56 protein-coding genes (1 of these 56 cut by a window edge) are annotated in these 55,678 nt (G+C 65.8%); 24 read left to right on the forward strand and 32 right to left on the reverse strand.

The annotated features are described in order from the left end of the window. Positions 1-662, reverse strand: a 662-nt coding sequence (locus tag B4L36_RS07330) for a class I tRNA ligase family protein (protein WP_292954592.1), incomplete at its 3' end; no start/stop codon positions are given. 209 nt (positions 663-871) lie between these two features. On the opposite strand from B4L36_RS07330, the gene B4L36_RS07335 reads away from it, so the two are divergent. Continuing rightward, positions 872-1,681, forward strand: a complete 810-nt coding sequence (locus tag B4L36_RS07335; RefSeq protein ID WP_292954595.1) for a DUF6635 family protein — start codon at positions 872-874, stop codon at positions 1,679-1,681. Here B4L36_RS07335 and ubiG read toward each other — a convergent pair. Then, positions 1,678-2,412, reverse strand: a complete 735-nt coding sequence (ubiG, locus tag B4L36_RS07340) for a bifunctional 2-polyprenyl-6-hydroxyphenol methylase/3-demethylubiquinol 3-O-methyltransferase UbiG (RefSeq protein ID WP_292954598.1) — start codon at positions 2,410-2,412, stop codon at positions 1,678-1,680. The two genes, B4L36_RS07335 and ubiG, sit on opposite strands and share 4 nt — an antisense overlap. A gap of 50 nt (positions 2,413-2,462) precedes the next feature. Here ubiG and pip point away from each other — a divergent pair, with 50 nt between their 5' ends. The 6 genes from pip to infB all read left to right on the forward strand — a co-directional run bounded on the left by pip (position 2,463) and on the right by infB (position 9,575). After that, positions 2,463-3,446, forward strand: a complete 984-nt coding sequence (pip, locus tag B4L36_RS07345) for a prolyl aminopeptidase (RefSeq protein WP_292954601.1) — start codon at positions 2,463-2,465, stop codon at positions 3,444-3,446. A gap of 1 nt (position 3,447) precedes the next feature. Further along, complete coding sequence (gene tspO / locus B4L36_RS07350; protein ID WP_292954604.1) at positions 3,448-3,903, forward strand: tryptophan-rich sensory protein TspO; 456 nt, start codon at positions 3,448-3,450, stop codon at positions 3,901-3,903. Between the two features lie 132 nt (positions 3,904-4,035). Then, on the forward strand, positions 4,036-4,683 hold the full coding sequence (gene rimP, locus B4L36_RS07355; RefSeq protein WP_292954607.1) for a ribosome maturation factor RimP: 648 nt from the start codon (positions 4,036-4,038) through the stop codon (positions 4,681-4,683). 3 nt (positions 4,684-4,686) lie between these two features. After that, the gene (gene nusA / locus B4L36_RS07360; protein WP_292954610.1) at positions 4,687-6,369 is read left to right on the forward strand and encodes a transcription termination factor NusA; all 1,683 of its coding nucleotides are present in this window, start codon (positions 4,687-4,689) and stop codon (positions 6,367-6,369) included. 18 nt (positions 6,370-6,387) lie between these two features. Further along, positions 6,388-7,008, forward strand: coding sequence for an RNA-binding protein (locus tag B4L36_RS07365; RefSeq protein ID WP_292954613.1), 621 nt, complete (start codon positions 6,388-6,390; stop codon positions 7,006-7,008). Positions 7,009-7,016: 8 nt separating this feature from the next. Continuing rightward, complete coding sequence (gene infB / locus B4L36_RS07370) at positions 7,017-9,575, forward strand: translation initiation factor IF-2 (RefSeq protein ID WP_292954616.1); 2,559 nt, start codon at positions 7,017-7,019, stop codon at positions 9,573-9,575. Between the two features lie 106 nt (positions 9,576-9,681). On the opposite strand, the gene B4L36_RS07375 is transcribed toward infB, so the two are convergent. From B4L36_RS07375 to B4L36_RS07390, 4 genes are all read right to left on the reverse strand, one after another. Then, entirely contained in the window at positions 9,682-9,810 is a 129-nt protein-coding gene (locus B4L36_RS07375) for a hypothetical protein (RefSeq protein WP_292954619.1), read from the reverse strand. A 120-nt stretch (positions 9,811-9,930) separates the two neighbouring features. After that, on the reverse strand, positions 9,931-10,329 hold the full coding sequence (locus tag B4L36_RS07380; RefSeq protein ID WP_292954622.1) for a (deoxy)nucleoside triphosphate pyrophosphohydrolase: 399 nt from the start codon (positions 10,327-10,329) through the stop codon (positions 9,931-9,933). Beyond that, positions 10,326-11,582 (reverse strand): bifunctional glutamate N-acetyltransferase/amino-acid acetyltransferase ArgJ, encoded by a 1,257-nt coding sequence (argJ, locus tag B4L36_RS07385; protein WP_414692154.1) that lies wholly within the window; start codon positions 11,580-11,582, stop codon positions 10,326-10,328. The genes B4L36_RS07380 and argJ overlap by 4 nt, the downstream gene beginning before the upstream one ends. Then, the gene (locus B4L36_RS07390) at positions 11,579-12,424 is read right to left on the reverse strand and encodes a peptidylprolyl isomerase (RefSeq protein WP_292954625.1); all 846 of its coding nucleotides are present in this window, start codon (positions 12,422-12,424) and stop codon (positions 11,579-11,581) included. The genes argJ and B4L36_RS07390 overlap by 4 nt, the downstream gene beginning before the upstream one ends. 204 nt (positions 12,425-12,628) lie before the next feature. Here B4L36_RS07390 and secA point away from each other — a divergent pair, with 204 nt between their 5' ends. Further along, entirely contained in the window at positions 12,629-15,346 is a 2,718-nt protein-coding gene (gene secA, locus B4L36_RS07395; RefSeq protein WP_292954628.1) for a preprotein translocase subunit SecA, read from the forward strand. A gap of 102 nt (positions 15,347-15,448) precedes the next feature. Here secA and fmt read toward each other — a convergent pair whose 3' ends face one another. The 4 genes from fmt to def (B4L36_RS07415) form a co-directional block, all read right to left on the reverse strand. Further along, a complete protein-coding gene (gene fmt, locus B4L36_RS07400; protein ID WP_292954631.1) occupies positions 15,449-16,342 on the reverse strand; it encodes a methionyl-tRNA formyltransferase in 894 nt (297 codons plus the stop codon). Positions 16,343-16,405: 63 nt separating this feature from the next. Further along, the gene (def, locus tag B4L36_RS07405) at positions 16,406-16,909 is read right to left on the reverse strand and encodes a peptide deformylase (RefSeq protein ID WP_292954634.1); all 504 of its coding nucleotides are present in this window, start codon (positions 16,907-16,909) and stop codon (positions 16,406-16,408) included. Beyond that, positions 16,906-17,415: a peptide deformylase gene (locus B4L36_RS07410; protein ID WP_292954637.1), complete on the reverse strand. Its 510-nt coding sequence runs from the start codon at positions 17,413-17,415 to the stop codon at positions 16,906-16,908. Before B4L36_RS07410 ends, def (B4L36_RS07405) begins: the two co-directional genes overlap by 4 nt. Before the next feature lies 1 nt (position 17,416). Then, positions 17,417-17,938, reverse strand: coding sequence for a peptide deformylase (def, locus tag B4L36_RS07415; protein WP_292954640.1), 522 nt, complete (start codon positions 17,936-17,938; stop codon positions 17,417-17,419). An 81-nt stretch (positions 17,939-18,019) separates the two neighbouring features. Here def (B4L36_RS07415) and B4L36_RS07420 point away from each other — a divergent pair, with 81 nt between their 5' ends. From B4L36_RS07420 to B4L36_RS07450, 7 genes are all read left to right on the forward strand, one after another. Then, the gene (locus B4L36_RS07420) at positions 18,020-19,201 is read left to right on the forward strand and encodes a MalY/PatB family protein (RefSeq protein ID WP_292954643.1); all 1,182 of its coding nucleotides are present in this window, start codon (positions 18,020-18,022) and stop codon (positions 19,199-19,201) included. Between the two features lie 251 nt (positions 19,202-19,452). After that, a complete protein-coding gene (gene purH, locus B4L36_RS07425; protein ID WP_292954646.1) occupies positions 19,453-21,042 on the forward strand; it encodes a bifunctional phosphoribosylaminoimidazolecarboxamide formyltransferase/IMP cyclohydrolase in 1,590 nt (529 codons plus the stop codon). Then, a complete protein-coding gene (gene lspA, locus B4L36_RS07430; protein WP_348670849.1) occupies positions 21,042-21,698 on the forward strand; it encodes a signal peptidase II in 657 nt (218 codons plus the stop codon). The genes purH and lspA overlap by 1 nt, the downstream gene beginning before the upstream one ends. 103 nt (positions 21,699-21,801) lie before the next feature. Then, positions 21,802-22,248: a DUF3035 domain-containing protein gene (locus B4L36_RS07435; RefSeq protein WP_414692155.1), complete on the forward strand. Its 447-nt coding sequence runs from the start codon at positions 21,802-21,804 to the stop codon at positions 22,246-22,248. 7 nt (positions 22,249-22,255) lie between these two features. Further along, complete coding sequence (locus B4L36_RS07440; protein WP_292954651.1) at positions 22,256-23,476, forward strand: cytochrome P450; 1,221 nt, start codon at positions 22,256-22,258, stop codon at positions 23,474-23,476. A gap of 156 nt (positions 23,477-23,632) precedes the next feature. Further along, positions 23,633-25,066 (forward strand): M16 family metallopeptidase, encoded by a 1,434-nt coding sequence (locus tag B4L36_RS07445; protein ID WP_292954654.1) that lies wholly within the window; start codon positions 23,633-23,635, stop codon positions 25,064-25,066. Then, positions 25,063-26,430 carry a M16 family metallopeptidase gene (locus B4L36_RS07450; RefSeq protein ID WP_292954657.1) on the forward strand — a complete coding sequence of 456 codons (1,368 nt, stop codon included), beginning with the start codon at positions 25,063-25,065 and terminating at the stop codon, positions 26,428-26,430. The genes B4L36_RS07445 and B4L36_RS07450 overlap by 4 nt, the downstream gene beginning before the upstream one ends. Before the next feature lie 52 nt (positions 26,431-26,482). Here the strand turns inward: B4L36_RS07450 and B4L36_RS07455 are convergent, their stop codons facing one another. Beyond that, a complete protein-coding gene (locus tag B4L36_RS07455) occupies positions 26,483-26,659 on the reverse strand; it encodes a hypothetical protein (RefSeq protein WP_292954660.1) in 177 nt (58 codons plus the stop codon). A gap of 125 nt (positions 26,660-26,784) precedes the next feature. Here B4L36_RS07455 and mutL point away from each other — a divergent pair, with 125 nt between their 5' ends. Together mutL and B4L36_RS07465 are read left to right on the forward strand one after the other, a co-directional pair. Continuing rightward, positions 26,785-28,605: a DNA mismatch repair endonuclease MutL gene (gene mutL / locus B4L36_RS07460; protein ID WP_292954663.1), complete on the forward strand. Its 1,821-nt coding sequence runs from the start codon at positions 26,785-26,787 to the stop codon at positions 28,603-28,605. A 453-nt stretch (positions 28,606-29,058) separates the two neighbouring features. Continuing rightward, positions 29,059-30,324: a lytic murein transglycosylase gene (locus B4L36_RS07465; protein WP_292954666.1), complete on the forward strand. Its 1,266-nt coding sequence runs from the start codon at positions 29,059-29,061 to the stop codon at positions 30,322-30,324. 87 nt (positions 30,325-30,411) lie between these two features. Here the strand turns inward: B4L36_RS07465 and B4L36_RS07470 are convergent, their stop codons facing one another. The 7 genes from B4L36_RS07470 to B4L36_RS07500 form a co-directional block, all read right to left on the reverse strand. Then, positions 30,412-30,918 (reverse strand): RNA pyrophosphohydrolase, encoded by a 507-nt coding sequence (locus B4L36_RS07470; protein WP_292954669.1) that lies wholly within the window; start codon positions 30,916-30,918, stop codon positions 30,412-30,414. Next, positions 30,911-32,341, reverse strand: coding sequence for a S41 family peptidase (locus tag B4L36_RS07475; RefSeq protein ID WP_292954672.1), 1,431 nt, complete (start codon positions 32,339-32,341; stop codon positions 30,911-30,913). The genes B4L36_RS07470 and B4L36_RS07475 overlap by 8 nt, the downstream gene beginning before the upstream one ends. A gap of 16 nt (positions 32,342-32,357) precedes the next feature. Beyond that, the gene (locus B4L36_RS07480; protein ID WP_292954675.1) at positions 32,358-33,548 is read right to left on the reverse strand and encodes a murein hydrolase activator EnvC family protein; all 1,191 of its coding nucleotides are present in this window, start codon (positions 33,546-33,548) and stop codon (positions 32,358-32,360) included. Beyond that, positions 33,545-35,062, reverse strand: a complete 1,518-nt coding sequence (gpmI, locus tag B4L36_RS07485; protein ID WP_292954678.1) for a 2,3-bisphosphoglycerate-independent phosphoglycerate mutase — start codon at positions 35,060-35,062, stop codon at positions 33,545-33,547. The genes B4L36_RS07480 and gpmI overlap by 4 nt, the downstream gene beginning before the upstream one ends. A 190-nt stretch (positions 35,063-35,252) precedes the next feature. Next, positions 35,253-35,720, reverse strand: coding sequence for a 23S rRNA (pseudouridine(1915)-N(3))-methyltransferase RlmH (rlmH, locus tag B4L36_RS07490; RefSeq protein ID WP_292954681.1), 468 nt, complete (start codon positions 35,718-35,720; stop codon positions 35,253-35,255). 4 nt (positions 35,721-35,724) lie between these two features. After that, entirely contained in the window at positions 35,725-36,147 is a 423-nt protein-coding gene (gene rsfS, locus B4L36_RS07495) for a ribosome silencing factor (protein ID WP_292954762.1), read from the reverse strand. Positions 36,148-36,223: 76 nt separating this feature from the next. Continuing rightward, entirely contained in the window at positions 36,224-37,594 is a 1,371-nt protein-coding gene (locus B4L36_RS07500; protein ID WP_292954684.1) for a mechanosensitive ion channel family protein, read from the reverse strand. A 262-nt stretch (positions 37,595-37,856) separates the two neighbouring features. Here B4L36_RS07500 and leuC point away from each other — a divergent pair, with 262 nt between their 5' ends. Then, entirely contained in the window at positions 37,857-39,287 is a 1,431-nt protein-coding gene (gene leuC / locus B4L36_RS07505) for a 3-isopropylmalate dehydratase large subunit (protein WP_292954687.1), read from the forward strand. Positions 39,288-39,329: 42 nt separating this feature from the next. Here leuC and B4L36_RS07510 read toward each other — a convergent pair whose 3' ends face one another. Then, complete coding sequence (locus B4L36_RS07510; RefSeq protein WP_292954690.1) at positions 39,330-39,917, reverse strand: hypothetical protein; 588 nt, start codon at positions 39,915-39,917, stop codon at positions 39,330-39,332. An 81-nt stretch (positions 39,918-39,998) separates the two neighbouring features. On the opposite strand from B4L36_RS07510, the gene leuD reads away from it, so the two are divergent. Both leuD and B4L36_RS07520 read left to right on the forward strand, forming a co-directional pair. Beyond that, positions 39,999-40,604, forward strand: a complete 606-nt coding sequence (gene leuD, locus B4L36_RS07515; RefSeq protein WP_292954693.1) for a 3-isopropylmalate dehydratase small subunit — start codon at positions 39,999-40,001, stop codon at positions 40,602-40,604. After that, positions 40,604-41,674 carry an endonuclease/exonuclease/phosphatase family protein gene (locus B4L36_RS07520; protein ID WP_292954696.1) on the forward strand — a complete coding sequence of 357 codons (1,071 nt, stop codon included), beginning with the start codon at positions 40,604-40,606 and terminating at the stop codon, positions 41,672-41,674. The genes leuD and B4L36_RS07520 overlap by 1 nt, the downstream gene beginning before the upstream one ends. A gap of 33 nt (positions 41,675-41,707) precedes the next feature. On the opposite strand, the gene B4L36_RS07525 is transcribed toward B4L36_RS07520, so the two are convergent. From B4L36_RS07525 to B4L36_RS07565, 9 genes are read right to left on the reverse strand one after another with little or no spacing between them, the layout of a single operon-like run. Beyond that, the gene (locus B4L36_RS07525) at positions 41,708-42,079 is read right to left on the reverse strand and encodes a hypothetical protein (RefSeq protein ID WP_292954699.1); all 372 of its coding nucleotides are present in this window, start codon (positions 42,077-42,079) and stop codon (positions 41,708-41,710) included. Continuing rightward, a complete protein-coding gene (flhB, locus tag B4L36_RS07530) occupies positions 42,073-43,134 on the reverse strand; it encodes a flagellar type III secretion system protein FlhB (RefSeq protein ID WP_292954702.1) in 1,062 nt (353 codons plus the stop codon). Before flhB ends, B4L36_RS07525 begins: the two co-directional genes overlap by 7 nt. Next, the gene (locus B4L36_RS07535; RefSeq protein ID WP_292954705.1) at positions 43,131-43,889 is read right to left on the reverse strand and encodes a flagellar biosynthetic protein FliR; all 759 of its coding nucleotides are present in this window, start codon (positions 43,887-43,889) and stop codon (positions 43,131-43,133) included. The genes flhB and B4L36_RS07535 overlap by 4 nt, the downstream gene beginning before the upstream one ends. Then, complete coding sequence (locus B4L36_RS07540; RefSeq protein ID WP_292954708.1) at positions 43,886-45,985, reverse strand: flagellar biosynthesis protein FlhA; 2,100 nt, start codon at positions 45,983-45,985, stop codon at positions 43,886-43,888. The genes B4L36_RS07535 and B4L36_RS07540 overlap by 4 nt, the downstream gene beginning before the upstream one ends. Then, on the reverse strand, positions 45,982-46,260 hold the full coding sequence (locus tag B4L36_RS07545) for a hypothetical protein (protein ID WP_292954711.1): 279 nt from the start codon (positions 46,258-46,260) through the stop codon (positions 45,982-45,984). Before B4L36_RS07545 ends, B4L36_RS07540 begins: the two co-directional genes overlap by 4 nt. Beyond that, complete coding sequence (motA, locus tag B4L36_RS07550; protein WP_292954714.1) at positions 46,260-47,126, reverse strand: flagellar motor stator protein MotA; 867 nt, start codon at positions 47,124-47,126, stop codon at positions 46,260-46,262. Before motA ends, B4L36_RS07545 begins: the two co-directional genes overlap by 1 nt. An 11-nt stretch (positions 47,127-47,137) precedes the next feature. Then, complete coding sequence (locus tag B4L36_RS07555) at positions 47,138-47,680, reverse strand: MotE family protein (RefSeq protein ID WP_292954717.1); 543 nt, start codon at positions 47,678-47,680, stop codon at positions 47,138-47,140. Then, positions 47,673-48,029 (reverse strand): hypothetical protein, encoded by a 357-nt coding sequence (locus B4L36_RS07560; RefSeq protein WP_292954720.1) that lies wholly within the window; start codon positions 48,027-48,029, stop codon positions 47,673-47,675. The genes B4L36_RS07555 and B4L36_RS07560 overlap by 8 nt, the downstream gene beginning before the upstream one ends. Then, complete coding sequence (locus B4L36_RS07565; protein ID WP_292954723.1) at positions 48,026-48,430, reverse strand: flagellar basal body-associated FliL family protein; 405 nt, start codon at positions 48,428-48,430, stop codon at positions 48,026-48,028. Before B4L36_RS07565 ends, B4L36_RS07560 begins: the two co-directional genes overlap by 4 nt. A gap of 186 nt (positions 48,431-48,616) precedes the next feature. Here B4L36_RS07565 and fliF point away from each other — a divergent pair, with 186 nt between their 5' ends. The 4 genes from fliF to fliP are packed head-to-tail and all read left to right on the forward strand — an operon-like array spanning position 48,617 to position 51,742. After that, entirely contained in the window at positions 48,617-50,194 is a 1,578-nt protein-coding gene (gene fliF, locus B4L36_RS07570) for a flagellar basal-body MS-ring/collar protein FliF (protein ID WP_292954726.1), read from the forward strand. Continuing rightward, on the forward strand, positions 50,191-50,766 hold the full coding sequence (locus tag B4L36_RS07575) for a hypothetical protein (RefSeq protein WP_292954729.1): 576 nt from the start codon (positions 50,191-50,193) through the stop codon (positions 50,764-50,766). The genes fliF and B4L36_RS07575 overlap by 4 nt, the downstream gene beginning before the upstream one ends. Further along, positions 50,754-51,011 (forward strand): FliM/FliN family flagellar motor C-terminal domain-containing protein, encoded by a 258-nt coding sequence (locus tag B4L36_RS07580; protein WP_292954732.1) that lies wholly within the window; start codon positions 50,754-50,756, stop codon positions 51,009-51,011. Before B4L36_RS07575 ends, B4L36_RS07580 begins: the two co-directional genes overlap by 13 nt. Positions 51,012-51,016: 5 nt before the next feature. Next, on the forward strand, positions 51,017-51,742 hold the full coding sequence (gene fliP, locus B4L36_RS07585) for a flagellar type III secretion system pore protein FliP (RefSeq protein ID WP_292954735.1): 726 nt from the start codon (positions 51,017-51,019) through the stop codon (positions 51,740-51,742). A gap of 15 nt (positions 51,743-51,757) precedes the next feature. On the opposite strand, the gene dxs is transcribed toward fliP, so the two are convergent. The 4 genes in view from dxs to B4L36_RS07605 are tightly spaced (at most 24 nt apart) and all read right to left on the reverse strand, a layout consistent with a single transcriptional unit that may run on beyond the window. After that, positions 51,758-53,674 carry a 1-deoxy-D-xylulose-5-phosphate synthase gene (dxs, locus tag B4L36_RS07590; protein WP_292954738.1) on the reverse strand — a complete coding sequence of 639 codons (1,917 nt, stop codon included), beginning with the start codon at positions 53,672-53,674 and terminating at the stop codon, positions 51,758-51,760. Between the two features lie 24 nt (positions 53,675-53,698). Next, entirely contained in the window at positions 53,699-54,562 is an 864-nt protein-coding gene (locus B4L36_RS07595) for a polyprenyl synthetase family protein (RefSeq protein ID WP_292954741.1), read from the reverse strand. Further along, entirely contained in the window at positions 54,562-54,798 is a 237-nt protein-coding gene (locus B4L36_RS07600; RefSeq protein ID WP_292954744.1) for an exodeoxyribonuclease VII small subunit, read from the reverse strand. The genes B4L36_RS07595 and B4L36_RS07600 overlap by 1 nt, the downstream gene beginning before the upstream one ends. Then, positions 54,795-55,678 carry the 3' portion of a histone deacetylase family protein gene (locus B4L36_RS07605; protein ID WP_292954747.1) on the reverse strand. Its footprint extends 37 nt past the window's final position, so only the last 884 of its 921 coding nucleotides appear in the window; its start codon lies off the right edge, out of view — the gene reads right to left on this strand; its stop codon occupies positions 54,795-54,797. Before B4L36_RS07605 ends, B4L36_RS07600 begins: the two co-directional genes overlap by 4 nt.

Below are 55,678 nucleotides of genomic sequence, written 5' to 3' on the forward strand. Positions count from 1 at the left end.
GTGTGGCTGGTGTGGTCGTGATATTCGACCTCGGCCTCGGCCAGCGCGGTCTTCTCGACCGGCGACCACATCACCGGCTTGCTGCCCTGATAGAGACTGCCATTCATCAGCAGTTTCATGAACTCGGCCGCGATCACCGCCTCGGCGTGGAAATTCATCGTCAGGTAGGGATCGTCCCACTTGCCGGTGATGCCCAGACGCTTGAACTCGTCCCGCTGCACGTCGATCCAGTGATCGGCAAAGCGTCGGCATTCCTGCCGGAACTCGACGATATCGACCTTGTCCTTGTCCTGTCCCTTCTGGCGATATTGTTCCTCGATCTTCCATTCGATCGGCAGGCCGTGGCAATCCCAGCCGGGAACATAGCGTGCATCGCGGCCCATCATCTGCTGGCTGCGGACGATGAAATCCTTCAGCACCTTGTTCAGCGCATGGCCGATATGCAGGTTGCCGTTCGCATAGGGCGGGCCGTCATGCAGGATGAACGGCGCGCGGCCATCGGACGCCTTTCGCAAGGCGTCGTAGATGCCGATCCGCGCCCAGCGGGCCAGCCATTCGGGTTCGCGGGCGGGCAGGCCCGCCCGCATCGGGAAATCGGTCTGCGGCAGGAAGACGGTATCGCGGTAGTCGGGCGCGTCGGGGGCTTTGGTATCGGCGCTCATCGGCGGGCGTTCCTTTGTCGGGCATTCAGGATTCGGATCAGGGCAATCCCGACGGCGCGATATCTTACGCCGCCGGGCCGCTAATTCGAAAGGAGAAGGCCGCAAAATCCATGCCTGCCTCTATAGGAAGGCGGCAGGCGGGCTGCAAGCGGCTGCCGGTGCGCGCGATTGTCATGGTCGCGTCGGCCGGCGCCGGCTAGAATCGGCCCATGATCCAGTCCGCCGAACGCCTCGCCGCTGTCAGGCGCTTTGTCCGCGCCCGATACGGGCTGCGGGGCACGCTTGCGCTGCATCGCCAGGCGCTTGGCTGGGATCTGCTGCGCGCGCCCGTCAATGTGGCGCTGTCGCCGGTCTTCCTGATCCTGCGGCTGGCTGCCGCGCTGCTCAGCCGTCTCGGTGCAAGGCGGGCGGGCGCCTGGCTGGCGGCGCGGCGCATTTTCCTGACCTCGAACGTCGCGCGACGGATCACGGCCGATCTCCAGGCTTTCGTGGCCGATCTGGATGCGCGGGGAATCGGGCCGGACGCGCCGCCCGACCTGACCCGCGCCCGGATCGAGGCCCATGCCGAGATCCGCAACGCCGTGGCCGAGATCACCACATCGCTGATCGTGCTGGGCGCGGGGCTGCTGCTGTTTCACCGCGCAACGCCCGGTATCATGTCGCTGGCAGGCCCGGTTGCGCGGATGCGGGCCGAGGCCGAGGCCTTGCGCGATTTCACCCTGGGGTCGCGACTGGGCGGGGTCTGGTATTCGGTCTTCCCGGTCGAGCTGTCGCCCTGGCAGGTCGTCGCGACCGGGCTGGCCCTTGCGATCACGGCCTCGCTGGTGACGACCTTCGCCGGGCTGATCGCGGATCCGATCCAGCTTGTCACCGGCACCCATCGCCGCCGCCTGATGCGGATGCTGGACCGCCTTGACCGCGCCGATGCCGCCGGCGGGCTGGAGCGGGAACATCTGATGGCCCGGATCGGCGATCTGTCCGATGCGGCGCTGTCGCTCTGGCGAACCCTGCGCGGCTAGGCCGGACGCCGGGCCGTCAGCAGGTAATTCACCGACAGATCGCGATCCGACAGCGACCAGCCGAATCCGATCGGGTTGAAGACCATGCCCTTGCGGTCCGCGACCTCGAGGCCGCAGGCCGCGGCCATCGCGCCCAGTTCGTCGGGGGTGATGAAGCGTTGCCAGTCATGCGTGCCGCGCGGCAGCCAGCGCATCACCCATTCCGCGCCGATGATCGCGGCACCGAAACTGCGCGCGGTGCGGTTCAGCGTGGACAGGATGACCAGCCCGCCCGGCCTGACCAACGCCTGACAGGTCGCCAGGAAAGCCGCCGGATCGGCGACATGCTCGACGATTTCCAGCGCCAGCACCGCGTCGAAGACCTCGCCGTCCTGGGCCAGGGCCTCGGCCGTGGTGACGTGATAGCTGATGTCCAGCCCCTGCCCCTCGGCGTGAAGCCGCGCCACCTCGATGTTTCCGCTGGCCGCATCCGCACCCGTGACCGAGGCACCCAGCCGTGCCATGGGTTCGGCCACCAGCCCACCGCCGCAGCCGATATCGAGCACCCGCAGATCGCCGAACGGACGCGCCCCGCGCAGATCGCGACCGAACTCGGCCGCGATCTGCGCGGTGAGATAGTCCAGCCGCACCGGATTCATCATGTGCAGCGGCCTGAGCTTGCCCTTCGGATCCCACCATTCGGCGGCCATCGCCTCGAATTTGGCGATCTCGCCCTGATCGATGCTGGTCATCTGGTCCTGTCCTTCTGGCAGCCGGTTGCTTCTGGCCTTATAATGTGGAGATGGACCGATTGGCAGAACAAATCGCCGCATCACGGGACCGCCTGCATCCCTCGGGCGAGCCCTATGACCACCGGATGCTGGATGTCGGCGACGGCCACCGGCTGTATGTGGAACAATACGGCAATCCCGAAGGCCGCCCCGTCATTGTCCTGCATGGCGGTCCGGGCGGCGGTTGCAGCCCTTTCATGCGCCGCTTCTTCGATCCCAGCCACTACCGCGTCGTCCTGTTCGACCAGCGCGGCTGCGGACGCTCGCGCCCCTCGGCCTCGGTTCGGGCGAACACCACGCAGCACCTGATCGCGGATATGGAAATGATCCGCGAGACGCTGGGGCTGGCCGACTGGCTGCTGTTCGGCGGCAGTTGGGGCGCGACGCTGGCTTTGGCCTATGCGCAGGCGCATCCTGACCGGGTGACCGGGCTCGTGCTGCGCGGCGTCTTTCTTGGCCGCCGGACCGAGCTGGATTGGTTCTATGGCGGCGGCGCGGGCCGTTTCTTTCCCGATCTGTGGCGGCGGTTCCAGGACCCGATCCCCGAAGCCGAGCGCGGGAACATGATCGCGGCCTATCACCGCCGCCTGTTTTCCGACGATCAGGGCCGGCAGGGTCGCTACGCCCTGCCCTGGCTGATGTGGGAAAACGCGCTGGCCGGCTTGCAGGCCGCGCCCGTCAGCCACGCGCCCGCCGATTATGCCCGCGCCTTTGCCCGGCTGGAAAACCACTATTTCATGAATGGCTGCTTCCTGAGCGAGAATCAGTTGCTGGAGGATCGGCATCTGATCGAACACCTGCCGGCGGTGATCGTGCAGGGCCGATATGACATGGTCTGCCCGCCGCTTGGCGCGCATGATCTGGCGCAGGGATGGGCGAATTGCGATCTGCGGATCGTTCCAGCCTCGGGGCATGCTTTGTCGGAACCCGGAATCTCGGCCGAATTGCTGCGCGTCATGGATGCGTTGCGCGACCGGAACCAGCGAGAGGATTAGGATGCTGTTCGCGATCTTTCTGATTGCCTGTCTGGCGGCCGCCGCGACAGGCATGGTGTTCAAGCCCGGCGATTGGTACGAAGGATTGGCAAAGCCCGCCTTCACGCCGCCGAAATGGGTCTTTCCCGTCGCCTGGAGCGTGATCTACCTGCTTCTGGCCTGGGCCGCCGCGCGACTGGCCGTTCTGCCCCGAAACGGCATCGTCATGGCGCTGTGGGCCGCGCAGATAGCCCTGAACACGCTGTGGACGCCGGTCTTCTTCGGCGCCCACCGGATGGGGTTCGCGATGGCTGTCATGGCGGTGCTGTGGCTGGTCGTGGCGGCGCTGGTCACGCTGGCTTTCCGGCTGGACGCGGTGGCCGCGGTCATGCTGCTGCCCTATCTTGCCTGGCTATGCGTGGCGGCGGCGCTGAACTGGCGCATCTGGCAGGACAATCCGGGTGCCGGCGGGGTCTGACACGCCCCGCTTGCAATCCCCGCCTCAGGGGTCTATATGCCTGCTTGACAGCGGTGCAGGCTTCCACCCCCTGCCCACCGGACGCTTCTGCTTGGGCCCGCTGCGGGCCCTTTTTTCCATCCGAAGGACGCCATGTCGAACGACCTGATCGCCAAGACCGCCATTGACCGGCGCCTGGCCGAGATCATCACCCCGGTGATCGAGGATCTGGGCTTCGAGCTGGTGCGCGTGCGTCTGCAAGGCGGCAAGACAGCGACCTTGCAGATCATGGCCGACCGGCCGGAAGGCGGCATCAACGTGGAGGATTGCGGCGACATCTCGGTCGCGGTCAGTGCCACGCTGGATGTCGAGGATCCGATCGAGGACGCCTATCACCTGGAGGTCAGCAGCCCCGGAATCGACCGGCCGCTGACCCGGCTGAAGGATTTCGCGACCTTCGAGGGCTATGAGGCCAAGCTGGAGACGAACCAGCCGATCGACGGCCGCAAACGCTGGAAGGGCGTGCTGGCGGGCGTCGAATCGGGCGATGCGGGCGACGAGGTTCTGCTGAACATCGAAGAGGCCGGCGAGATCCAGACGATCGGGCTGAATTTCGACTGGCTCTCGGATGCGAAACTGGTGCTGACGGACGAACTGATCCGCGAAATGCTGCGCCAGAAGAAAGAGGCCGGAATCGCGATCGACAACCTGGACGAAAGCGCCTTTGACGCGGTGGAAACCGAAGACGATGGCGGAACCGACGAAAACGAGGGCGCCGAGCGCGCCGATACCAAGGAGTAAGTGATGGCGATCACCTCTGCCAATCAGCTGGAACTTCTGCAAACCGCCGAGGCGGTCGCGCGCGAGAAGATGATCGAGCCGGAACTGGTCATCGAGGCGATGGAGGACAGCCTCGCCCGCGCCGCCAAGTCGCGCTACGGGTCCGAGATGGACATCCGCGTCAAGATCGACCGCAAGACCGGCAATGCCACCTTCACCCGCGCCCGGACCGTCGTGGACGAGGAAGAGCTTGAGAATTATCAGGCGCAGCTTACCCCGGCGCAGGCCAAACCCTATTTCGAGGCGCCCGGGGACGGGCGCGCCCTCTGGATCCGCGATGGTGCCGCGATCGAGGATTTCTCGGGCGCGCCGCAGCCCGGCGACGTGTTCGAGGAGCAGGTTCCGCCCGTCGATCTGGGCCGCATCGCCGCGCAATCGGCCAAGCAGGTGATCCTGCAACGGGTCCGCGAGGCCGAACGCGACCGCCAATACGAGGAATTCAAGGACCGCGCCGGCACGATCATCAACGGTATCGTCAAGCGCGAGGAATACGGCAACATCATCGTCGACATCGGTCGTGGAGAGGCGATCCTGCGCCGCAACGAAAAGATCGGCCGCGAAAGCTATCGCCCGAACGACCGCATCCGCGCCTATGTCAAGGACGTGCGCCGCGAGACCCGCGGGCCGCAAATCTTCCTGTCGCGCACCGATCCGCAATTCATGGCGGAACTGTTCAAGATGGAGGTGCCGGAAATCTACGATGGCATCATCGAGATCAAGGCCGTGGCCCGCGATCCGGGCAGCCGCGCCAAGATCGCGGTCATCAGCTATGACAACAGCATCGACCCGGTCGGTGCCTGCGTGGGGATGCGTGGCTCTCGCGTGCAGGCCGTGGTCGGCGAATTGCAGGGCGAGAAGATCGACATCATCCCGTGGAACGATGATCAGGCGACATTCCTCGTGAACGCCCTGCAACCGGCCGAGGTCAGCAAGGTCGTCTTCGACGAGGACGCCAACAAGATCGAGGTCGTGGTGCCGGATGAACAGCTCAGCCTCGCCATCGGCCGTCGCGGCCAGAATGTTCGCCTGGCCAGCCAGCTGACCGGTCTGGATATCGACATCCTGACCGAGGAAGAGGAATCGAAGCGCCGTCAGGCCGAGTTCAACGCCCGCACCGCGCTGTTCATGGAGGCGCTGGATCTGGACGAATTCTTCGCGCAGCTTCTGGTCGCCGAAGGCTTCACCGATCTGGAAGAGGTGGCCTATATCGACCAGGACGAGCTGCTGACCATCGACGGCGTGGACCAGGGCACGGCCGAGGAATTGCAGGCGCGCGCCCGCGACGTGCTGGAAGCCCGCGCCAAGGCCGCACTGGAGAATGCCCGCGCCCTGGGTGCCGAGGACAGCCTTATTGACTTCGAGGGGCTCACTCCCCAGATGGTCGAGGCATTGGCAAAGGATGACGTGAAGACGCTGGAAGACTTTGCCACTTGCGCCGATTGGGAACTGGCCGGCGGCTGGACCACGGTCAATGGCCAGCGCGTCAAGGATGAGGGGCTTCTGGAGCCTTTCGAGGTCTCGCTGGAGGAGGCGCAGACGATGGTGATGACGGCCCGCGTCATGCTGGGCTGGGTCGATCCGGACGAACTGGTCGCCGCGTCTGCCAATACGGCCGAAGGCGAAACCGCAGAGGAGGCCGGGGCGTGACGCCCCGGATTGTCCCGCTTGAGCCGCGGTGGTCGCATCAAGGAACGAGATGAGCCCGAAAGGCGCTGCATCGTCACCGGCGAGGTCCAGCCCAAGGCCGGTCTGATCCGTTTCGTTGCCGGTCCCGACGGACAGGTGGTGCCGGATCTGGCCGAAAAGCTTCCGGGCCGCGGCATCTGGGTCACGGCCGACCGCGCCGCCATCGCAAAGGCGGCGGCGAAGGGGCTTTTCTCGCGCGGCGCCAGGGCCCGGGTCGGGGCGCCGGACGGCCTGGCGGACCTGGTCGAGGCCGGTCTGGCGCGGCGCGTCGTGGACCTGATTTCGCTGACCCGCAAATCGGGTCGTGCGGTGGCCGGGTTCGAGAAGGTCAAGGGCTGGCTGGCCGAGGGGCGGGCCAAGGTTCTGCTTCAGGCCAGCGACGGCTCGGAGCGCGGCAAGGGCAAGCTGTGGACGCCGACCGGCGGGCGCTGGTTCGGCTGCCTGACCGCATCAGAATTGGGTTTGTCCTTCGGGCGCGATCATGTCATACACGGCGCGCTTGCGGCGGGTGGCCTGACGGACAAGGTGATCTTGGAAGCCGGCAGACTGACGGGTCTGCGCGGGCATGACGGCGGCAATTCGGCCGTCGGGAAGGAATGAAGACGCAGATGAGCGACAAAGACGGAAAATCGACCCTCGGGCTGGGCGGCAGCGGCCGCTCGGGTCAGGTCAAGCAGAGTTTCAGCCATGGCCGCACCAAGAGCGTGCTGGTGGAAACCAAGCGCAAGCGTGTCGTGGTGCCAAAGACCCCCAACGTGCAGGGCGGCGCTGGCGACAAGCCGAAATCGCCCATCGTCGCGAAACATGCCGGTGATCCGTCCAGACGCCCTGCCGGGATCTCGGAAGCCGAGATGGAGCGCCGCCTGAAGGCCCTTGCCGCCGCCAAGGCGCGCGAGGCCGACGAGGCCGCCGCCCGAGAGGCCGACGAAAAGGCCCGCGAGGAGGAACGCGAACGCCGCCGCGCCGAAATCGAGGCCAAGGAGCGTGAGGATCGCGAACGCGAGGAAGCCCTGAAGGCCAGGGAAGAAGAGGATGCCCGCCGCGCCCGCGAAGCCGAGGAAAAGGCCAGGCGCAAGGACGAACCGAAGAAGGAAAAGGCCCCGGCAACCGCCGCCGCTACGCCCGATCAGGCTGCCATCGAGGCTGCCGCCGCACGCGCCGAGACCAAGGGCGTGTCGGCCGGCGGACCGCGCAAATCCGACCGCGACCGCGCCGACCGCGGCGCTGATCGCGGCGACGCGCGCGGAAAGGGCGGTCGCGACGACAACCGCCGCTCGGGCAAGTTGTCGCTGAACCAGGCGCTGAGCGGTGGCGAAGGTGGCCGCCAGCGATCCATGGCGGCGATGAAGCGCAAGCAGGAACGCGCCCGCCAGAAGGCGATGGGCCAGCAATCCCGCCCCGAAAAGGTGGCGCGCGACGTGCAGTTGCCGGAAACCATCGTGGTGCAGGAACTGGCCAACCGCATGGCCGAACGCGCCGCCGATGTGGTCAAGTCGTTGATGAAGATGGGCATGATGGTGTCCATGAATCAGCCGCTGGACGCCGATACCGCCGAACTGGTGATCGAGGAATTCGGGCACAAGGCCGTCCGCGTCAGCGATTCCGATGTCGAACAGGTCATCGACCAGGTTCAGGACAAGGCCGAGGATCTGCAACCGCGCCCGCCGATCATCACGATCATGGGCCATGTGGACCACGGCAAGACCTCGCTGCTTGACGCGATCCGCCATGCCAACGTCGTCTCGGGCGAGGCCGGCGGCATCACCCAGCATATCGGCGCCTATCAGGTAAAGGCCGATTCGGGCGCGATTCTGACCTTCCTCGACACGCCGGGCCACGCCGCCTTCACCTCGATGCGGGCGCGCGGCGCCAATGTCACCGATATCGTCGTGCTGGTCGTGGCGGCGGATGACGCCGTGATGCCGCAGACCGTCGAGGCAATCAATCACGCCAAGGCGGCCGGCGTCCCCATGATCATCGCGATCAACAAGGTCGACAAGCCCGACGCCGATCCCGACAAGGTGCGCAGCGCGCTGCTGCATCACGAGGTGGTCGTCGAGAAGCTGTCAGGCGATGTGCAGGATGTCGAGGTGTCGGCCAAGACCGGACAGGGCCTGGATCAATTGCTGGAATCCATAGCACTCCAGTCCGAGATCCTGGAACTGGTGGCCAATCCCGACCGCGCCGCACAGGGCGCGGTGATCGAGGCGCAGCTTGACGTGGGACGCGGCCCGGTGGCGACGGTTCTGGTCCAGAACGGCACGCTGAAGCGCGGCGACATCTTCGTCGTGGGCGAGCAATGGGGCAAGGTCCGGGCGCTGATCAACGACAAGGGCGATCGTGTGGAAGAGGCCGGTCCTTCGGTCCCTGTCGAAGTGCTGGGCCTGAACGGCACGCCCGAGGCCGGCGACGTGCTGAACGTGGTCGACACCGAGGCCCAGGCCCGCGAGATCGCCGATTACCGCAGCCAGGCCGCCAAGGACAAGCGCGCCGCCGCCGGTGCCGCGACCACGCTGGAACAGCTGATGGCCAAGGCCAAGGCCGACGAAAGCGTGGCCGAACTGCCGGTGGTCGTGAAGGCCGACGTGCAGGGTTCGGCCGAGGCGATCGTGCAGGCGCTGGAAAAGGTCGGCAACGATGAGGTGCGCGTCCGCGTGCTGCATTACGGCGTCGGCGCGATCACCGAATCCGATATCGGCCTGGCCGAGGCAAGCAATGCCCCCGTGATCGGCTTCAACGTGCGCGCCAACGCGCCCGCCCGCAACGGCGCCAATCAGAAGGGCGTCGAAATCCGCTATTACTCGGTCATCTATGACCTCGTGGATGACATCAAGGCGGCGGCGTCGGGTCTGCTTTCGGCCGAGGTTCGCGAAAACTTCATCGGTTACGCCGAAATTCGCGAGGTCTTCAAGGTGACGGGCGTCGGCAAGGTCGCGGGCTGCCTGGTCACCGAAGGCATTGCCCGCCGCAGTGCCGGGGTGCGTCTGCTGCGCGACAACGTGGTCATTCACGAAGGCACGCTGAAGACGCTGAAACGGTTCAAGGACGAGGTCAAGGAAGTCCAGTCCGGCCAGGAATGCGGCATGGCCTTCGAGAATTACGACGACATCCGTCCGGGCGATGTCATCGAGATTTTCGAGCGGGAAGAGGTCGAGCGCAAGCTGTAGCCTTTCGCGCCTGTGTATGGAAAACGGGAAAAGGGCGGCACCAAGGCCGCCCTTTTCTGACTCGGTCTCTCTGATTGGATCGGCCGGCCTTCACGGTCGCGGGCCGTCAAGCGCCGACCGGCTTGCCCTCATAGGTTCGCGAACCGACCCGAACCACGGCGTTGCCATTCGGCATCATGCGTTCGAACAACCCCTGGATCAGGATATATCCGCCGATCGAGATCGTGCGTATCATGTCAAGTCCTCTGCTGCCTCTGACCCCAAGCTGTCACGAAATGGTTAAGAAAGAAGTAACAACTGCCGAATCTGGCACTTTCGGATGCAGTTTTTCATCGATTTCGGGCGACATGCGGCCTCAAAGCCACGATTGAAGCATCGGAATGAGGGGAATATCGGCCGGAGGCATGGGGTAGCTGCGCAAATCACGCGCCCGCGCCCAGGCCAGCCTCTGCCCCTCCTGGGGGCGGGCGATTCCCTGCCATTTGCGGCAGGCATAAAGCGGCATCAGCAGATGAAAACCGTCATAGGCATGGCTGGCAAAGGTCAGCGGGGCGAGGCAGGAATTCCACGTCTCGATCCCCAGTTCCTCGTGCAATTCGCGAATCAGCGCGGCTTCGGGCGTCTCGCCGGGCTCGACCTTGCCGCCGGGAAATTCCCACATCCCGGCCATCGACTTGCCCTCGGGCCGCTGCGCCAGCAGCACCCGCCCGTCCGGGTCGATCAGCGCGACAGCGGCGACCAGAACGGTCTTCACGACCGGTAATCGGCGTTGATGTCGATATAGCCATGGGTCAGGTCGCAGGTCCAGACGGTGCGCGAACCCTGGCCCAGACCCAGATCGACGCCGATCAGCAAATCCTGGTTCTTCATATAGGCGCTGGTCTTCGCCTCGTCGTAATCGGGCGCGCGCCAGCCGTTTTCGGCCAGAACCATGTCGCCAAAACGGATCGTCAGCCGGTCGCGGTCGGCCTCGGCCCCCGATTTTCCCACGGCCGCGACGATGCGGCCCCAATTGGCGTCCTCGCCGGCGATGGCGGTCTTGACCAGCGGAGAATTGGCAATGGACATCGCGATCGTTCTGGCCTCGGCGTCCGACACCGCGCCGGTGACCCGGATCTCGACGAATTTCGTCGCCCCTTCTCCGTCGCGCACCACCTGATGCGCCAGATCGCGCATCACATCGTGCAGCGCGTTGACAAAGGCGATTCCGGCCACATCCTCCAGCGAGGAGATCGGCGCGGCCGTGCTTTGATTCGTCGCGGCCAGAATCAGCGCGTCCGAGGTCGAGGTATCGCTGTCCACCGTGATCGCGTTGAAGGTCGTCTCCAGCCCCGATGACAGCGCCTGTTGCAACAGATCGGGCGCGATCTTGGCATCGGTGAACAGATAGACCAGCATCGTCGCCATGTCGGGCGCGATCATGCCCGACCCCTTGGCGATCCCGGCGATGCGGATCTCGCCGCCTTCGCCCGGCAGGATGGCCGAGGCCCCCTTGGGAAAGGTATCTGTGGTCATGATCGCGCGCGCGGCATCGGCGATCCCGCGCCGGCTGAGCCCGGCCTTCAGGTTGTCGATGATCGCGAGGATGCGTTCATGCGGCAGCGGCTCGCCGATCACGCCGGTCGAGGATGAAAACACCCGGCTTGCCGGCATGTTCAGCGCGCTTGCCACGGCGCCGGTCACGGCATCGACCGATTCCTGCCCACGCGCGCCGGTGAAGGCATTGGCATTGCCGGAATTGACGATGATCGCCGCGCCGTCGGGTGCGTCGCCGCCCGAGGCCAGCTTGGCCTGGTTGTCCAGCACGCAGGCAGCCCGCGTCGAGGACCGGGTAAAGGCCCCGGCGATCGCGGATCCCGGCGCGATGCGGATCAGGGTCACATCCGTGCGACCCTGATACTTGACGCCGGCCGCGCCACTGGCGAATTCGACGCCGGCAATGACCGGCAGATCGGGAAAGCGCGCCGGAGCCAGCGGCGAGACAGGTTGCCCCGCCTTGCCCATCATTGCGCGTCCAGAAGGGCGGTCTCGTTCAGCAGCGCCGGATCCAGCCCCTCGGTCTTTTCAACCTTGGCATCCGAGGTGATCTTTTCGATCGCCGCCTCGACCTTCTGGCGCCGCACCATCTGCACCACCTGATCCCTGACCTCGTCCAGCTTCGGGGCTTCCTTCACGCGGGTGTCGTTCAGCTTGATCACATGCCAGCCGAACTGCGTCTGGACCGGATCCGAGACCTGGCCCTTTTCCAGCCCCTTCACGGCGTCCGAGAATTCCGGCACCATCTGATCGGCGGTGAACCAGCCCAGATCGCCCTTGTTCGGCCCGCTGGGACCGGTCGAATTCTCTTCGGCCAACTTGCCGAAATCGGCGCCCTCATCCAGCTGCTTCTTCAGATCCTTGGCCTTGTCCTCGCTGTCGACAAGGATATGGGCGGCCGAATATTCCGTCTTCGCCTCGGCATTGCCGAACAGCTTGTCATAGGCGGCCTTGACCTCGTCCTCGCCGGGCTGCGGCTCGGCGATCTTGCCGACTGCCTCGGCGGCCAGAACGTTGCGTTTCTGCAACTCGATCTGGGCGCGGACGCCTGCGCTCTCGGTGCCGGTTTCGGCCACGGCGGCCTGACGGATCAACTGGTCCAGCATCATGTCCCAGAGTGCCTGGTCGGGCATGTTCGCGGTCTGCGGATCCTGCTGCATGGTCTGCTTCATCACGATCATCTCGCCCAGCGTGATGTCCTGCCCGTTGACGGTGGCAACGACCGTGTCGGCGGTCTGATCCTGCGCCATGGCAAGGGCGGGAACCATCAGAGGCGCCGCGATGACGGCCGCAAGAATCGAACGTTTCAGCATGGAAGTTCCTTTGCATGTCGCGGCGCGGCCCCATCCCGGGACCGGGCCAGCGTTGACAGTCAGGCGGACGAGGCATAAATCCCCACGGAACGCGGAAGGTGCCGCCGCCGGCTTCGTTCGGCCCCCTGATACGGCAATGCGGAAGGCGGGGGCAAGTGGCCCGCTTCTGACAGCCTTTCCCAACAACGTGATTGCGAAGGTGACATGCTCGGCATTGGTTCTATGGCGAAGAAGGTCTTTGGCACGCCAAACGACCGCAAGGTTAAATCGACCCGGCCGCTGGTTGCCCGGATCAACGCGCTGGAAGAGGATTTCAAGGCGCTGTCCGATGACGGGCTGATCGAGAAGACCCGCGAGTTCCAGAACCGCGTCAGGGACGGCGAAAGCCTTGACGCGATCCTGCCCGAGGTCTTTGCCAATTGCCGCGAGGCGGCGCGCCGCGCGCTTGGCCTGCGCGCCTTCGACGTGCAGCTGATGGGCGGGATCTTCCTGCATCAGGGCAATATCGCCGAAATGAAGACCGGCGAGGGCAAGACCCTGGTTGCCACCTTCCCCGCCTATCTGAACGCGCTGTCCGGCAAGGGCGTCCATATCGTCACCGTCAACGACTACCTGGCCAAGCGCGATGCCGAATGGATGAGCAAGGTCTTTGCCCATCTGGGCATGACCACCGGTGTCGTCTATCCCTTCCAGCCCGAACCCGAAAAGCGCGACGCATACGCCGCCGACGTCACCTATGCGACGAACAACGAACTGGGCTTTGATTATCTGCGCGACAACATGAAGGGCTCGGTCGCGGAAATGGTCCAGCGCGGTCACAATTTCGCCATCGTGGACGAGGTCGATTCGATCCTGATCGACGAGGCGCGGACACCGCTGATCATCTCGGGGCCGTCGCAGGACCGAAGCGAACTGTATCGCGTGCTGGACAAATACATCCCGTTGCTGACCGAGGAACATTACAAGCTGGACGAAAAGACCCGCAATGCGACCTTCACCGAGGAAGGCAACGAATTGCTGGAACAGAAACTGTCGGAAGACGGTGTTCTGCCCGAGGGCCAGACCCTCTATGACCCCGAATCCACCACCATCGTCCACCATGCCAGCCAGGCCCTGCGCGCCCACAAGCTGTTTCTGAAGGACCAGCATTACATGGTTCGCGACGGCGAGGTGATGCTGATCGACGAATTCACCGGCCGGATGATGAAGGGCCGCCGCCTGTCGGACGGGCTGCATCAGGCGATCGAGGCCAAGGAGGGCGTCGAGATTCAGCCCGAGAACGTGACCCTGGCCAGCGTCACCTTCCAGAACTATTTCCGCCTTTATGACAAGCTGGCCGGCATGACCGGCACCGCCAGCACCGAGGCCGACGAATTCGCCGAAATCTACAAGCTGGGCGTGGTCGAGGTGCCCACCAACCGGCCGATCCAGCGCCTCGACGAACATGATCGCGTCTATCGCAGCGCGACCGAGAAATACGGCGCCGTGATCGAGGCGATCAAGGAGGCCCATGACAAGGGCCAGCCGACGCTGGTCGGCACCACAAGCATCGAGAAATCCGAGATGCTGTCGGCGCTGCTGCAAAAGGACGGCATCCCCCACAACGTCCTGAACGCCCGCCAGCACGAGGCCGAGGCGCAGATCGTCGCCGATGCCGGCAAGCCCGGCACCGTCACCATCGCCACCAACATGGCCGGCCGCGGCACCGACATCCAGCTGGGCGGCAATGTCGACATGAAGGTGATGGAGGCGCTGAATGCCGATCCCGACGCCAACCCCGACGAGTTGCGCGCCCGGATCGAGGCCGAACACGCCGCCGACAAGCAGCGCGTCCTGGATGCGGGCGGGCTGTTCGTCCTTGGCACCGAACGCCATGAAAGCCGCCGCATCGACAACCAGTTGCGTGGCCGGTCGGGCCGGCAGGGCGATCCCGGGCGGTCGCTGTTCTTCCTGTCGCTGGACGATGACCTGATGCGGATCTTCGGGTCGGAACGTCTGGACAAGGTGCTGTCCAGCCTGGGCATGAAGGAAGGCGAGGCGATCATCCACCCCTGGGTGAACAAGTCGCTGGAACGCGCCCAGGCCAAGGTCGAGGGCCGAAACTTCGACATCCGCAAGCAATTGCTGAAATTCGATGACGTGATGAACGATCAGCGCCGGGCCATCTTCAGCCAGCGCCGCGAGATCATGGACAGCGACGAGGTCGGCGAGATCGCCGCCGACATGCGCCATCAGGTCATCGAGGACATCGTCGACGAGTTCCTGCCGCCGAAATCCTATGCCGACCAGTGGAATACCGAGGGCCTGAAGGCGGCGGTGCGGGAACGGCTGAACATGAACCTTCCCGTGGACGAATGGGCCGAGGAGGAGGGCGTCGATCAGGAGGCGATGCGCGAGCGGATCGAGCAAGCCACCGACACCTACATGGCCGAGAAGGAACAGGGTTTCGGGCCCGAGAACATGCGCAATATCGAAAAGCAGGTTCTGTTGCAGATGATCGACCAGAAATGGCGCGACCATCTGGTGACGCTGGAACACCTGCGTTCGGTGGTCGGCTTTCGCGGCTACGCGCAGCGCGATCCGTTGTCGGAATACAAGACCGAGGCATTTCAGCTGTTCGAGACGTTGCTGGACGGGCTGCGCTTCGACGTGACCCAGCGTCTGGCCCAGATCCGCCCGCTGACCGATGCAGAGCGCGAGGAAATGCTGCGCCAGATGGTCGAGCAGCAGAAGGCGGGACAGGAACATCTGACGATGGAGCACGGCGACGAACATCGGTCGGATGACGATGCCGACAAGCCCGAACCGCTGGTCGAGGGTTTCGACGAAGCCGATCCCGCGACCTGGGGGAATCCCTCGCGCAACGATATCTGTCCCTGCGGTTCGGGAAAGAAGTTCAAGCATTGCCACGGCGCAATCTGAGGCAGCGTCACCGCCTTTTGCGTCCCGCGACGGCGTTCGCGTCCGCCGGGCGGGGGACAAGCCCCCGCCACGATCGGGCGCGAAGGGCGGCGGGCGCCGCCTTCAGCCCAGCCTTTGCGGCAGCGCCCGTCCGCGCAGCATCTCGGGGGCCGGCATCGGGCGCTTGCCAGGACGCTGGGCTTCGAGGATCTCGACGGCCCCCTCGCCGCAGGCGACACGAAATCCCGACAACACCGCGCCCGGCAGGCCCTGTCCGGGCGCCAGCCGCGACCGCAGCAGCTTGACCCGCTCGCCCGCGATTTCGCACCAGGCGCCGGGAAAGGGCGACAGGCCCCGGATCAGACGGTCCACCTCGACGGCCGGCCGGGTCCAGTCGATCCGCGCCTCGGCCTTGTCGATCCTGGCGGCGTAGGTCATGCCCTCCGCGGGCTGCGCGACCGCCGGCAAGGGCAGCCGTCCAAGCACATCGACGATCAGTTCCGCGCCCATCACGGCCAGCCTGTCATGCAGATCGGCGCCGGTCTCCTCGGGCCCTATGGCGGTCCGCGCCTCGGCCAGGACAGCCCCGGTATCCAGCCCGGCCTCCATCTGCATGACCGCGACACCGGTTTCGGCATCGCCCGCCATCACCGCGCGCTGGATCGGGGCGGCCCCGCGCCAGCGTGGCAGCAGCGAGGCATGAATGTTCAGGCAGCCGAATCCCGGCGCATCCAGGATCGGCTGCGGCAGGATCAGCCCATAGGCGACCACGACCGCGACATCCGCCTCGAGCGCGGCAAAGGCCGCCTGCGCCTCGGTATCACGCAACCGCTCGGGCACCCGCACCGCGATCCCCAATTCCCCGGCCACGCGATGCACCGGCGAGGGTCGCGGCTTCTGCCCTCGTCCCGCCGCGCGCGGCGGCTGGGAATAGACTGCCACCACCTCATGGGCAGCCGCCACCGCGCGCAGGGCCGGAACCGAAAACTCCGGCGTTCCCATGAAAATGACGCGCATTCCCGCCTCCTGCTTTGGTCGTCTCATATCCCGCAAGGGGATCCGGAGGGCGCAGTCCCCGGGCTATCCCCGGCGCGCCAGCTTTGCCGATTTCTGAACCAGCATCTTCCGCCTCAGCGGCGACAGATGGTCGACATAGACCTTGCCGTCCAGATGGTCGATCTGATGCTGCACACTGGTCGCCCAGAGGCCGACGAAATCGCGTTCCTCCACAGCGCCATCCGGATTCAGGAACCGCACCGTGACGGCGCGCGGCCTGCTGATCCGGGCAAAGACACCGGGCAGGTTCGGGCTGGCCTCGTCGTGATCGCGCATCTGCACGCTTTCGTGCAGCACTTCGGGATTGGCCATCAGCACCGCCTGCCCGCGTCGGTCCGAAGCATCGACCACCGCCAGCCGCAGCATGATCCCGATCTGCGGCGCGGCAAGGCCCACACCCGGCATTGCCTCCATCGTGTCGACCATGTCGTCCCAGATCATCCGCACCGTCTCGGTCACCGCCCCGATCGGTTCGGCCGCGCGATGCAGGCGCGGATCGGCATAGGCGATGACGGGCCGCACGCTCATGCCCAGTCCAGGATCAGCCGCCCGTCCAGATGATCCGCCTCGTGCTGTGCGATCCGCGCGGCCCAGCCATTGAATTCGCGGCTTACCAGATTGCCGTCCAGCCGATACCAGCGCATCGTGACCGCGACCGAACGCGGCACGGCGACCGCCCGTCCGGGGATCGACAGGCAGCGCTCCTCGGCCATGTCCTGCTGGTCCGAACGGACCAGGATCTCGGGATCGCAGAGGATCAGGGGTTCCGGCGCGCCGTCCTTCCAGCCGGCATCCATGACCACGATCCGCCGCAGCACCCCGATCTGGGGCGCGGCCAACCCGCGCCCTTCGGCCGCATACATCGTGGCCAGAAGATCGGCGGCCAGTCGGGCAAGCTCGGCCCCGCCCAGATAGCCCGAGGGCTGACAGATCTCGCGCAGCGCCGGGTCGGGATGGCACAGGATCGGCCGCACCACGCCCCCCGCCAGCGGATCGGGCAAGGCGGGCCGCAGCGGGCCGGGCCGGGACACCATGTCAGGCACGGGCGCGCTCGCGTTTCAGCTTGACCATCTTGCGGGTGATCATCTGCCGCTTGACCGCCGACAGGTGGTCGATGAACAGGATCCCGTTCAGGTGGTCCAGTTCGTGCTGGGCGCAGGTCGCCCACAGCCCGTCGAAGTCTTCCTCATGTGTCCCGCCGTCCAGTCCCAGCCAGCGCATCCGCACCTGGGCCGGCCGGGTGACATCGGCATATTGATCCGGAATCGACAGACAGCCCTCGTCATAGGTGTTGAGCGCCTCCGAGGTCCAGGTGATCTCGGGGTTGATCAGCACCATGGGACGTTTCTCGGTCTCCGGCTCCCGGCTCGCATCCATCACGAATAGCCGCACCCCCGCCCCCACCTGCGGCGCGGCCAGGCCGACACCCGGCGCCTCATACATCGTGGCCAGCAGATCGGCCGCCAGCGACTCGATCTCGGGCGTGACGCGGGCGACGGGATCGGCCACCTTCTTCAGGCGGGGATCGGGATGGATCAGGATCGTGCGCAGGCTCATGCCGGTGGATTTAGGCGATGGCTTCACCATAAGCAACAACCCGCGTATGCAGGGCGGAAACGCCCCAGCAGGAAAGCCGCCATGACCCGACCCGATTTCGATCAGATCATCGACCGCGTTGGCACCCGTTGCTCGAAATGGGACGACATGCAGATGACCTATGGCGTGGCGCCGTCGGACGGACTGGCGATGTGGGTCGCCGACATGGATTTCCGCCCGCCCCGGGCGGTGCAGCGGGCCGTCCAGCGCGCCGCCGACCACGGCATCTACGGCTATCCCGGCCGCAATGCGCCCTATCTGGAGGCGATCCGCTGGTGGCATGAAAACCGCCATGGCTGGCAGATCGAGACGCCGTGGATCCTGACCACGGCGGGACTGGTCAATGGCGTCGCCATGGCCATCGACGCCACCACCGAACCCGGCGACGGCGTGATCGTGATGTCGCCCGTCTATCACGCCTTCGCCCGCGTCATTCGCGCCTCGCGTCGCGAACTGGTCGAATTTCCACTGGCCCTGCGCGAAGACCTCTATCGGATGGATTGGGACAACTGGGACAGCCTGTTGACCGGGCGCGAGAAAGTCCTGATCCTCTGCTCGCCGCACAATCCCGGCGGCCGCGTCTGGTCGTACGAGGAATTGCGCCAGGTCGCCGATTTCTGCATCCGCCACGATCTGATCCTGATCTCGGACGATATCCATTGCGACCTGACGATGCCGGGCCAGACCCACAGCATGATCGCCAAGGTCGCGCCCGAACTGCGTGACCGGCTGATCACCCTGACCGCCGCCACCAAGACCTTCAACATCGCCGGCGCCCATATCGGCAATGCCATCATCGCCGACGATACCCTGCGCGAAGGGGTTCGCCGCGCGCTGCTGGCGCGTGGCGTATCGGCCGCCTTCATGGGCGCGGACATGGTCGCCGCCGCCTATTCGCCCGAAGGCGCGGCGTGGGTCGATGCGCTGACCGAATATCTGGATGGCAACCGCCGCCTGTTCGACGAGGGCGTGAACGCGATTCCGGGCCTGCGATCCATGCCGCTGGAAGCCACTTATCTGTCCTGGGTCGATTTCTCGGGCACCGGCATGACGCCCGAGGATTTCACCGCCCGCGTCGAGAAGATCGCCCGCATCGCCGCCAATCATGGCCACACCTTCGGCAAGGGCGGCGACAGCTTTCTGCGTTTCAACATCGCCACCCCCCGCGCCCGCGTGGCCGAGGCCGTATCGCGCCTGCAAGACGCCTTTGCCGATTTGCAGTAGGAAACGGCGCGCCGCCGCCAGTTCCGGCGCCTTGCGGCGGGCAGGCAGTCCGTTCGCCTCGGCCGCGCCAGGAAACGGCAAGACCCCGCCCGGATCCGCAGCCTGCCCAGCGTCCCGCGACCGCCGGGGGACTTTGCGTCCCCCGGACCCCCTGCAAGGTATTTTCCAAGAGGGCGAAGGCCGTCCGTGGCGCTGGACCTTCCTGCGCCTTGGCGCTAGGTGGGCGACACGATCCAGATGCAAGGTCCGCCATGTCCCGTCCCATCGCCCTGAAACGCGCACTGATCTCGGTCTCGGACAAGACCGGACTGATCGATTTCGCCCGCAAGCTGGAGGCGCGCGGGGTCGAGATCCTGTCCACCGGCGGCAGTGCCAAGGCCATGCGCGAGGCCGGGCTGGGCGTCGTCGATGTGGCCGATGTGACGGGTTTTCCCGAGATGATGGACGGTCGCGTGAAGACCCTGCACCCGGCCGTTCACGGCGGCTTGCTGGCGCTGCGCGACAACGAGGAGCATCAGGCCGCGATGCAGGCGCACGGGATCGAGCCGATCGACCTGCTGGTCGTCAACCTCTATCCGTTCGAGGAAACGGTCGCCAAGGGCGCGGATTACAACGATTGCATCGAAAACATCGATATCGGCGGGCCGGCGATGATCCGGGCGGCGGCCAAGAATCACGGCTTTGTCAGCGTCATCGTGGATGTGCAGGATTACGACGCATTGCTGGCGGAACTGGACGCCAATGACGACCATACCACCTGTGCTTTCCGCCAGCGTCAGGCCCAGATCGCCTATGCCCGCACCGCCGCCTACGATGCCGCCGTCAGCACCTGGATGGCAAAGGCCATCGGCGAGGACACGCCGCGCCGCCGCGCCTTCGCGGGCACGCTGGCGCAGGGATTGCGCTATGGCGAGAACCCGCATCAATCGGCTGCGTTCTATGTGACCGGAGAGGCGCGGCCCGGTGTCGCCACCGCGAAGCAATGGCAGGGCAAGGAATTGTCCTACAACAACATCAACGACACCGATGCCGCGTTCGAGCTGGTCGCCGAATTCGACCCTGGCGACGGTCCCGCCTGCGCCATCGTCAAGCACGCCAATCCCTGCGGCGTGGCGCGCGGCGGAACCGCGATCGACGCCTATCGCCGGGCCTTCGATTGCGACCGGACCTCGGCCTTTGGCGGCATCGTGGCGCTGAACCGCCCGCTGGACGGGGCCACCGCCGAGGAGATCGTGAAGATCTTCACCGAGGTCGTCATCGCGCCGGATGCCGACGAGGATGCCAGGCGCGTCTTTGCCGGCAAGAAGAACCTGCGCCTGCTGACCACCGGCGGCCTGCCCGACCCGGGCGAAGGCGGCATGACCTATCGCCAGGTCGCAGGCGGGTTTCTGGTGCAAGGGCGCGACAACGGCCATGTCGGGCGCGACGCGCTGAAGATCGTGACCGACCGCCAGCCGTCCGAGGCCGAGATGGCCGATCTGCTGTTCGCCTGGAATGTCGCCAAGCACGTCAAGTCGAACGCCATCGTCTATGCCAAGGACCAGGCGACCGTCGGCATCGGCGCAGGCCAGATGAGCCGCGTGGACAGCACCCGGATCGGCCGCCGCAAGTCCGAGGACATGGCCCAGGTGCTTGGCCTGCCGCTGCCGCTGACCGTCGGCGCGGCCGTGGCCTCTGACGCGTTCTTCCCCTTTGCCGACGGGATCGAGGCCCTGGCAGAAGCGGGCGCCCGCGCGGTGATCCAGCCCGGCGGCTCGGTCCGCGACGACGAGGTGATCGCGGCGGCGAATGAATTGGGGCTTGCCATGGTTTTCACCGGCCAACGGCATTTCCGGCACTGATGCAAAACGAACTGCCCTTCGAGGCGGAAAGACCGCCCGCCAAACCCGCCCGAAAACCGCGCCGGCCGCGCAAACCGAAACCGCCGCCGCGGGCGGACATGCGGCTGACCGGCCGGCTTGCGACCGTGATCATCGTGCTGGACCAGGCGCTGAAATACTGGGTCCTGCAGCTGCTGAACCTCGACCTTCTGCGCCGGATCGACGTGGCGCCGCCCTGGCTGAACTTGCGGATGGCTTGGAATCAGGGGATGAATTTCGGGCTGATGGCGTCGGACCGGGACCTGACGCGGTGGCTTCTGATCGGAATCGCGGTGGCGATCTGCATCTGGGTCTGGATCTGGCTTCGGCGCAGCAATGCCGGGCTTCTGGCCCGGATCTCGGGCGGTCTGCTGATCGGCGGAGCCATTGGCAACGTGATCGACCGACTGCGCTATGGCGCTGTGGCCGATTTCCTCAACATGTCGCTGCCGGGCTGGGACAACCCGTTCAGCTTCAACATCGCCGATATCAGCATCTTCGCCGGCGCCATCGTGCTGGTTCTGCTGCCGCAGGAAAAAAAGGGCTCGACCGGGACCAAGGCGCGCAAGTCCGCCGCCGCGAAGCGGCCCGGGGCGCGGGGCGACAAGCCGCGTGACGGGGCCGAGAATTCGCGATAGAAGAAGCCAAACGACGAAGGGGCAGGATATGCGGGCTTTTGCGCTGATCATCGGATTTACGGCCTTGGCCGGGCTTTCGGCGTGCAGCGGCGACCCGCGTCTGATGAACATTCGCGCAGGTCAGAGCAGCCCCGACGAATTTGCCGTGCTGCCGTCGAAACCCCTGTCGATGCCGCCTGATCTGGCCGTTCTGCCGGCGCCGACTCCGGGCGGGCCCAACATCACCGATCCGACGCCGCAGGCCGATGCGGTGGCCGCGCTTGGAGGCAATCCTGCGCGGCTGGACGACCGCGGCATCGCCGCTTCGGATCAGGCGCTGGTGGCCTATGCCGGGCGGGCCGGCACGAATCCCGACATACGCCCGGAACTGGCGCAGGCGGATCTTCGCTGGCGGTCGCGCAATGCCCGCCGCCCGCTGGAGGCCCTGTTCGGCACCTCGGTCTATCAGCGCGCCTATCGCAGCATGGCGCTGGATGCCACTGCGGAACAGATCCGCTGGCAGCGCGCCGGCGCGCGGACCTCGACCTCGCCGGCCCCGGCGGCCAAGTAGGCGCGCCATGGTTCCGGGCTTCGATCCGGCCTCGCCGGATTTCGGCCGCGATCCCTGGCCGGTCTATGCCGCGATCCGGGCGCTGCCCGAATTGCCCTGGCTGGCGGGATTCGAGGGCCATGTCGCGGCGCGGTTTCACGATGTAAGCGCCATCGCCTCGGACCGGCGGATGGTGCGGGGCGCCGCCGCCTTTGCCGCGCCCGGCGACAGAGACCGCCTGCGACGGGCCGAGAATTTCCACGACATGCCGTTTCATGAACGCTTCGTGCAGACCTCGATGCTGGAGCTGGACGGCGCCGACCATGACCGGCTGCGCCGTGCGGTCTTTCCCTTCTTCACAAAGACCCGGCTGGAAAGCCTGCGCGATTGGGTTGCGGACCATCTGGGCGCGCGGCTGGACGCGCTGCTGTCCCGCGAACGGATCGACTTCGTGACCGATCTGGCCCATGACCTGCCAGGCCAGGTGATCGGGCACCTGATCGGCACCGACCCGGCGATGGCGCGGCAGATGACGGAATGGTCCGAGGCTGTCGTGACCTATTTCGACGTCAGCAACCGCACCCCCGCGCGCAAGGCGCGGGCCGAGCAGGCGACACGGCTGTTTCACGACCTGTTGCGGGATCTGTGCGCGCAGCGCCGGATCCGGCCGCGCGACGATCTGACCAGCGCCCTGACCCTTGCCGAGGCCCGCGGGCAGATGAGTGGTGACGAGGTGATCTCGACCCTGATGCAGCTTCTGCACGCGGGCCATGGCTCGACCGTGGACGCGATGGGCAACGGCATGGCCGCGCTGCTGGCCCATCCCGACCAGATGGCGCTGCTGCGCGCCGATCGCGCGCTGATGCCGCAGGCGGTGCAAGAGATGTTTCGCCATGCCGCGCCGCTGCCCTTCTTTCACCGCTATGCCTCGGTCGATCTGACGATCTGCGGGCGAGATTGGCCGAGGGGCACGAAGTTCGGCCTGCTCTATGCCAGCGCCAACCGCGATCCCGCGGCGTTCGAGGGACCGGACCGGTTCGACGTGACCCGCAGGCCGAACCTGCATCTGGCCTTCGGCGCCGGTCCGCATGTCTGCCTGGGCAACAATCTGGCGCGGCTGAACATGGAAGTTCTGTTTGACGCCTTGCTGGCGCGGACGACGCGGATCGAGGCCGCAGGCGAGGCGACATGGAAGACCGGCCTGCAAGCCCACGGCCCGACGAGCCTGCCGGTCGCGCTGTCAGGGTAGAGGTCGGAAACACAGGCTGGCGCCGCGCCGTTCGCCGGCGTGGGCGCGATCGGCCACAGCGCGCTGCGTCGCGCCGCACACAATGCCGCGAGACGGGTTGCGCCCCGCCTGCGCGGGCGGCAGATTTCCGCCACCACACGAGGAGGTTCCGACCCGATGCGCCGCGCCCCTTTGCCCGCAGCCCTTGCCTTGTCGCTGTCCGCGCTGCCGGCGCTGGCCGATATGCCGGAAGGCGTCAGCAGCTTCACCCTGCCCAACGGGCTTGAGACCGTCGTGATCGAGGATCACCGCGCCCCGGTCGTGGTCCAGATGGTCTGGTACAAGATCGGCGCTGCGGACGAAGCGCCCGGAAAATCCGGCATCGCGCATTATCTGGAACATCTGATGTTCAAGGGGACCGACACGTTGGGCCCCGGCGAATTGTCCCGAACCGTGACCGCCAATGGCGGCATGGACAACGCCTTCACCTCTTACGACTACACCACTTATTTCCAGCGCATCGCCAGCGATCGCCTGCCCCTGATCATGAGGATGGAGGCAGACCGCATGGCGAACCTGAAGATCGGCGAGGACGATTGGCAAGCCGAACGCCAGGTCGTGCTGGAGGAACGCGCCCAGCGGACCGACAGCGATCCGCGCGCCCTGTTCGGCGAGGAACAGAGCGCGACGCTGTATTACAATCATCCCTACGGCCGCCCGGTCATCGGCTGGCGGCAGGAGATGATGGACCTGACGCGCAAGGATGCAATCAAGTGGTATGACGACAATTATTCCCCAAGCGAGGCGGTGCTGATCCTTGCCGGTGACGTCACCCCGGAAAAGGCCCGCGAGCTGGCGGAAAAATATTACGGCCCCATTCCGGCCAAGGCAGAGGCCGCACCCCGTATCCGCCCGCAGGAACCCACGCAGCGCAGCCCGCGCAGGATGGAGATGGTCGATCCCCGCGTTCCCCAGCCGGTCATGACCCGCATGATCCTGGCGCCCGAGCGGAATCCGGGCGACCAGGCCAGGGCTGCCGCGCTGACGGTGCTGGCCGAATTGCTGGGCGGATCGATGCAGACCTCGGTTCTGGGGCGCGAATTGGCGCTGAAGGGCAAGGCGATCTGGGCCGGGGCCAGCTATGACGGACTGGCGGTCGATCCGACCAATTTCACCATCTCGATGATGCCCGCGCAAGGATTGTCCCGCGACAAGGCCGAGGCCGCACTGGACAAGGTGCTGGCCGATTTCCTCAAGACCGGTCCGGACAAGGCCGATCTGGAACGGGTCAAGACCAGCATCCGCGCCGCCCGCATCTATGCCCGCGATTCCGCCCAGGGCCGGGCCTATGATTACGGGCAGGGTCTGGCCACCGGGCTGAGCATCGAGGATGTCAACGACTGGCCCGACATCCTCTCGGCGGTTACCGCCCAGGACGTGATGGCGGCCGCGCAGGAGGTGCTGACCAGCGACGCCCGCGTCACCGGCTGGCTGCTGCCCGCACCGCCGGCCGAGACGGCAGCCAATTCCAGCGCCGCAGCCGTTCCAGGCGACGCGGCCGCGCCGCCCGCCGCCGCCACTGCCGAAACGCAAAAGGAGATCGAAGGATGATCCGCGCCGTCATCGCCCTCGTCGCCACCCTGATCGCGCTGCCGGCCTGGGCCATCGAGATCCAGAAGGTCACGTCGCCCGGCGGCATCGAGGCGTGGCTGGTCGAGGATCGCTCGATCCCCTTCGTCGCGCTGGAATTCGACTTCAGGGGTGGCACCAGTCTCGATGCGCCGGGCAAGCGTGGTGCGATCAACCTGATGACCGCCACGCTGGAGGAAGGCGCGGGCAAGCTGGATTCGACCGCCTTTGCACGGGCGGTCGAGGATCTGGGGGCCGACATCTCTTTCGACAGCAGTCAGGACGCGCTGAGCATCGACATGCGCACCCTGACCGAGAATCGCGAAGCGACCGCGGATCTGCTGGCCAAGGCGCTGACCCAACCGCGTTTCGATCAGGATGCGATCGACCGGGTGAAGGGTCAGGTTCAGGCGATCATCCGCGCGAACGCAAACGATCCGCAATCCATTGCCAGCGAGAAACTGGCGCAACTGGCCTTTGGCGATCACCCCTATGGCAGTTCGGCCAATGGCACGGCTGAATCCGTGGCGCGGCTGACGCGGCAGGATCTGGTCGCCGCGAAGAACCGCGTTCTGGCGCGGGACCGGGTGGTGGTTGGCGTCTCGGGCGATATCACGCCCGAGGAACTGGGACCGCTGCTGGACCGGATCCTGGGCGGTCTTCCGGAAAAAGGCACCGCCCCCCTGCCCGAACCCGCGCAATTGAACCTCGGCAACGACGTGACCGTGATCGACTGGGACAGCCCGCAGACCGTGGTCAGCTTCTATGGGCCGGGCCTGCCCATCGACGACCCGGACTACTTCGCCGCCTATGTCGCCAACCACATTCTTGGCGGCGGCGGCTTCGGTTCTCGTCTGATGGAAGAACTTCGCGAAAAGCGGGGCTTGACCTATGGCATCTATACGGGGCTCGCGACCGGACTTTATGGTCAACGCTGGCTTGGCGGGATGCAGGGTTCGAACGCCTCGATCGGCCAGGCTCTGGATCTGATCCGCAAGGAATGGGAAAAGATGGCCAAGGATGGCGTCAGCCAGCAGGAATTGCGGGATGCGAAGACCTATCTGACCGGGGAATATCCGCTGCGTTTCGACGGCAATGGCAAGATCGCGGGGATCCTGGCCGGGATGCAGCTTGTGGGCTTTCCCATCGACTACGTGAACACCCGCAACCAGAAGGTCGAGGCCGTCACCGCCGAGGATGTCCAGCGCGTCGCTGCGCGTCTGCTGAACCCGGACCAGTTGCGCTTTGTCCTGGTCGGCCGTCCGGAGGGGGTCGAAACCGCGAAAGCCGGGACCGGGTCGCCGCCCGCCGGGCAGGCGGCCGAGACGGAGAACGCAGTCAATTGAGGGAACTTGGCCGGGAGCGATCCCGGCCATGTTCACCCACAGTTCGGCCGGATCACTTGACCTGGACTGCGCCGCTGCCGCCAAGCGCCGCGCCCGCCACGGCGCCGACCGGCCCGCCGACGACGGCGCCCGTTGCCGCGCCGGTCGTCGCGCGGGTTGCGGTATTCGGGCCGCAGGCCGCTACCAGCAGCGTCAGGCCCAATGTCATTGCCACACTTACCTTACGCATTGTTTCGTCCTTTTTTGAAAAGCTGTGTTGCCTCAACCGCCAAACCCGCGCCCCGGTTTCCGTTCCGTCACCCATCAGGCAGGAAATTCTTTCTGACCCCGCGGCCCGGTGCTATATCTGGTGACATGAACAGTCACGCACCCAATATCCGCCCTGTCATCCGCCAATTGGATGAGGCCACGTCCAACCGCATCGCAGCAGGCGAAGTGGTCGAGCGTCCGGCTTCGGCGGTGAAGGAACTGGTGGAAAACGCGCTGGATGCCGGCGCGACGCGCATCGACATCGCCATCGAGAACGGAGGCAAGCGGCTGATCCGCGTCACCGATGACGGCTGCGGGATGACCGCCGACGACCTGCCGTTGGCCCTGTCGCGCCACGCCACCAGCAAGATCGATGGCAGTGACCTGCTGGCGATTCGCAGCTTCGGCTTTCGCGGCGAGGCGCTGCCGTCGCTGGGCGCCGTCGGGCGGCTGACGATCACCTCACGCGCGCAAGGCTGTGAGGGCGTGGCGATCGCCGTCGCGGGCGGGGCCGCCGGCCCGGTCCGTCCCGCGGCAGCCAATCGGGGCTGCGTCGTGGAGTTGCGCGATCTGTTCTTTGCCACCCCCGCCAGGCTGAAATTCATGCGCAGCGACCGCGCCGAGACGCAGGCCGTGGCCGACACGATCCGCCGCCTTGCCATGGCCGAACCCTGGATCGGGTTTTCGCTATCGGCGGAAGGGCGCGAGATCTTCCGCGCCGATGCCGAACAGGGCGAGCTTTTCGACGCCCTGAAACTGCGCCTGACGCGGGTGATGGGCCGCGATTTCATCGACAATACGGTCACCATCGACGCCATTCGCGACGACCTGACCCTGACCGGCTTTGCCGCCTTGCCGACCTATTCGCGCGGCGCGGCGGTGGCGCAGCATCTTTATGTGAACGGCCGCCCGGTCCGCGACAAGCTGCTGACCGGCGCGCTGCGGGCGGGCTACATGGATGTGCTGGCTGCGGGGCGCCACCCGGCGGCGGTGCTGTATCTGACCTGCGATCCGCATCTCGTGGACGTGAACGTCCATCCTGCCAAGGCCGAGGTCCGGTTCCTTGACCCGCAGGCCGCGCGCGGCCTGATCGTCAGCGCATTGCGGCACGGGTTGGCCAGCGCAGGCCATCGCGCCTCATCGACCCTTGGTGATGCGACGCTGGCGGCCTTCCGGCCAGAGCCGGCGGCGGCACAGGCGCGCCGCTATCAGATGCACGACCGCCGCCCCTCGGCAGGCGCCATGCGCGGGGCGCTGGACATGCAGGCCCCGATCGCCGATCCGGGCTTTGCCGAAGCACCGTCGGCGCGCTTCGAAGGAGTGCCGGACGACGGGCCGCAGGATGCCCCGCTGGGCGCCGCACGGGCACAGATTCACGAGAACTGGATCCTTGCGCAGACCGCTGACGGCCTTGTCATCGTCGATCAGCACGCGGCCCACGAACGGCTGGTCTATGAACGACTGAAGGCGCAGGCCGGCGCAAGCGGCATCGCCTCGCAGGCGTTGCTGATCCCCGAAATCGTCGAATTGTCCGAGGCCGATTGCAACCGGATTCTGGGCGTTGCCGACGACCTTGCCTGCCTGGGGCTGGTGATCGAGCCGTTCGGCGGCAGCGCCATCGCGGTGCGCGAATCGCCGGCGATGCTGACCCGCCTGAACGTTCCGGCGCTGATCCGCGACATCCTTGACGATCTGGCCGATCAGGGTGCATCCGACCGTCTGCGCGGGCGGATCGACGCGGTTCTGTCGTCCATGGCCTGCCATGGCTCGGTCCGCGCGGGCCGACGCATGGGCGCGGACGAGATGAACGCCCTGCTGCGCGAGATGGAGCGCGTCCCCAGATCGGGACAATGCAATCACGGCCGGCCGACCTGGGTCAAGCTGCGCCTTGCCGATATCGAACGTCTTTTCGGACGCAAGGAGTGACCCTGCCCGGCCCGCGACAATAAGGGCGGGCCGGAGGAACCCATGCTTCAGATCAGCCCCGACAAGGCCGCCCATGTCATCATCCGCGCCCGCGAATATGACAGGCCCGTCTGACCGCCGGCACGCTTCTGGAAACCTTTTCCGAAATGACATGCCGGGCCTGCGTCTGGGATCACCGCCCCGGCGTCAGCCGGTTTCGGGCGCCAGACGGCGGTCATGACCGCGATTTCGTTGTCCTGCATCGCTGCCAGATCATCGACCCGACCTGCGTCGCCGCCGTGGGCCATCCGGCGCCGATCCCGTCTTTCCGGTGCGCCGATAACATCCGCGTCAGACTGCCTGCCTGACGCCGGCAAACGGATGCCGGGTCGCCTCCCGACCCTATCCAAGCCGAATCGCATTCGCTAGACTGCTCACAAACAAGCACGAAGCAGTAACAAACAGGCGATCCTCATGACCATGTTCCGAATCCTGATGTCCACCGCCCTTGTCGGGGCGCTGGCCTCTTGCGCAGGACCGATGAACCGCGCGCCCGGCGGCGGCGGTTCCTATGCCGCGCCCGAGCCGGCGCCGATCCCCGCCGCGTCGGCCGGGGACGAGGCCGGGTTGAAGAATTTCGTTCAGTCCTTCCGCTCGCGCGCGCTGTCTTCGGGCGTTTCGGCGGCGACTTATGACCGCGCCATGAGGATCGCGCGCTACAACCCGGACGTGATCCGGCTGGACCGCAAACAGGCCGAATTCTCGCGCCCCGTCTGGCTGTATCTGGACAGTGCCGTCTCTGATTCCCGCATCGATACCGGGCGCGAGAAGGCGGCGCGGTTCAACAGCACCCTGTCGGCGATCGAGGCGCGCTATGGCGTGCCGCGCGAAATCGTGTTGGCCGTCTGGGGGATGGAATCGAATTTCGGCGCCAATCGCGGCAAGATGCAGATCATCCCCTCGCTCGCGACGCTGGCCTATGACGGCCGCCGGGGCGAGATGTTCCAGAAACAGCTGATCGCCTCGCTGAAGATCCTGCAGGCGGGCGATGTCGATCCCGAAAACATGCTGGGCAGCTGGGCCGGCGCGATGGGCCATACCCAGTTCATGCCGACATCCTATCTTGAATATGCCGTCGATTTCACCGGTGACGGCCGCCGCGACATCTGGTCCGACGATCCGACCGACGCGCTGGCCTCGACCGCGGCCTATCTGGCTCGGAGCGGCTGGCGCCGGGGCGAGGCATGGGGGGCCGAGGTCAGGCTGCCCGCGAATTTCAACATGGGCCAGATCGGCAAGAGCACCCGCAAATCCAGCGGCACATGGGCCGCGCAGGGCGTGACCCGCTTCGGCGGCGGCAGCCTGCCATCGGGCAACGGCTCGATCATCATGCCGGCGGGCGCGCGCGGACCGGCCTTCCTGATCCTCGACAATTTCCGGTCGATCCTGCGCTACAACAATTCCGACAATTATGCGCTTGGCGTGTCCTTCCTGGGCGAACGGATCGCCGGGCGGTCGGGCATCCAGGGCGGCTGGCCACGCAACGACCGGCCCTTGTCCACGGCCGAGCGGAAGGAAATCCAGCAGCGCCTGCGCGCCCAGGGCTATTATGACGGCGAGATCGACGGGCTGTTCGGTTCGGGCACGATGACGGCGGTGGCCGCCTATCAGCGCGCCAGGGGCGTGACGCCGGACGGCTACCCGACCTCGATCCTGCTGGATCAGTTGCGCGGCCGTTAGGCCGGGCGGCCGATCCGATCGGCTGCCCGCGCCGCCCGCCCGCCAAGGGCCGCGCGGCGCGGGCAGCCTGCGGCCAGAACGACAGGTTCAGGCGAGCCGGTCGCAAAAAATGCGCAGAACCGTCGCGTAGACATTTCGTTTGAACGGCACGATCCGGGCCAGAAGATCGTCGGCGCGCATCCAGTCCCAGCGGTCGAATTCGGGGTGCTCCGTCTCGATGCAGATGTCGCTGTCCTGACCCAGAAAGCGCATCAAAACCCATTTCTGGCGCTGCCCGCCATAGCGGCCCTTCCAGACCTTGCCCAGCAATTCCGGCGGCAGGTCATAGAAAACCCAATCCGGCGTCTCGTCGAGGATCTCGACCTTGCTGGCGGGAATGCCGGTTTCCTCGGCCAGTTCACGCAGCGCCGCCTCGCGCGCGGTTTCGCCCGGGTCGATCCCGCCCTGCGGCATCTGCCAAGCGGGCGGCTGATCGGTCGGATGGTCCAGCCGCTGACCGGCAAAGACCATCCCGGCCGCGTTGATCAGCACGACGCCCGCGCAGGGCCGGTAGGGCAAGCCCCCCGGCCCCGATGGATAGGCGCCATCAACCATTGTCCTTGGCCGCGCCTTCCTTTCCGGTGCCCGATCCCTCGCCGGTGACTGCGGGCTTGGCTTCCGGGGGCACCCGGTCGGCCTCGAAATCGACGGCGGCCAGACCCTTGAGAATATCCACGGCATAGGCCAGCTGATAATCCTCGTCGCGCAGCTTGGCGGTGGCTTCGACCTCGGCGGCCTCGTCCTCCATCTGCTTCTTTTCCTCTTCGCTGATCGAATCGTTGTTCAGCGCGCCGCGCAGATCGGCCTCGGAACGGCCGAAGCTAGACTGGCTGCGCGGGCCTTCCTTGTCCTGCTCGTCGACCGGCACCGGCTTGGGCTGCGAAACCAGAATGTCGGGCTGGATGCCCAGCGACTGGATCGAGCGCCCCGACGGCGTGTAATAGCGCGCCGTGGTCAGCCGGATCGCGCTGTCCGACGTGACCGGCATGACCGTCTGAACGCTGCCCTTGCCGAATGTCTTCTCGCCCACGACGATGGCGCGGCGGTGGTCCTGCAGGGCACCGGCCACGATCTCGGAGGCGCTGGCGGAACCGCCATTGGTCAGCACCACCATCGGCCTGCCCTGGGCCAGATCGCCGGGTTCCGCGTTCCAGCGTTCGCTGTCCTCGACCTTGCGGCCGCGGGTGCTGACGATTTCGCCGGCATCGAGGAAGGCGTCGCTGACGCTGATCGCCTGGTTCAGCAAACCGCCCGGATTGTTGCGCAGATCCAGAACGAAGCCCGTCACCTTGTCGATGCCGCCGACCTCCTTGACCGCCTTGTCCAGTTCGGTTTTCAGCGTATCGTAGGTTTCATCATTGAAGGTCGAGACGCGCAGGATGACCGCATGCCCCTCGACGCGGCTTTTCACCACGGTCAGCTTGATCGTGTCGCGGGTCATGGTCAGATCGAAGGGTTCCTTTTCGCCCTCGCGCAGGATGGTGACGGTGATATCGCTGCCGACCGGGCCACGCATCATGTCCACCGCCTCGTCCAGCGTCAGCCCCATCAGCGATTCGCCGTTCACATGGGTGATGAAATCGCCGGTCTTGACGCCCGCTTTCGCCGCCGGCGTATCGTCGATGGGCGAGACGACCTTGACCAGACCGTCCTCCTGGCTGACCTCGATGCCAAGGCCGCCAAAGCTGCCCCGCGTCTGGGTCTGCATGTCTTCGTAATCGTTGGCCGCGAGAAAGCTGGAATGCGGATCCAGCGATGTCAGCATCCCGTTGATCGCGGCCTCGATCAGCTTCTTGTCATCGGGCGCCTCGACATAATCGGCGCGGACCCGTTCGAACACGTTGCCGAACAATTCCAGCTGTTCATAGACCGAGGCGTTCTTTCCCGCCTCCTGCGCGACCAGCGGCCCGGCGATCTGCGTGGTCAGAAGCGCGCCGGCAAGCACACCGCCCACGCCGGAAATCAGATAATGTTTCATGACGGCCTTTCCTGCCTCAATCCTCTTGCGGCTCGACGATGGGATTCAGCACGAACCAATCCGCCGGGTCCAGCGTTTCCTGTTCCTTGCGCAATTCCAGATACAGGCTTTCTGTCTGGCCTGCATCCCCGCCGCGCGCGGCATCGGCGACGAACTGCGCGCCGAATTCCTGTTCCGGGGCCTCCTTGCCCCCCATCAGGCCGACCGGATCGCCCGCCTTCAGCACATCCCCGATTTCGCCGAAGACCTGCGCCATGCCCGCAAATATCAGAAGATAGCCGCGCGCGGGCTCCAGGATCATCACATTGCCGTAATCCAGCAGCGGCCCGCGATAGCGGATCGTGGCCGGCCACGGCGTCGTGACCAGTGCGGCGGGCGCGGTCGCGATCACCCAGCCGGGCCGCTTGACACCGGCCGCGTCGGCCTCGCCATAGGGGCGCAGCACGCTGCCCACCACCGGCAGCGGCAGCGAGCCCTGCGCACCCTCGAAATCCTCGCGCGGGGCGCCCACGTCCATCTCGATCCCAGCCACCCCGGCGGCGAACTGGTCCAGACTTTCGGCCGCATCGCGCAGTTTCTGCAATTCCTCGGGTGCCTCGGCAAAGCGAATCGGCATGGTCGAACGGTCGGTAACGGCCGAGGCCAGCAGTCGCCGCGCCTCCTGCACCGATGCCAGTCCCGATCCCAGCATCTCGGCCGCCGCCGATTGCAGCGCCCGCACGGTCGAGATTTCATCCAGATCGGCCTTCAGCCGCTCTGCCTCGGATTTCAGGCCGGGCGTCACGTCCGACAGGATCATCCCCGATCGCGCATTGGCCAGCGCGCCCGCCGGATGCAGCAGCATCGTCGCTTCGGGCGATTGCTGCAATGCGGTCATCGCGCCCAGAACGCTGGCCAGACGATCGCGCTGATCCTCGAACCGCGCCCGCAGCTCACCCTCGCGGGCACTGGCCTGCCGCAGACCCTCGCGCAGCGCGGCAAGACCCAGCTCGTAGCCGCGAATGACCTCGGTCAGCGCGGTGACCTGATCATCGGCGCTGACCGCCTCGGCCAGCTTGCCGATGGCCGCCCGCAACTGCGCCGCCGCGTCCTTGGCATCGGTGACCGCCTCGCTGGCCGGACTCGCTGCCATTGCCGATGGCGCGAAAAGCGGCGCCACCGGCAGCAGCGCGCCAAGCACGGAAATCAGGATCAGGCGCGCGATCATGCTGTCTCGATCAGGCTTTGGCCGGTCATTTCGGCCGGCTGGTCCAGGTCCATCAGTCGCAAGACGGTCGGGGCGACATCGGCCAGCCGGCCGTCATGCAGCGTCGCGCCGTCAGGGCCGCCATAGACGATCACCGGCACCGGGTTGGTCGTATGGGCGGTATGAGGTCCGCCGGTTTCGGGGTTGATCATCGTCTCGCAATTGCCGTGATCGGCGATGATGACGGCCGCGCCGCCGGCACGATCCAGCGCCTGAAGCATCCGTCCCAGACCCTCGTCCACCGCCTCGCAGGCGCGAATGGCGGCGGGCAGGCTGCCGGTATGGCCGACCATGTCGGGATTGGCGAAATTGACCACGATCAGGTCATAGCCGGCGCCGATTGCCTCGACCAGCTTGTCGCTGACTTCGGCGGCGGCCATTTCCGGCGCCAGATCATAGGTCGCGACCTTCGGGCTTTGCGGCATGAAGCGATCCTCGCCCGGTTCGGCCGCCTCCTTGCCGCCATTGAGAAAGAAGGTGACGTGGGGATATTTCTCGGTCTCGGCCAGGCGGAACTGGCGCAACCCCCGGCCGGCGACCCAGGCACCCAGCGTGTTGACCACCTGCCGCTTGGGATAGGCCGATGCCATCCAGTCATTGTGCCGGTCGCTGTAATCGACCATGCCCAGCAGCGCCGCCCATTGCGGCCTGTCGCCGGTATCGAATTCCGCGAAATCGGGATCGGCCAGGGCCGACAGGATCTCGCGCGCGCGGTCGGCGCGGAAATTGAGACAGAAGAACCCGTCGCCGTCCATGGCGCCGTTATAGCCGTCGATCACGAAGGGCTTGATGAATTCGTCGGTCTCCTCGCGGCCATAGGCGGCGGCGACGGCGGCATCGGCGCTGGCGGCAGCCTCGCCCTCGCCCGCCACGATGGCCCGAAAGGCCCGCTCGACCCGGTCCCAGCGCTTGTCGCGATCCATTGCGAAATATCGCCCGATGACGGTGCCGATGCGGCAGCCCTCGGGCAGATTGCCCTGCAGGTCGGTGACAAAACCCTTGGCCGATTGCGGCGGCACGTCACGTCCATCGGTAATCGCATGAACCACCACCGGCACGCCGGCCTCCGACACCGCCTTGGCGGCCGCCAGGACATGCCGGATATGCCCGTGTACGCCACCATCCGAGACGACGCCCATCAGATGCGCGCTGCCTCCGGTCTCCTTCAGTCGCGCCACGAAACCGCCAAGGGTTTCATTGCCAAAGAAGCTGCCATCCTCGATGGCCAGGTCGATCTGGCCCAGATCCATCGCCACGACCCGGCCGGCGCCGATATTGGTATGGCCAACCTCGGAATTGCCCATCTGACCCGAGGGAAGCCCCACATCAGGACCGAAAGTGGTCAGCCTCGCATGCGGGCAATGCCGCATCAGGCGGTCGAAATTTGGCGTCCGCGCCTGGTCGGGCGCGCTTTGTTCCGGCCGGTCCGAGATACCCCAGCCGTCGAGGATGCACAGGATCACGGGTTTGGTCATTCGCGCCTCGCCTTGTTTGCGCCTTTGCGCCCGTTGTTACGCCCGCACACGCGATGCGACAACCACCGATCCAGGCCCCAGCCCCCGAACGCGGCGATTTGACCGGCGCAGCCAGATCTGTCCTTCTCGGTTGCAGAAATACCCTCGGGGGGAGTCCCGGAACGGGACGGGGGGCAGACCGCCCCCCTTTTCACGCGCGATGATAGGGAGCACCGGCCAGGATCGTCGCGGCGCGATACAGCTGTTCGGCCAGCATGACGCGGACCAGAAGATGCGGCCAGACCATGCGGCCGAAGCTGATCTGCCATTCGGACCTGCCACGCAAACCGGATTCCAGCCCGCCCGCGCCACCGATCACGAAGCACAGATCGCGTGCGCCATCGCGATATCCCGCGATCCGGGCGGCGAAATCGGGCGATGTCGGCTGATCGCCACGCTCGTCCAGTGCGACCAGCGCGGCACCCTGCGGAATGGCTCGTTCCAGCAACAGGGCCTCGGCCGCCATCCCGCCGCCGCGGCGGTCCTCGACCTCGTGCATGGTGACGGCCGGAAGGCCAAGGCCGCGACCGGTTTTTGCAAAGCGATCGAGGTAATCCGCGACCAAAGCCGCCTCGGGGGCCTTCTTCAGCCGTCCCACGGCGACAATGTCGATCCGCATCGCCTCAGGGCGCGGGATGGTCGGGCTGGCGGACGCGGCTCAGCGCGTCGGCGGGCATCCACATCTTTTCCAGCTGATAGAAGTCGCGGACCTCGGGCCGGAATACATGCACGATCACGTCGTCGGTATCGACCAGCACCCAATCGCCCGCGTCCTTGCCTTCGATCCGCGCCGAACGCCCCGTATCCGCCTTGAACTTTTCGGCCAGATGTTCGGCGATGGCGCCGACTTGCCGCGCGCTGCGGCCCGACGCAATGACCATGTGGTCCGCGATGGCCGATCTGCCGCGCAGGTCGATCGTCACGATATCCTCGGCCTTGTCATCTTCCAGCGAGGACAGGATGCGGTTCAGAAGCTGATCGCTGCTCAGTTCTTCATCCGCGGCGGTCGCGGCCGGCCCGGCAGCCGGCGAGACGTCTTGTGACAGGGTTGTATCCTCCGGTCAGCGCGCCGATCACCCCCGGCGCAGAGGTAGTCTGAAGATAGCATCTTTTTGCCGCATCTCAATCGTCGCGGCCGGATTCCGCCGCCAGCGGACCCTGTCCCGGCTCTTCCCGCCCCGCCCGGCGCAGTCCGATCGCCTCGTTCAGCACGCGAACCTCGCGCTGCGGGAAGGGGATGGAGATGCCGTTTTCCACGAATCCGTCCCACAACGCCAGATAGACCTGACCGCGCACATTGGTCAGGCCCGCCTCGGCATCGCCGATCCAGAAGCGCAGCACATAATCGACAGAACTGTCGCCAAACCCGGTGACCCAGCAGACCGGACGGCGCTGCGCCAGAACCCGCTTGACCGTCAGTGCGGCGTTGATCGCGATTTCGCTGACCTTGTGGGGATCGTCGCCGTAGGACGTGCCGAAGTTCAGGTCGAGCCTCACGAAATTGTTGGTGTGGGACCAGTTCACCACCTGCCCGGTCACCAGATCCTCGTTCGGGATCAGATATTCCTTGCCGTCGCGCGTGACCACGCTGACATAGCGCGCGCCCAGTTCCTCGATCCAGCCGAAGGTGTCGCCCAGGCTGATGACATCGCCGGGCTTGATCGACTTGTCCAGCAGGATGATCACACCCGAGACGAGGTTCGACACGACCTTTTGCAGACCGAAGCCCAGGCCGACGCCGACCGCGCCGGAAAAGACTGCGAGGCCGGTCAGATCGAAGCCGACCGCCTTCAGCCCGACGATGACGGCCAGACTGAACAGCACCACCTGCAAAAGCTTGGCTGTCAGCACCCGCATCGTGGGCGAGATGTCCTCGTTCCGCGACAACCGCCCGGTGATCAGGCGCGACAGGATCCGCGCCCCGGCGATCATCAGCCCGGTGACCGCCAGCGCCTTCAGCACCACCAGCGCCGACAACCGCAGATCGCCGATGGTGATAGCAAGAGTGTCGAGGAAATTCGCCGCCGGCTGGATCAGGTCCAGCAGGTACAGCGTCACCCAGATCCACGCGGCCCAGCTGACGATGCGGCGCAGAAAGCGATTGCGGATCACGCGCGCCAGAAAGAAGATCGCGACCCAGGCCGTCGCGATGGTCGCGGCCAGCGCGATCAGCTGGCTGCGCGACGGCCAGGTGATCTCTCGCATCACCAGCGCCACGGCCCAGGCCAGGATCATGAACACGATCAGCGTCATCCGCCGGTCGATCAGAAGGCCCAGCCGCAATCGCCATTTCGGCCAGTTTGCCTGGTGGCGCAACCAGTCGGTGAAAAACCTCGACGCGACACGGGCCAGAAGCCACGAGACAATCAGCAGGGCCGCCACCGCGACAAGCTGATAGAGCCGTGTCGGGACCAGCATGATCTCGAAGAACAGGACGATCCTCGCCCAGAAACCCTGCGCGGCGTTGATCATGTCGGGACTGACCTGGTCCATGCGCGATCCTCCTGCGCTCGATTAGACCGATGCACAGACGGTCCGGCAAGGCCTGCGATATTGCGTCAACGCCGCAAGCGTCCTAAAAGATCAGCCATGCCCGGGTTCATCTATTTCGACATCCACGACCGCGCGCGCCTGCCCTCGCGCTTTTTCGGCGAGACGCTTTGCGTGACGGCCCGACTGTGACCGGCGGCGGATCCCCCGCCGCAGCCACGCCATGTCGCGCCCTGAACCGCCCCGTAGCCGAAAGCCCAAGCCAATGACCGAACATGCCGCAGCACCGCGCACCCTCTATGACAAGATCTGGGACGCCCATCTGGTCGACCGTCAGGAAGACGGCACCTGTCTGCTGTATATCGACCGACATCTGGTCCACGAGGTGACCAGCCCGCAGGCCTTCGAAGGTCTGCGCATGACGGGCCGCAGCGTGCGCGCGCCCGGACGCACCATCGCCGTGCCCGATCACAACGTGCCCACGACGCTGGACCGCGAAAACGGCATCGACAACGAGGAGAGCCGGATCCAGGTCGACGCGCTGGACCGGAATGCACGCGAATTCGGCGTGATCTACTACCCGGTCAACGACATCCGCCAGGGAATCGTCCATATCGTCGGCCCCGAACAGGGCTGGACCCTGCCCGGCATGACCGTCGTCTGCGGCGACAGCCACACCGCCACCCATGGCGCCTTCGGGGCGCTGGCCCACGGCATCGGCACATCCGAGGTCGAACATGTGCTTGCCACCCAGACCCTGATCCAGTCCAAGTCGAAGAACATGAAGGTCGAGATCACCGGACGCCTCGCCCCCGGTGTCACCGCCAAGGACGTGGTGCTGGCGATCATCGCCGAAACCGGCACCGCGGGGGGCACCGGCCATGTCATCGAATATTGCGGCGAGGTCATCCGCAACCTGTCGATGGAAGGCCGCATGACGATTTGCAACATGGCCATCGAGGGCGGCGCAAGGGCCGGACTGATCGCTCCGGACGAAACCACCTTTGCCTATGTCAAGGGTCGCGCCCACGCCCCGAAGGGCGCACAATGGGAGGCGGCGCTGGCCTGGTGGCGCACGCTTCGATCGGATGACGGCGCGCATTGGGACAAGACCCTCACCCTGCGCGGCGAGGATATCGCCCCCACCGTCACCTGGGGCACCAGCCCCGAGGACGCGCTGCCCATCGACGCCACCGTCCCCGCGCCCGAGGATTTCAGCGGCGGCAAGGTTCAGGCCGCGCGCCGCAGTCTGGACTATATGGGACTGACGGCAGGAACCAGGCTGACCGACATCGCCATCGACGCCGTGTTCATCGGTTCCTGCACCAACGGCCGGATCGAGGATCTGCGCGCCGCCGCCGAAATCCTGCGCGGGCGCAAGCTGGCCGAGGGCGTGCGCGGCATGGTCGTTCCGGGATCGGGGTTGGTGCGCGCGCAGGCCGAGGAAGAGGGGCTGGATCGCATCTTTACCGATGCCGGTTTCGAATGGCGGCTTGCGGGTTGTTCGATGTGTCTGGGAATGAACCCCGACCAGCTGGCCCCCGGCGAACGCTGTGCCGCAACCTCGAACCGCAATTTCGAGGGTCGGCAGGGCTACCGGGGCCGCACCCACCTGATGTCGCCCGCGATGGCCGCGGCGGCGGGCGTTGCCGGACATCTGGTCGATGTCCGGGACTTCGCGGCCCAGCCGGTCTGAGGCCGCGGCGTGGTCCGGATCATCGGCATGAACGGCGTCGCCTCACGACCACTGGGGCGCGGGCGATTGCGGGCGTCGCAGGATGGCGACGGCATTCAGCGCGATCAGCACAAGGCCCGCATTCTCGAACAGGTAATTGCCGCTGACGCCGAACTGGTTCAAACCGATCAGGCGGTCAACGTGATGAAAGCTGACGGCGCGAACCATCACGAAGGCTGCAAGAACGATCAGCCCGGCCAGAGCCACGCCGTGTCGCCGCAATCGACCCCGCAGGCCCACCAGACCGGCGATCAGCCCGGCCGCGGCAAGGAGCAGCAGGCCAAAGATGAACGCCTCCTGCACGAATCGCCGCTGGGCATACCAGCCCTGCGCGCGGGCCAGGCATCGCCCCCAGGCCGTCAGCGCGCTTTGCAGATCCAGTTGCTTGTTCACCGCGAGAAAAAGCATCAGCACCATGATCAGGCCCCAGAATGCGCGTCCGCGCTGTCCGCCCAGCCTGCGCCATACGGCGACGGCCAGTCCGAAGCACAGAAGATAGGCCAGCACCGTCAGCCATCCGGTTGCATTCGGGTCGCCTATGCCGGGCGACCACTGCCCGGCGATGCAATCGATCAGACTTTTACCAATCACCCTGACGCTCCGGCTTGTTCGGCGCCGGCAAGCTAGGCCAGCTTTCCGCGACTGGCCAGACACGAAAAGACGAGGTTTTCGATGGACAAGTTCACAACGCTGACCGGCATCGGCGCGCCCATGCCGCTGGTCAATATCGACACCGACATGATCATCCCCAAGCAATTCCTGAAGACGATCAAGCGATCCGGCCTTGGCGTGAACCTGTTCGACGAGATGCGCTATGACCGCGACGGCAACGAGATCGCCGATTTCGTCCTGAACCAGCCCGCCTACCGCGAGACCCGGATCCTTGTCGCTGGCGACAATTTCGGCTGCGGTTCGTCGCGGGAACATGCACCCTGGGCACTGCTGGATTTCGGCATCCGCTGCGTGATTTCGACCAGCTTTGCCGACATCTTCTTCAACAATTGCTTCAAGAACGGCATCCTTCCCATCACCTTGCCGCAGGATGCGGTGGAGGTGCTGATGGACGACGCCGCGAAAGGCGCAAATGCCCGCATGACCGTCGATCTTGAAAACCAGACCGTCAGCACCTCGGACGGCCAGCAATTCCGCTTCGAGATCGATCCGTTTCGCAAGCATTGCCTGCTGAACGGCCTGGACGATATCGGCCTGACGATGGAGAAATCGACTGCCATCGACCGCTATGAGACGCAGATGGAACAGGCGCGTCCTTGGGTCTGATGCCGCGTGCGGCCATCCGCCATGCCTGCGGGCTGGCGATCGCGCTGCTGCTTTGGGGATGCGCGGCGACCGCGCAGACGATCCGGATTGCCACCTATGATCCCGGCCTGACGCGCAAGGGGCCCGGTCTTCTGTTGCGCGACATCCGCAAGAACGATCCGCAGGTTCTTGCCGCCGCGCAGGTCATCGCTGCGGCGGCGCCCGATGCGATCCTGCTGACGGGGATCGACTGGGACCTGGACGGCCAGTCCGTCCGCGCCTTTGCCGCCAAGCTGGCCGAGGCCGGGCTGGATCTGCCCCACGTGTTTGCCGCGCGACCCAATAGCGGGCTGGCCACCGGCCTGGACCTGGACGCGGATGGCAGGCTGGGCGAACCCGATGATGCGCAGGGCTGGGGGCAGTTCACGGGTCAGAACGGCATGGCGCTGCTGTCCCGGCTGCCGCTGGGCGAGGTCCGGGACTACAGCGACACCTTGTGGCGCGATCTTCCCGACAACCTGATGCCGGAAACCGCACCAGAGGTGGCGGCGGTCCAGCGCCTGTCATCGACCGCGCATTGGGACATTCCGCTTCTGACCCCGGCCGGGCCACTGCATCTTCTGGCCTGGTCGGCCACGCCGCCGGTCTTCGACGGCCCCGAGGATCGCAACGGCCGGCGCAACCGCGACGAAGCCGCCTTCTGGCTGGACCGCCTGCCCGAAACCCCCTTCGTTCTGATCGGGAACGCAAATCTCGATCCCGTCGATGGCGAGGGTCGGCCCGACGCGCTGAACGCACTGATCGCAGCGACGCAGGATCCGCAACCGCGCGGCGCCTGGCAGCCCCCGCAGACCGGCGCGAATGCCGTCCAGAAGGGCGATCCCGCGCTGGACACTGCCTCTTTCAGGGACAGCGGACCGGGCAATCTGCGCGTCGATTATCTGTTGCCATCGCGATCGCTGAAGATCGTCGCCAGTGGCGTCCTGTGGCCGGCGCCCGATGATCCGCTGGCCAGGTCCATCGTGGCCGCATCGGATCATCGTCTGGTCTGGGTCGATCTGGAACTGCCTGCCGCGGCATCCACAAGATAAGCCACGCGCCGGGCGCGCAAGGATGGCCGCCGTTCAGAAGCGCGGGCCCCGGGATTTCGCCGCAAGTGACCGCGACAGGCTCAGCAACACCTCGGCACGGCCGAATTCCCGCGCAGCGACCTGCCTGGCAGCCTCGAATCGCGGCTCCAGGTCAGCCAATTCCCGATCGGCGCGGGTCAGTTCGCGGGCACTGCGCCCTGCCTGCGCATTGGCCATCCGGGCCTCTGCCACGCCGAGTGGCGCGGTGCTGCGATAGCATTGATCCAGCGCCGCGCGGAGGGCATCGGCGCGTTGCCGGGCATGGGCCATACGCTGAGAAAAGGCCGCGAACTTCTTCAGCTCGCGTTCAGCCTTGATCCGCGCGATGCGTTCCAGTGCGGCAAGCCTGTCGTTTTGCGTTACCATCCCGCACGCGCCTTTGCCCGCATCTTTTCGGCAAAACGGATCGCGGCGGCGACAGCGGCGAATTGCTCGCGCTGGATTTCATGGCCGATCTCGACGGTGGCATGGATCGCGCGCGCGCAGGGCGGGTCGGACCAGATCGGAACCTCCTTTTCCCTGGCCTTGGCGCGGATCCGGGCCGCCACATCGTCCACGCCCTTCGCCAGACAGACCGGTGCCCGGCCGCTGCCGCGTTTCCATTCCAGCGCGACCGCATAATGGGTCGGGTTCACGATCACAACGTCGGCCCTGGCGACATCGGCCAGCATCTGCTTCATCGCGATGTCGACGGCGCGCTGGCGGCGGGCCGCCTTCAGATGCGGGTCGCCTTCGGATTCCTTGTGCTCATCCTCCATTTCCTTGCGGGTCATGCGGTTCTTCTGGCGGTGTTCGTGCCATTTCCAGGCCATGTCGAACCCGGCGAAGATGACCGAGACGCCGATCGCCAGCATCAGCACGCGGCTCAGCAGTTCGGCCAGATCGATGACCCAGCGTCCGCCGCCCATCGCGCTGGCGGCGATCCGGTCCAGCAGATCCGCAAAAAGGAACCAGCCGCCAATGCAGACCAGAACGGATTTGCCCAGCGAAATGCCGAACTGCACCAGTCCTGAGGGTCCGAATTTCTGACCCGCCGACTTGATCGGGTTGATGCGATTGATGTCGGGCGCCAGTTTCTGCGGCGCAAAGACCAGGCCGCGCTGCGCGATCAATGCCACCATGATCGCCAGCGCCGGCACCATCGTCAGGCCGATCAGGCCAATCGCGGCAAACTGAGCCAGGCTTGTCGCAAGGGCAAAGCTGGAATTCAGCGGCCAGCCCTCGGCCCCCATCGCGCGGCTGGCCATCGAAAGCCACTGATTGACCGCGAATCCCGCGCCCACGCCAAAGGCCAGCCAGGCGCCCAGATACATCGCCGCCACGTTCAGTTCGGTCGAGCGCGGAATGTCGCCCTTTTCGCGCGCCTTGCGCAGCTTCTGCTCGGACGCATCGTATTGCTTGTCGTCCTTGTCCTCGCTCATCCCTGCCCCGGAAGCATGAAACCCAGAACGGCATCGGCCCAAAGACCGACAAGCAGCGGCGCCAGCAGGGCCAGCCCCGCCAGCGCCAGAAGGACCGCGGCCGGAGAGCCGATGAAGACCACGGGCAACGCTGGCATGACCCTGTTGATCACGCCTGACAATGCCTGAAACATGAATCCGCCCAGTGTGAAGGGCGCGGCCAGCATCATTGCCAGCACGAAACTGCGTGACAGGATCGCGACGGCTTCCGGCATCAGCCGGCCGATCTCGGGCCACGAAGCCGGAGGCCACAGCACGAACGAGTCGGCCATCAACTGCACGACCATGACCGGCAGACCGAGCGCCATCAGGATGGCCACGCCGCCCAGATGCATCAGATTGCCGATCGGATGAGGCGCGGCCTCATTCTGAACGCCGATGATCTGCGACAAGGATGCGGTCGCCGCGATCGCCGAGGTCGCAACATCCAGCGCCAGCGCCAGCAACCGCAACAGCAACCCCGTCGCGGCACCGATGACAACCTCTCCGGCTGCCTGGGCCATCGCGGTCGCAGTATTGTCGGGCACACCGGCAGGTGCGACAGCCCCGGCCAGCAGCGGCGACACCGCCATGGCGAGGCCGACCTTGACGCGGGCCGGAATGACCCGTTCGCCCAGCCCCGGCAGGGCAAGAACGCAGGCCTGCACGCGCAGATAGACCAGTACGAGCCGCCAGTCGAGGCCGGGAACCCATTGCGAAAGCTGATCCCAGTTCATGCGGCCTCGATGGTGCCGACCACCTGCAGATCGACGCCCGGATCGATCTCTTCCAGGCCCAGGACGGGCGTCGCGACCCCATTCGATCCCAATACCGCGCGCACCATCCGACGCCGGTGGTCAGGGGCCACGATGATCGTGCGCGCTGCGGGATCCGACGTCGCAAGCGCGCGCCGGGTCCGCTCCAGAAGCTTCTGTGACAAAGCGGGCGTCATCGCGCCGCCGCCGTTCCGGCCGGTCTCGGCATCCGCGCGAGAGAATTCGGCCTCCCAGGCGGGGTGCAGTTGCAGCGCCGCGATCCGGCCGCCTTGATCGGAATATTGCTGGCTGATCTGGCCGCGCAGCCGCTTGCGGACCAGTTCGTAGATGGCTTCGATCTGATCGAGATTGCGGAATTCGCAGATCGCATCGACGATCAGCGGCAGGTTGCGGATCGAGATGCGTTCCTCCAGCAACGCCCTGAGGATCGCCAGCAGCGTCTCGGGCGTGACCTTCTCGGGCATGATTCCATCCAGGTGTCGGCGGTTGCGTTCGGCACGCGTCGGATCGGAAAGCGATTTCAGTTCTTCGATCTGCCTCTGCATCGCGCTCAACGTCATCAAGGCGGCCAGGTTTGACTTGACCACCTCCATCAAGTGGGTGGACAGAACCTCCATCGGCGTCACGACCGTGGCACCCAAGGTTGCTGCGTCGTCCTGATCGTCGCGGGCGATCCAGCGGGCCGGACTGGAATAGACCGGCTCTCGCACCGAGGCTCCGTTCAGACCGGCCAGAACCGGATCGGGGCCAAGCGCCAGAACCTCGCCCGCGCGCAGCGTGCCACGACCGCGGATGACCCCGTGAATGCGGATCTGATAGTCACCCGGCGCCAGTTCGTCGGTATCGGTAATGCGCACGTCGGGCAGGATCAGTCCGAAGGTGCGGGCGATATGGATGCGCAGGTTGGCAATGCGGCTGCCCAGGCCCCGCGCCTGATCCAGCGCGGTCATCACCAGGTCGGATCCGATCTCGACACTGATCTCGTCGGTGTCCAGAACATCGCCGATCCGTGCGGCCGGCCGCGGGTTTTCAGATTTCGCCTCAGCATCCGGCAGGGCTTCTTCGGCGGCGCGCTGGCGGCGCGCGATCTGCCAGGCCGCGAACGACATCGCGCCCGTCAGGGCAAGAAACAGCAGTCGTGGCATGCCGGGGACGAAGGACATCAGCAGCATCGCCGCCGCCACGACCGCCGCGGGTTGCCAGCCGCGCGTAAGTTGCCGCGACAGAAGTTCGGCCGTGGTATCCGTCGCCCCGCCTCGCGACAGCAGCAGGGCCGCAGCCATCGAGGTGATAAGGGCGGGAATCTGGCTGACCAGACCGTCGCCGATCGTCAGATGCGAATAGGTGGACATCGCTTGGCCGACGGGCATGCCGTGGACGACGATCCCGACGGTCAGGCCGATCAGAAGGTTGATCAGCGTAATCACGATACCCGCGATCGCATCGCCCTTGACGAATTTGGACGCACCGTCAAGCGAGCCGAAAAAGCTGATCTCGCGCTGTTCCTGGATACGTCGGCGCTTTGCTTCCTGATGATCGATCGCGCCGGCATTGAGATCCCCGTCGATGGCCAATTGCTTGCCGGGCAGCGAATCAAGTGCAAACCGCGCCGCAACCTCGGCCATGCGCCCCGAACCCTTGGTGATGACCATGAAATTCACCACCGAGATCACCGAGAACACCGTCAGACCCACCAGAAGCGAACCGCCGGCCACGAAGGCCGCAAAGCCGTTGATGACCTGACCGGCCGCATCGGGTCCGGTATGGCCCTGCGTCAGGATCAGCCGGGTCGACGACACGTTCAGCGACAGGCGGATGACCAGGCTGACCAGCAGCAGGACCGGAAAGGCCTGAAAATCCGTCGGCTTGTCGACCAGCGACGCCATGACCAGGACCAGCGTCGCGGTCGCGATCGACAGCGCGATCCCCAGATCCAGCAGCCCCGGCGGCAACGGAATGACCAGCGAGATGACGATCAGCACAAGGCCGCTCGTCACCATCATCGAGGCATCGATGGATTTGCCCTTTCGCGATGCGATCGCGCCAACCGATTTCATTCGCCTTCTCCTGGCATCGCCGGCGCCGGGCGCAAGACATCCTGAAGCGACCATTCATCACCGGTCAAAAGCCCCGCGCGGCGCAGGAAAACCAGCGCCTGAAGTCGCGATTGGGGCGCCATCCGCATCAGCCGGACGCGATAGTCGTAGGGCAGATCCTCGCCCTCGAGCAGCCAGGCCGACGCCTCTTCGGCGAAAGCCTTGGCCTCGGGCAGCAAAGGCAGATCCGCCGCTGCCGTCGATGCGCTCAGTGCGATGAGTACCAACGAGAACATCACGCTGCCTTCTTCAGATCGCGCAGTGCCGTCTCAAGCGTATCGAAACTGGGTCGCACATGCTCGGGCACCGCCTGTCGCCCCACCTCGACGCAAAGGTTGGTGGCGTGCTGGTGCAGACCGGCGACCAGAACCGACTTGACGACATCGAAAAAGCCCAGATCCTGCTTGATCACCCCACCAAGGCGGTTGGCCAGCGGCGCCACGAAACCATAGGCAAGAAACACGCCCAGGAAGGTTCCGACCAGCGCGCCGCCGATCATCTTTCCCAGCACCTCGGGTGGCTGGTCGATGGCGCTCATCGTCTTGATCACGCCCAGAACCGCGGCCACGATTCCCAGGGCAGGCAGTGCATCGGCAACCGTCTGCAGCGCATGGGGGACGTGCATTTCCTCCTCGCGCAGGATGGCGATACGGCGCGAGAGCATTTCCTCGACCTGGTAGGGGTCATCGTAGTTCAGGCTGGCCGAACGCAGCGTATCGGCGATCAGCGAAACGATGTCGTGATTGGCCTTGAGACGCGGATAGGCATTGAAGATCGGCGACTCGTCGGGCGATTCGATATGGGCCTCCAGAGCCACCGGGTTCTCGCGGGCGATCTTCAGCAATTGAAACATCAGGCACAGCACATCCTGATGATCGGCTTCGGTCCAGCGCGGACCCTTGAACGCACGCACAAGGCCCCCGGCGGTTCCCTTCAGCACGTGGCTGTCATTGGACAGCAGATAGGATCCGATCGCCGCCCCCATGATCATCATCATTTCGAATGGCAAGGCTTCGGTGATGACGCCCATCTTGCCGCCGGCAAGGGTATAGCCTCCAAAAACCATGGCCATCGTCAGGAAAATGCCCAGAAAGCCGAACATTGCGAAATCTCCTAGTTTTTCCGGACGCTGCGCGCGCCCATTTGTGCCGTCAGCAGCGCCGCCTGCCGCGGCTCGACGGCAGCGATGATGCGGGCACCGGTTTCGGGGCGGACACGAAGCAGGATTTCGGCCGCGAAATCGGCCGGCAGATTGGTCAGGACGGCCGCGGCCTCGGCGGGTTTCATCTGATCATACAGGGCCACGAGCTTCTCTATGTCGCTTCGCACCGCCGCGGTGGACTGGTCCTGACGGCTTCGCATCCCGCCCTTCTGTGATTTCAGCTCGGCCAGGCGCTTGCGCAGCGCCGACTCGGCCTCGGCGACTTCGGCCTTCTTGCGGTCGATCGTTTCCATGTAGCGTTCGATCCGCAACGCGCGGTCGCGCAGTTCTTCGGCCAGGGCGACCGCTTCGGGCACATCATTGCATCCCTGCAAAAGATCGCTGGGCTCGGCGAAGGCCGCGAAATAGCGCGAGAAATCCTGCATCTGCCAGATGGCCAGCCCGGCGGGCACGGCAAAGGTCAAGGCCAGGAACGAAAGCAGCGATCTACGCATCGGCCACCTCTGCGCGCTTGCGCAACCGGCGAAGGGCGGGTGCGGACATCTGTGCGGGTGGCTGGGCGGCGGCACCGATGCGTTGACGCAGATCCCACAAGGCGCGTTCCTTCCGTGCATTGTCGATGTCGCGCGACAGCGCCTCGCTGGCGGTGGTCGCCTCGTCGCGCGCCTGCCGGATTGCGCGCTCTAGTCGGTCGACCTCGGCCGCCATGACCGCAATCGCGCCTCCAAGCCCGGTTTCCAGATCATTCAGACGACGCAACCTGCGCGCCAGCACGATACAGAACACCGCAAGCCCCACGGAAGCCGCCACCAACGCGGCCTGAAACATTTGTTCGACGCTCATTTGATGCGAAACTCCGTAATCAAGAGATCCTTCACGGGCTGCTCGCCCAGAACATAGCGGGTGCGGGTCACCAATTCTCCGCGGATGATTTCAAGCACGCCGCGCTTGTCATAGGCGTCCCGATCTACGCCCGAGAGAAAGCTGGTGAACGCGTCCTGAACGCGCGGCATCAGATGCGTGACCGCGGCGGCGTTTTCAGCATCGGTTTCGATCGTGGCCGCAAGAACCAGCGAACGTTGCGGCCTGCCGGGAAGGTTCAGCTCGATCACGGGCACGTCCACGAAGACGACCGGGGGCAGGCCGGCCTCGTCGCGGGCAGCGGCGCCGGAAAACAGGTCACCAGGCGACCAGAGTTCAAGATAGGTCGAGGCGAATCCCAGACCACCCAGCGGCAGGCTCATCAGCCCGGCCAGCAGAACGCCCTTCTTTCCAGAAGGCTTTGCCGGTGGATCGATGGTTGCGTCGGTCATGGTGATTCTCCGTCGTGACAAGACGGAATTAGCACCTCGCGACTAACCAATTCTTAATAGCCGCCATGTCATCAAGGCGTTGACGAAAAACGGGACGCTGATTCGAAAGGGCCGGTTTTGCAAAAACTGCAGGACTATTGGAACGAGCGAAGCTCACAACAGAAAATCATTCTCGCGGCGGCGTTTCTTGCGACGTTTCTGGTCATCGCGGGTTTCGGCTGGATGGCAAGCCGTCCGGGCATGTCAATGATCTATGGCGGCCTCGATTCGGCACAGGCCGGCGAAGTCGTGGCGGGTATCGAACGCGCAGGCGTCACCTATGAGGTGCGCGGCGATTCGATCTGGGTCGACACATCGGCCCGCGACCGCCTGCGGATGGAACTGGCCGCCCAGGGCCTGCCCGCGCAGGGCACGGCCGGATATGAACTGCTGGACGGCATGTCCGGATTCGGAACCACGTCGCAGATGTTCGATGCCGCCTATTGGCGGGCCAAGGAAGGTGAACTGGCACGCACGATTCTTGCCTTGCCGAACGTCAAGACAGCGCGGGTGCACCTGGCGGTCGAAACCGGGCGGGGCTATCGCCGCGACGCGACCGGCAGCGCTTCGGTCACGTTGTCAACCAACGGCCAGGCCATCACACGCGAACAGGCGGCGGCGCTGAAATTCCTGATTTCTTCGGCCGTGCCCGAGATGAAGCCGGATTCGGTCACCGTCATCGACGCCAAGCGCGGCATCGTCGTCGCCGGAGAAGATGAGCCCGGCGCAGACCGGGCCGCCGAGATGAAGCGCAATGTCGAGCGCATCCTGGAACCGCGCGTCGGCATCGGCAACGCCATCGTCGAGCTGAATCTGGATCTGATCAGCGAATCCGAGGTGATGACCGAGCAGCGATTCGATCCCGAACAGCGGGCGCTTATCTCTCAGGTCACCGAAGAGACATCGGATCAAAGCAACTCCACCGGGTCGGGAGCCGTGACGGCCGCCTCGAACCTGCCGGACGGTCAGAATGGCCAGGGCGACAGTGAGCAATCGCAGCGTTCGGAAAACCGCCAGCAGGCCAATTACGAGGTCAGCCGCGTCACGCGTGAAGTCTCGCGCAGACCCGGCGACACGCGGCGCATGACCATCGCTGTGCTGGTCAACGGCGTGCCGGAAACGGACGCCGATGGCCAGACTCGTCTGGTGTCGCGGCCCGATGCCGAACTGGACACCCTGCGCCAGCTTGTCGCCTCGGCATCGGGCTATGACGAAAGCCGTGGTGACCAGATCACCGTCAAATCGCTGCCCTTCGCCACGATCGGGTCCGAAGGCACGCTGGCCAAGCCGGATTTTCTGGATCGGCTGGAACTGAACGGCCTGGCACGGATCGCGCTGATCGGGCTTTTCGCGCTGGCGGTGATTTTCGCGGTGCTGCGGCCGGTGCTGCGCTCGCGCGCCGGTCCGGCCGCGCAAGAGCCTGGGCTTGACGACAGCTTGCCGCTGTCGGGCGGGCTGAACGGCGTGATCGAACCCGAAGACGAACCCTTGGTCAGCGAGCCGCAGCTGATGCCGGAATTGCCGCCGCGGGCCGAGCCCCTGGCCCTGCCTTCGGCCGATCCTGTTGCACGCCTGCGCGGCATGATGCGCGAACGCCACGATGAAAGTGTCAAGATCCTGTCTGGTTGGATCGACAACAAGGAGAAAGCCCATTGAGCATCGCCATGTTCAAACTGGAATCCTTCACATCGGCCATGGCCGAACAGGGCGCCCGCGTCACCTATGACAGGGCCAGTCTGGATCAGGCCTTCGCCGACGGTGTCACCGAAGGACTGGCCCGCGCGCAGCGCGAAGACATGAACAGTCTCTCGGCCGGGCTCGAACGCTTGGCGAAGGCGCTTGGCGACGATGAAGATCGGCGCGCGGCTCTGCGGCAAGAGGCGCTCTCTTCGCTGGCGCCGGTCCTTGAACAGATCCTGGACTGCCTGGTCCCGGCTTCGGAATCGCCCCGGCTCGAGGCGGCGCTGACCGAGCAATTGATGCGCCTGTCGCGCGAGGGGTCGGCGCTGCGTGCCAGCATATCGTGCAGCCCCGCGATGCGCGGAATGGTCGAACATTGCCTTGCCGAGGCCGGTCTTGACGAGATCGAACTGGTCGCATCGGACAGCGACCGCATCAGCCTGTCGCTCAGCGGCGGCAGGATCGACTTTTCAGCCGACCGCATGGCCAACGAAATTCGTGAACTGATCGCCGAAATCAAGGGGGAGGACGCGGCATGGACGCACTGAAACATCTGATCGACACGGACAACATCGCGCTTGAAGTCACGATCAGGCTGGGAAAAACCCGACTGACCGTCGCGCAGCTTTCAGCCTTGCAGCCCCAGGATGTGCTGACGCTGGATCAGACGGTCGAGGATGGCGTCGAGATCTGCGTCGGCGACAAGGTCATCGCCCGCGGCGAGTTGACCGGGGACGGAACCCCGGAGGACCGGCTGTGCGTCCGCATCCTTGGCGCGGCCGAAGCCGAGTGACGGGCATGATCCGCCACCGCGCCAGCCTTGTCGCGATGGCGACGATCGCGGCATTGCTGCCGGTCGCAGCCCTCGCACAGGATGCGCCGGGACTGGATCAGCTGGCGGGCGGGCTTGGCCAGAACGCAGTGCTGGTGGTGGTCGCATTGACGGCGCTGTCGCTGGCGCCGGCCATCGCCATCATGGTGACCGCCTTCCCGTTCATCGTCACGGTTCTGTCGATCCTGCGCCAGGCGATCGGCTTGCAGCAATCGCCCCCCAACATGCTGATCGTCAGTCTCGCGATCTTTCTGACCTGGTTCATCATGGATCCGGTCCTGCGCGAGGCCTGGCAGGTGGCGGGTGCACCGTTGCAGGACGGCAGCATCGGCATCGCCGAGGCGATCCAGCGCGGCGTCGTTCCCTTCCAGGGTTTCATGTCCGCGCGCACGGATCCCGACACGCTGCGCGGACTGGCCGAGATAGCCCCGGCCGGCGGCGATCCGGCCGAACGTCTGTCTGTCCTGATCCCGGCCTTCATGCTGTCCGAGATTCAGCGCGCTTTCGAGATCGGCTTCCTGATCGCGCTGCCCTTCCTGATCATCGACCTGGTCGTTTCGGCAGTACTGATGGCGATGGGGATGATGATGGTGCCGCCGGTCGTGGTCTCGCTGCCTTTCAAGCTGGCCTTCTTCGTCGTCGTGGACGGCTGGACGATGATCGCCGGGGCGCTGGTGCGCAGCTATCAGTGAGGGTGTCGCGCCGGATCAGGCGCGGCGATCGGCCAGCCGGCTGATGCCCAGCACTTCCAGAACCTTCGCCTCGATATGGGGCGCGTTCAGGGCAGAACTGTCATACATCGCCCTGGGCGCGTCGTGATCGACGAACCGGTCCGGCAGAACCATCGAGCGGAACTTCAGCCCGCTGTCAAAGACGCCTTCCTCGGCCAGCAACTGCGCCACGTGGCTGGCGAACCCGCCGATCGCGCCTTCTTCCAGCGTGATCAAAGCCTCGTGGTTCCGGGCCAGCGACAGGATCAGATCCCGGTCCAGCGGCTTGGCGAAGCGGGCATCCGCGACGGTTGGCGTGATACCCCGCGAGGTCAGGGATTCGCGTGCCTCCATCGCCTGTGAAAGGCGCGTGCCGAAGGACAGGATCGCGACGCCCTTGCCCTCGGCGATGATCCGGCCCTTGCCGATGGGTAGAATCTTACCCCGAGCCGGCAGATCGACGCCGGTGCCCTCGCCGCGCGGAAAGCGAAGGGCAATCGGGCCGCTGTCATGGGCGGCCGCGGTGGCGACCATATGAACCAGTTCCGCCTCGTCAGCGGCGGCCATGACCACCATGCCGGGCAGGTTCGCGAGGAATGCGATGTCATAGGCCCCGGCATGGGTGGGCCCGTCCTGCCCGACCAGGCCGGCGCGGTCGATGGCAAACCGCACCGGCAGCTTCTGAACCGCGACATCGTGCACGACCTGGTCATAGCCGCGCTGAAGAAAGGTCGAATAGATCGCGCAGAAGGGTTTCATCCCGCCTGCGGCCAGCCCGGCCGCAAAGGTCACGGCGTGCTGTTCCGCAATGCCCACATCAAAGCTGCGGCGGGGAAACCGCTCGGCGAATTGCTTCAGCCCGGTGCCGTCCGGCATCGCGGCGGTGATGCCGACGATCTTCTCGTCGCGTGCGGCCTCGTCGATCAGGGCCCCGGCGAAGACTGACGTATAGCTGGGCGCATTGGCCTTCGCCTTGGCCTGCTGCCCGGTGACCAGATCGAATTTCGCCGTCGCGTGGCCGCGATCGGCCGCATTTTCGGCGGGCCCATAGCCCTTGCCCTTCCTGGTGACGGCATGGATCAGGACCGGCCCCGTCGCCCGTGACCGAACGGTCCGCAGCAGAGGCAGCAACTGATCGATATCGTGGCCATCGACAGGGCCGATGTAGGAAAAGCCCAGTTCCTCGAACAAGGTGCCGCCGACGGCCATCCCCTTCAGCATTTCCTTGGCCCGGCGGGCGCCTTCCTGCATCGGGCCGGGCAGCAGGCCGACCGCGCCCTTGGCGGCGGCCTTCAGTTCCTGGAACGGCCCTCCGGTATAGAGCCGCGTCAGATAGGATGACATCGCGCCGACCGGAGGCGCGATCGACATCTCGTTGTCGTTGAGGATGACGAACAGTCGCTTGCCCAGGTGGCCGGCATTGTTCAGTGCCTCATAGGCCATTCCCGCGCTCATCGCGCCATCGCCGATCACGGCGACCGCATCGCCCGGATCACCGCCCAGATCCCGCGCCACGGCAAAGCCCAGGGCGGCCGAGATCGAGGTCGAGGAATGGCCAGCCCCGAAGGGATCATGGGGGCTTTCGGCACGCTTGGTGAAACCCGCAAGCCCGCCGCCCATGCGCAGGGTGCGGATCCGGTCGCGCCGCCCGGTCAGGATCTTGTGGGGATAGCATTGATGCCCCACATCCCAGATGATCTTGTCGCGCGGGCTGTCGAAGACGGCGTGAAGCGCCACCGTCAGTTCGACGACGCCCAGACCCGCGCCCAGATGCCCGCCGGTCACGCTGACGGCGCTGATCGTTTCGGACCGCAATTCATCAGCCAGTTGCCTCAACTCGCGATCCGACAGGGTCTTCATGTCGGCGGGCGAAACGACACGGTCAAGGATCGGCGTCAGCGGTCTGTCGGTCATGGCGGGCCCTCCGGGCGGGCGGCTTCAGGTATCGCGCTCGATAACGAAACGCGCCAGGTCGCGCAAGTTTCCGGCCGCCTCGCCATAGGGTTCCAGCGCGGCCTCGGCCTTCAGGACATAGCGGCGGGCCTCATCCCTGGCGCCCTGCAGGCCCAGCAGCGACGGGAAGGTGGCTTTTCCCGCCGCCTGATCCTTGCCAACCCGCTTGCCGGTCACATCCTCGTCACCCGTCACATCGAGAATGTCATCGACGATCTGGAAGGCCAGCCCGAGGGCGCCGGCATAATCGTCCAGCGCGGTCGTGTCCTCGGCCGCGATCAGCGGTCCGGCGCAGGCCGAAAACCGGATCAAGGCACCGGTCTTGGCCCGCTGCAACCGCTTGATCGCCTTCAGATCCAGCGGCTGGACGGCGCTTTCGGCAGCGATGTCCAGGGCCTGTCCCCAGACCATGCCGCGCGCGCCGGCCGCATCGGCCAGCCCCGCGATCAGCCGCAGCCGGGCATCGCCATTCCCGATACGGTCAGCGCCCAGCAGGCCGAAAGCCAGCGCCTGCAAGGCGTCGCCTGCAAGGATCGCCGTCGCCTCGGACCATTGCACATGGCAGGTGGGCATCCCCCGGCGCAGGTCGTCATCATCCATCGCGGGCAGGTCGTCATGGACCAGCGAATAGGCGTGCAGCGCTTCGACCGCCGCCGCGACCGGCAGCGCGGCCTCGTCACCGACGCCGTGCAGCCGCGCCGATTCCATGACCAGAAAGGCGCGGATCCGCTTGCCGCCCACGGTCGCATAGGCCATCGCGTCGCGCAATTCGCCGGCGGGCAGATCGGCCAGCGCGGCATCCAGCGCGGTCTGAACCTGCGCCTTGACCTCGTCCAGTCTGGACAGCATCACATGCCCTCGACGGGTTCCGTGCCACCGGGCTGGCCACTGGCGGACAGAGTGATCTTCTCGACCCGTTCCTCGGCCTCGCGCAGACGCTTTTCGCAATGCGCGCGCAGGCTCGCCCCGCGTTCATACAGCGCGATCGATTCCTCCAGCGAGGCCTCACCCGTCTCCAGCTTGCCGACGGTGGCCTCCAGTTCGCGCATCGCCTCCTCGAAGCTCAGCGTCTCGATCTCGCTCATCCTGCGGCCTCCATCAGCACCTCGACATGGGCGCGAACCGAACGCGCCAAAGCCGCCAGATCATAGCCACCTTCCAGGCAGGATACCACCGGGGCGCCGGCGGTCGCGGCCATCTTGCAGATCGCGCGCGTGATCGCGGTAAAATCGCTCTCGTCCCAGACCAGCCCGGCCAGAGGATCGTCGCGATGGGCATCGAACCCGGCCGAGACGATGACCAGTTGCGGGGCGAACTCCAGCGCGCGGACCAGGATCGAATCCCAGGCAGGACGGGCGATCTCGCCGCCAGAGCCGGGCGGCAGAGGCACGTTCATGATCTGCCCATGCGCGCCGCGTTCCGAGGCGGCCCCGCTGCCCGGCCACAATGGCATCTGCTGGCTGGTCGCAAAAAAGGCGCGCGGCTCGTCCCATAGCAGATCCTGCGTGCCGTTGCCGTGGTGCACGTCGAAATCCAGAACCGCGACACGCTGCAAACCGTGGTGATCCAGCGCCCGCCTGGCAGCAATGGCCACATTCCCGAACAGGCAGAAGCCCATCGGCGTCTCACGCTCGGCATGGTGTCCGGGCGGGCGCATCGCCACGAAGGCATGGCTTACGTCATCGGCCAGCACCGCATCGACCGCCGCGCAGGCGCCACCAGCGGCACGCAAGGCAGCGCCCAGGCTGCCGGGTGACAATTGCGTGTCGGCGTCCAGCATCCGAAACCCCTCGGCGGGCAGGGCGGCCTCGATCCGGTCCAGGTAGGTCTGGGGATGACAGCGAAGAAGATCGGCGGGATCGGCCTCAGGTGCCTCGCGGCGGTCCAGATCCAGCTCCTCCAGCGCGGCCATGACCGCTCGGGTCCGCGCCGCCCGCTCGGGATGGCCGGGCGGGGTGACATGGT

It is taken from the genome of Paracoccus sp. UBA889, from assembly GCA_002294185.1.
In the GTDB taxonomy this organism is placed as follows: Bacteria; Pseudomonadota; Alphaproteobacteria; order Rhodobacterales; family Rhodobacteraceae; genus Paracoccus.

What these genes read in the sequence shown, in the direction of transcription:
- gpmI (WP_292954678.1), bottom strand. Translation starts at nt 35,062, where the DNA reads ATGACCAAACCCGTGATCCTGTGCATCCTCGACGGCTGGGGTATCTCG.
- leuC (WP_292954687.1), top strand. Translation starts at nt 37,857, where the DNA reads ATGACCGAACATGCCGCAGCACCGCGCACCCTCTATGACAAGATCTGG.
- fliP (WP_292954735.1), top strand. Translation starts at nt 51,017, where the DNA reads ATGATCCGCCACCGCGCCAGCCTTGTCGCGATGGCGACGATCGCGGCA.
- B4L36_RS07445 (WP_292954654.1), top strand. Translation starts at nt 23,633, where the DNA reads ATGCGCCGCGCCCCTTTGCCCGCAGCCCTTGCCTTGTCGCTGTCCGCG.
- rimP (WP_292954607.1), top strand. Translation starts at nt 4,036, where the DNA reads ATGTCGAACGACCTGATCGCCAAGACCGCCATTGACCGGCGCCTGGCC.
- B4L36_RS07520 (WP_292954696.1), top strand. Translation starts at nt 40,604, where the DNA reads ATGCCGCGTGCGGCCATCCGCCATGCCTGCGGGCTGGCGATCGCGCTG.
- purH (WP_292954646.1), top strand. Translation starts at nt 19,453, where the DNA reads ATGTCCCGTCCCATCGCCCTGAAACGCGCACTGATCTCGGTCTCGGAC.
- B4L36_RS07540 (WP_292954708.1), bottom strand. Translation starts at nt 45,985, where the DNA reads ATGAAATCGGTTGGCGCGATCGCATCGCGAAAGGGCAAATCCATCGAT.
- mutL (WP_292954663.1), top strand. Translation starts at nt 26,785, where the DNA reads ATGAACAGTCACGCACCCAATATCCGCCCTGTCATCCGCCAATTGGAT.
- B4L36_RS07600 (WP_292954744.1), bottom strand. Translation starts at nt 54,798, where the DNA reads ATGAGCGAGATCGAGACGCTGAGCTTCGAGGAGGCGATGCGCGAACTG.
- B4L36_RS07440 (WP_292954651.1), top strand. Translation starts at nt 22,256, where the DNA reads ATGGTTCCGGGCTTCGATCCGGCCTCGCCGGATTTCGGCCGCGATCCC.
- argJ (WP_414692154.1), bottom strand. Translation starts at nt 11,582, where the DNA reads ATGATGGGCAAGGCGGGGCAACCTGTCTCGCCGCTGGCTCCGGCGCGC.
- B4L36_RS07420 (WP_292954643.1), top strand. Translation starts at nt 18,020, where the DNA reads ATGACCCGACCCGATTTCGATCAGATCATCGACCGCGTTGGCACCCGT.
- B4L36_RS07480 (WP_292954675.1), bottom strand. Translation starts at nt 33,548, where the DNA reads ATGATCGCGCGCCTGATCCTGATTTCCGTGCTTGGCGCGCTGCTGCCG.
- B4L36_RS07500 (WP_292954684.1), bottom strand. Translation starts at nt 37,594, where the DNA reads ATGGACCAGGTCAGTCCCGACATGATCAACGCCGCGCAGGGTTTCTGG.
- rlmH (WP_292954681.1), bottom strand. Translation starts at nt 35,720, where the DNA reads ATGCGGATCGACATTGTCGCCGTGGGACGGCTGAAGAAGGCCCCCGAG.
- motA (WP_292954714.1), bottom strand. Translation starts at nt 47,126, where the DNA reads ATGTTCGGCTTTCTGGGCATTTTCCTGACGATGGCCATGGTTTTTGGA.
- B4L36_RS07560 (WP_292954720.1), bottom strand. Translation starts at nt 48,029, where the DNA reads ATGAGCGTCGAACAAATGTTTCAGGCCGCGTTGGTGGCGGCTTCCGTG.
- lspA (WP_348670849.1), top strand. Translation starts at nt 21,042, where the DNA reads ATGCAAAACGAACTGCCCTTCGAGGCGGAAAGACCGCCCGCCAAACCC.
- B4L36_RS07450 (WP_292954657.1), top strand. Translation starts at nt 25,063, where the DNA reads ATGATCCGCGCCGTCATCGCCCTCGTCGCCACCCTGATCGCGCTGCCG.
- B4L36_RS07545 (WP_292954711.1), bottom strand. Translation starts at nt 46,260, where the DNA reads ATGTTCTCGTTGGTACTCATCGCACTGAGCGCATCGACGGCAGCGGCG.
- B4L36_RS07390 (WP_292954625.1), bottom strand. Translation starts at nt 12,424, where the DNA reads ATGCTGAAACGTTCGATTCTTGCGGCCGTCATCGCGGCGCCTCTGATG.
- flhB (WP_292954702.1), bottom strand. Translation starts at nt 43,134, where the DNA reads ATGAGCGAGGACAAGGACGACAAGCAATACGATGCGTCCGAGCAGAAG.
- secA (WP_292954628.1), top strand. Translation starts at nt 12,629, where the DNA reads ATGCTCGGCATTGGTTCTATGGCGAAGAAGGTCTTTGGCACGCCAAAC.
- B4L36_RS07565 (WP_292954723.1), bottom strand. Translation starts at nt 48,430, where the DNA reads ATGAGCCTGCCGCTGGGTGGTCTGGGATTCGCCTCGACCTATCTTGAA.
- B4L36_RS07465 (WP_292954666.1), top strand. Translation starts at nt 29,059, where the DNA reads ATGACCATGTTCCGAATCCTGATGTCCACCGCCCTTGTCGGGGCGCTG.
- B4L36_RS07555 (WP_292954717.1), bottom strand. Translation starts at nt 47,680, where the DNA reads ATGCGTAGATCGCTGCTTTCGTTCCTGGCCTTGACCTTTGCCGTGCCC.
- dxs (WP_292954738.1), bottom strand. Translation starts at nt 53,674, where the DNA reads ATGACCGACAGACCGCTGACGCCGATCCTTGACCGTGTCGTTTCGCCC.
- B4L36_RS07435 (WP_414692155.1), top strand. Translation starts at nt 21,802, where the DNA reads ATGAACATTCGCGCAGGTCAGAGCAGCCCCGACGAATTTGCCGTGCTG.
- B4L36_RS07475 (WP_292954672.1), bottom strand. Translation starts at nt 32,341, where the DNA reads ATGAAACATTATCTGATTTCCGGCGTGGGCGGTGTGCTTGCCGGCGCG.
- B4L36_RS07455 (WP_292954660.1), bottom strand. Translation starts at nt 26,659, where the DNA reads ATGCGTAAGGTAAGTGTGGCAATGACATTGGGCCTGACGCTGCTGGTA.
- def (WP_292954634.1), bottom strand. Translation starts at nt 16,909, where the DNA reads ATGAGCGTGCGGCCCGTCATCGCCTATGCCGATCCGCGCCTGCATCGC.
- B4L36_RS07525 (WP_292954699.1), bottom strand. Translation starts at nt 42,079, where the DNA reads ATGGTAACGCAAAACGACAGGCTTGCCGCACTGGAACGCATCGCGCGG.
- B4L36_RS07535 (WP_292954705.1), bottom strand. Translation starts at nt 43,889, where the DNA reads ATGAACTGGGATCAGCTTTCGCAATGGGTTCCCGGCCTCGACTGGCGG.
- fmt (WP_292954631.1), bottom strand. Translation starts at nt 16,342, where the DNA reads ATGCGCGTCATTTTCATGGGAACGCCGGAGTTTTCGGTTCCGGCCCTG.
- B4L36_RS07410 (WP_292954637.1), bottom strand. Translation starts at nt 17,415, where the DNA reads ATGGTGTCCCGGCCCGGCCCGCTGCGGCCCGCCTTGCCCGATCCGCTG.
- ubiG (WP_292954598.1), bottom strand. Translation starts at nt 2,412, where the DNA reads ATGACCAGCATCGATCAGGGCGAGATCGCCAAATTCGAGGCGATGGCC.
- tspO (WP_292954604.1), top strand. Translation starts at nt 3,448, where the DNA reads ATGCTGTTCGCGATCTTTCTGATTGCCTGTCTGGCGGCCGCCGCGACA.
- def (WP_292954640.1), bottom strand. Translation starts at nt 17,938, where the DNA reads ATGAGCCTGCGCACGATCCTGATCCATCCCGATCCCCGCCTGAAGAAG.
- infB (WP_292954616.1), top strand. Translation starts at nt 7,017, where the DNA reads ATGAGCGACAAAGACGGAAAATCGACCCTCGGGCTGGGCGGCAGCGGC.
- pip (WP_292954601.1), top strand. Translation starts at nt 2,463, where the DNA reads ATGGACCGATTGGCAGAACAAATCGCCGCATCACGGGACCGCCTGCAT.
- B4L36_RS07375 (WP_292954619.1), bottom strand. Translation starts at nt 9,810, where the DNA reads ATGATACGCACGATCTCGATCGGCGGATATATCCTGATCCAGGGGTTG.
- B4L36_RS07580 (WP_292954732.1), top strand. Translation starts at nt 50,754, where the DNA reads ATGGACGCACTGAAACATCTGATCGACACGGACAACATCGCGCTTGAA.
- leuD (WP_292954693.1), top strand. Translation starts at nt 39,999, where the DNA reads ATGGACAAGTTCACAACGCTGACCGGCATCGGCGCGCCCATGCCGCTG.
- nusA (WP_292954610.1), top strand. Translation starts at nt 4,687, where the DNA reads ATGGCGATCACCTCTGCCAATCAGCTGGAACTTCTGCAAACCGCCGAG.
- B4L36_RS07335 (WP_292954595.1), top strand. Translation starts at nt 872, where the DNA reads ATGATCCAGTCCGCCGAACGCCTCGCCGCTGTCAGGCGCTTTGTCCGC.
- B4L36_RS07470 (WP_292954669.1), bottom strand. Translation starts at nt 30,918, where the DNA reads ATGGTTGATGGCGCCTATCCATCGGGGCCGGGGGGCTTGCCCTACCGG.
- B4L36_RS07595 (WP_292954741.1), bottom strand. Translation starts at nt 54,562, where the DNA reads ATGCTGTCCAGACTGGACGAGGTCAAGGCGCAGGTTCAGACCGCGCTG.